46 protein-coding genes and 7 tRNA genes (1 of these 53 running past the window's edge) are annotated in these 57,671 nt (G+C 52.6%); 13 read left to right on the top strand and 40 right to left on the bottom strand.

From position 1 onward, the window contains the following. From truB to rlmE, 13 genes are all read right to left on the bottom strand, one after another. Window positions 1-645: the 5' portion of a tRNA pseudouridine(55) synthase TruB gene (gene truB / locus R3196_RS01245; RefSeq protein WP_318934788.1), read on the bottom strand. It extends 294 nt beyond the left edge of the window; 645 of the gene's 939 nt are visible here — the first part of the coding sequence; it begins with the start codon at window positions 643-645; its stop codon lies off the left edge, out of view. Then, complete coding sequence (gene rbfA / locus R3196_RS01240) at window positions 645-1,046, bottom strand: 30S ribosome-binding factor RbfA (RefSeq protein WP_318934787.1); 402 nt, start codon at window positions 1,044-1,046, stop codon at window positions 645-647. Before rbfA ends, truB begins: the two co-directional genes overlap by 1 nt. A 6-nt stretch (window positions 1,047-1,052) precedes the next feature. Beyond that, entirely contained in the window at window positions 1,053-3,725 is a 2,673-nt protein-coding gene (infB, locus tag R3196_RS01235; protein WP_318934786.1) for a translation initiation factor IF-2, read from the bottom strand. 24 nt (window positions 3,726-3,749) lie between these two features. Continuing rightward, window positions 3,750-5,249, bottom strand: a complete 1,500-nt coding sequence (gene nusA, locus R3196_RS01230; RefSeq protein WP_318934785.1) for a transcription termination factor NusA — start codon at window positions 5,247-5,249, stop codon at window positions 3,750-3,752. Between the two features lie 25 nt (window positions 5,250-5,274). Beyond that, entirely contained in the window at window positions 5,275-5,733 is a 459-nt protein-coding gene (gene rimP, locus R3196_RS01225) for a ribosome maturation factor RimP (RefSeq protein WP_318934784.1), read from the bottom strand. A gap of 161 nt (window positions 5,734-5,894) precedes the next feature. Further along, a tRNA-Met gene (locus R3196_RS01220) sits at window positions 5,895-5,971 on the bottom strand. A 65-nt stretch (window positions 5,972-6,036) separates the two neighbouring features. Continuing rightward, window positions 6,037-6,123, bottom strand: a tRNA-Leu gene (locus R3196_RS01215). Window positions 6,124-6,150: 27 nt separating this feature from the next. Beyond that, window positions 6,151-6,477 (bottom strand): preprotein translocase subunit SecG, encoded by a 327-nt coding sequence (secG, locus tag R3196_RS01210; RefSeq protein ID WP_318934783.1) that lies wholly within the window; start codon window positions 6,475-6,477, stop codon window positions 6,151-6,153. 3 nt (window positions 6,478-6,480) lie between these two features. Then, complete coding sequence (gene tpiA / locus R3196_RS01205) at window positions 6,481-7,257, bottom strand: triose-phosphate isomerase (protein ID WP_318934782.1); 777 nt, start codon at window positions 7,255-7,257, stop codon at window positions 6,481-6,483. Between the two features lie 100 nt (window positions 7,258-7,357). Continuing rightward, window positions 7,358-8,695 carry a phosphoglucosamine mutase gene (gene glmM / locus R3196_RS01200; protein ID WP_318934781.1) on the bottom strand — a complete coding sequence of 446 codons (1,338 nt, stop codon included), beginning with the start codon at window positions 8,693-8,695 and terminating at the stop codon, window positions 7,358-7,360. Next, window positions 8,692-9,507: a dihydropteroate synthase gene (gene folP / locus R3196_RS01195; RefSeq protein ID WP_318934780.1), complete on the bottom strand. Its 816-nt coding sequence runs from the start codon at window positions 9,505-9,507 to the stop codon at window positions 8,692-8,694. The genes glmM and folP overlap by 4 nt, the downstream gene beginning before the upstream one ends. Before the next feature lie 59 nt (window positions 9,508-9,566). After that, window positions 9,567-11,498, bottom strand: a complete 1,932-nt coding sequence (gene ftsH, locus R3196_RS01190; RefSeq protein ID WP_318934779.1) for an ATP-dependent zinc metalloprotease FtsH — start codon at window positions 11,496-11,498, stop codon at window positions 9,567-9,569. Between the two features lie 62 nt (window positions 11,499-11,560). Further along, the gene (gene rlmE, locus R3196_RS01185; RefSeq protein WP_318934778.1) at window positions 11,561-12,187 is read right to left on the bottom strand and encodes a 23S rRNA (uridine(2552)-2'-O)-methyltransferase RlmE; all 627 of its coding nucleotides are present in this window, start codon (window positions 12,185-12,187) and stop codon (window positions 11,561-11,563) included. Window positions 12,188-12,266: 79 nt separating this feature from the next. Here rlmE and yhbY point away from each other — a divergent pair, with 79 nt between their 5' ends. Beyond that, window positions 12,267-12,575 (top strand): ribosome assembly RNA-binding protein YhbY, encoded by a 309-nt coding sequence (yhbY, locus tag R3196_RS01180; protein WP_318934777.1) that lies wholly within the window; start codon window positions 12,267-12,269, stop codon window positions 12,573-12,575. A 27-nt stretch (window positions 12,576-12,602) separates the two neighbouring features. Here the strand turns inward: yhbY and R3196_RS01175 are convergent, their stop codons facing one another. From R3196_RS01175 to grpE, 10 genes are all read right to left on the bottom strand, one after another. Continuing rightward, complete coding sequence (locus R3196_RS01175) at window positions 12,603-13,145, bottom strand: hypothetical protein (RefSeq protein ID WP_318934776.1); 543 nt, start codon at window positions 13,143-13,145, stop codon at window positions 12,603-12,605. Window positions 13,146-13,283: 138 nt separating this feature from the next. After that, a complete protein-coding gene (greA, locus tag R3196_RS01170) occupies window positions 13,284-13,760 on the bottom strand; it encodes a transcription elongation factor GreA (RefSeq protein WP_318934775.1) in 477 nt (158 codons plus the stop codon). After that, a complete protein-coding gene (carB, locus tag R3196_RS01165) occupies window positions 13,757-16,981 on the bottom strand; it encodes a carbamoyl-phosphate synthase large subunit (protein ID WP_318934774.1) in 3,225 nt (1,074 codons plus the stop codon). The genes greA and carB overlap by 4 nt, the downstream gene beginning before the upstream one ends. Before the next feature lie 4 nt (window positions 16,982-16,985). Further along, complete coding sequence (gene carA / locus R3196_RS01160; RefSeq protein WP_318934773.1) at window positions 16,986-18,137, bottom strand: glutamine-hydrolyzing carbamoyl-phosphate synthase small subunit; 1,152 nt, start codon at window positions 18,135-18,137, stop codon at window positions 16,986-16,988. A gap of 202 nt (window positions 18,138-18,339) precedes the next feature. Next, window positions 18,340-19,134, bottom strand: coding sequence for a 4-hydroxy-tetrahydrodipicolinate reductase (dapB, locus tag R3196_RS01155; protein WP_318934772.1), 795 nt, complete (start codon window positions 19,132-19,134; stop codon window positions 18,340-18,342). After that, a complete protein-coding gene (locus R3196_RS01150; RefSeq protein ID WP_318934771.1) occupies window positions 19,131-20,372 on the bottom strand; it encodes a dicarboxylate/amino acid:cation symporter in 1,242 nt (413 codons plus the stop codon). Before R3196_RS01150 ends, dapB begins: the two co-directional genes overlap by 4 nt. A gap of 104 nt (window positions 20,373-20,476) precedes the next feature. Further along, complete coding sequence (locus R3196_RS01145; RefSeq protein ID WP_318934770.1) at window positions 20,477-21,295, bottom strand: M48 family metallopeptidase; 819 nt, start codon at window positions 21,293-21,295, stop codon at window positions 20,477-20,479. 34 nt (window positions 21,296-21,329) lie between these two features. Then, entirely contained in the window at window positions 21,330-22,472 is a 1,143-nt protein-coding gene (gene dnaJ / locus R3196_RS01140; RefSeq protein ID WP_318934769.1) for a molecular chaperone DnaJ, read from the bottom strand. Window positions 22,473-22,572: 100 nt separating this feature from the next. Next, window positions 22,573-24,492 carry a molecular chaperone DnaK gene (gene dnaK / locus R3196_RS01135; RefSeq protein WP_318934768.1) on the bottom strand — a complete coding sequence of 640 codons (1,920 nt, stop codon included), beginning with the start codon at window positions 24,490-24,492 and terminating at the stop codon, window positions 22,573-22,575. 99 nt (window positions 24,493-24,591) lie between these two features. Then, window positions 24,592-25,224, bottom strand: a complete 633-nt coding sequence (gene grpE / locus R3196_RS01130; RefSeq protein WP_318934767.1) for a nucleotide exchange factor GrpE — start codon at window positions 25,222-25,224, stop codon at window positions 24,592-24,594. 136 nt (window positions 25,225-25,360) lie between these two features. Here grpE and nadK point away from each other — a divergent pair, with 136 nt between their 5' ends. The 5 genes from nadK to R3196_RS01105 all read left to right on the top strand — a co-directional run bounded on the left by nadK (window position 25,361) and on the right by R3196_RS01105 (window position 34,064). Continuing rightward, the gene (gene nadK / locus R3196_RS01125; protein ID WP_318934766.1) at window positions 25,361-26,251 is read left to right on the top strand and encodes an NAD(+) kinase; all 891 of its coding nucleotides are present in this window, start codon (window positions 25,361-25,363) and stop codon (window positions 26,249-26,251) included. Between the two features lie 96 nt (window positions 26,252-26,347). Continuing rightward, complete coding sequence (gene recN, locus R3196_RS01120) at window positions 26,348-28,030, top strand: DNA repair protein RecN (RefSeq protein WP_318934765.1); 1,683 nt, start codon at window positions 26,348-26,350, stop codon at window positions 28,028-28,030. Window positions 28,031-28,150: 120 nt separating this feature from the next. Then, the gene (locus R3196_RS01115) at window positions 28,151-28,501 is read left to right on the top strand and encodes an outer membrane protein assembly factor BamE (RefSeq protein WP_318934764.1); all 351 of its coding nucleotides are present in this window, start codon (window positions 28,151-28,153) and stop codon (window positions 28,499-28,501) included. A 62-nt stretch (window positions 28,502-28,563) separates the two neighbouring features. Then, window positions 28,564-31,323 (top strand): insulinase family protein, encoded by a 2,760-nt coding sequence (locus tag R3196_RS01110; protein WP_318934763.1) that lies wholly within the window; start codon window positions 28,564-28,566, stop codon window positions 31,321-31,323. Between the two features lie 176 nt (window positions 31,324-31,499). Continuing rightward, window positions 31,500-34,064: an EAL domain-containing protein gene (locus R3196_RS01105; protein ID WP_318934762.1), complete on the top strand. Its 2,565-nt coding sequence runs from the start codon at window positions 31,500-31,502 to the stop codon at window positions 34,062-34,064. Here R3196_RS01105 and fadJ read toward each other — a convergent pair. Both fadJ and fadI read right to left on the bottom strand, forming a co-directional pair. Next, window positions 34,061-36,202: a fatty acid oxidation complex subunit alpha FadJ gene (fadJ, locus tag R3196_RS01100; protein ID WP_318934761.1), complete on the bottom strand. Its 2,142-nt coding sequence runs from the start codon at window positions 36,200-36,202 to the stop codon at window positions 34,061-34,063. The genes R3196_RS01105 and fadJ overlap by 4 nt on opposite strands. Next, window positions 36,202-37,512, bottom strand: coding sequence for an acetyl-CoA C-acyltransferase FadI (gene fadI / locus R3196_RS01095; protein ID WP_318934760.1), 1,311 nt, complete (start codon window positions 37,510-37,512; stop codon window positions 36,202-36,204). The genes fadJ and fadI overlap by 1 nt, the downstream gene beginning before the upstream one ends. A 162-nt stretch (window positions 37,513-37,674) precedes the next feature. Between fadI and R3196_RS01090 the strand changes: the two genes are divergently transcribed. Genes R3196_RS01090 through R3196_RS01065 form a run of 6 tightly spaced genes read left to right on the top strand, consistent with a single transcriptional unit; the run spans window position 37,675 to window position 44,618 of the window. Further along, window positions 37,675-38,631: a MoxR family ATPase gene (locus R3196_RS01090; protein WP_318934759.1), complete on the top strand. Its 957-nt coding sequence runs from the start codon at window positions 37,675-37,677 to the stop codon at window positions 38,629-38,631. Continuing rightward, window positions 38,631-39,587, top strand: a complete 957-nt coding sequence (locus R3196_RS01085) for a DUF58 domain-containing protein (RefSeq protein WP_318934758.1) — start codon at window positions 38,631-38,633, stop codon at window positions 39,585-39,587. The genes R3196_RS01090 and R3196_RS01085 overlap by 1 nt, the downstream gene beginning before the upstream one ends. After that, window positions 39,584-40,084 carry a DUF4381 domain-containing protein gene (locus R3196_RS01080; protein WP_318934757.1) on the top strand — a complete coding sequence of 167 codons (501 nt, stop codon included), beginning with the start codon at window positions 39,584-39,586 and terminating at the stop codon, window positions 40,082-40,084. Before R3196_RS01085 ends, R3196_RS01080 begins: the two co-directional genes overlap by 4 nt. After that, on the top strand, window positions 40,077-41,063 hold the full coding sequence (locus R3196_RS01075) for a VWA domain-containing protein (RefSeq protein ID WP_318934756.1): 987 nt from the start codon (window positions 40,077-40,079) through the stop codon (window positions 41,061-41,063). The genes R3196_RS01080 and R3196_RS01075 overlap by 8 nt, the downstream gene beginning before the upstream one ends. Then, entirely contained in the window at window positions 41,056-42,861 is a 1,806-nt protein-coding gene (locus R3196_RS01070) for a VWA domain-containing protein (protein ID WP_318934755.1), read from the top strand. The genes R3196_RS01075 and R3196_RS01070 overlap by 8 nt, the downstream gene beginning before the upstream one ends. Then, window positions 42,855-44,618 (top strand): BatD family protein, encoded by a 1,764-nt coding sequence (locus R3196_RS01065; RefSeq protein WP_318934754.1) that lies wholly within the window; start codon window positions 42,855-42,857, stop codon window positions 44,616-44,618. Before R3196_RS01070 ends, R3196_RS01065 begins: the two co-directional genes overlap by 7 nt. Window positions 44,619-44,631: 13 nt before the next feature. Here the strand turns inward: R3196_RS01065 and R3196_RS01060 are convergent, their stop codons facing one another. The 13 genes from R3196_RS01060 to R3196_RS01000 all read right to left on the bottom strand — a co-directional run bounded on the left by R3196_RS01060 (window position 44,632) and on the right by R3196_RS01000 (window position 55,245). Further along, on the bottom strand, window positions 44,632-44,862 hold the full coding sequence (locus R3196_RS01060; protein ID WP_318934753.1) for a hypothetical protein: 231 nt from the start codon (window positions 44,860-44,862) through the stop codon (window positions 44,632-44,634). Window positions 44,863-44,986: 124 nt separating this feature from the next. After that, a complete protein-coding gene (gene ppiD / locus R3196_RS01055; RefSeq protein ID WP_318934752.1) occupies window positions 44,987-46,873 on the bottom strand; it encodes a peptidylprolyl isomerase in 1,887 nt (628 codons plus the stop codon). 106 nt (window positions 46,874-46,979) lie between these two features. Beyond that, a tRNA-Asp gene (locus R3196_RS01050) sits at window positions 46,980-47,056 on the bottom strand. Between the two features lie 7 nt (window positions 47,057-47,063). Continuing rightward, window positions 47,064-47,336, bottom strand: a complete 273-nt coding sequence (gene hupB / locus R3196_RS01045; RefSeq protein WP_318934751.1) for a nucleoid-associated protein HU-beta — start codon at window positions 47,334-47,336, stop codon at window positions 47,064-47,066. Window positions 47,337-47,661: 325 nt separating this feature from the next. Beyond that, on the bottom strand, window positions 47,662-50,001 hold the full coding sequence (gene lon, locus R3196_RS01040) for an endopeptidase La (RefSeq protein ID WP_318934750.1): 2,340 nt from the start codon (window positions 49,999-50,001) through the stop codon (window positions 47,662-47,664). 143 nt (window positions 50,002-50,144) lie between these two features. Continuing rightward, window positions 50,145-51,422, bottom strand: coding sequence for an ATP-dependent protease ATP-binding subunit ClpX (clpX, locus tag R3196_RS01035; RefSeq protein ID WP_318934749.1), 1,278 nt, complete (start codon window positions 51,420-51,422; stop codon window positions 50,145-50,147). A 1-nt stretch (window position 51,423) separates the two neighbouring features. After that, the gene (clpP, locus tag R3196_RS01030; RefSeq protein ID WP_318934748.1) at window positions 51,424-52,041 is read right to left on the bottom strand and encodes an ATP-dependent Clp endopeptidase proteolytic subunit ClpP; all 618 of its coding nucleotides are present in this window, start codon (window positions 52,039-52,041) and stop codon (window positions 51,424-51,426) included. 105 nt (window positions 52,042-52,146) lie between these two features. Then, window positions 52,147-53,448, bottom strand: coding sequence for a trigger factor (tig, locus tag R3196_RS01025; RefSeq protein ID WP_318934747.1), 1,302 nt, complete (start codon window positions 53,446-53,448; stop codon window positions 52,147-52,149). A gap of 151 nt (window positions 53,449-53,599) precedes the next feature. Then, window positions 53,600-54,658, bottom strand: a complete 1,059-nt coding sequence (locus tag R3196_RS01020) for a sensor domain-containing diguanylate cyclase (protein ID WP_318934746.1) — start codon at window positions 54,656-54,658, stop codon at window positions 53,600-53,602. A 195-nt stretch (window positions 54,659-54,853) separates the two neighbouring features. Further along, window positions 54,854-54,930, bottom strand: a tRNA-Pro gene (locus tag R3196_RS01015). A 38-nt stretch (window positions 54,931-54,968) separates the two neighbouring features. Next, window positions 54,969-55,044, bottom strand: a tRNA-His gene (locus R3196_RS01010). Window positions 55,045-55,074: 30 nt separating this feature from the next. After that, window positions 55,075-55,151, bottom strand: a tRNA-Arg gene (locus tag R3196_RS01005). Window positions 55,152-55,168: 17 nt separating this feature from the next. Then, window positions 55,169-55,245, bottom strand: a tRNA-Pro gene (locus R3196_RS01000). A gap of 232 nt (window positions 55,246-55,477) precedes the next feature. On the opposite strand from R3196_RS01000, the gene folD reads away from it, so the two are divergent. Further along, the gene (gene folD, locus R3196_RS00995) at window positions 55,478-56,347 is read left to right on the top strand and encodes a bifunctional methylenetetrahydrofolate dehydrogenase/methenyltetrahydrofolate cyclohydrolase FolD (RefSeq protein WP_318934745.1); all 870 of its coding nucleotides are present in this window, start codon (window positions 55,478-55,480) and stop codon (window positions 56,345-56,347) included. On the opposite strand, the gene R3196_RS00990 is transcribed toward folD, so the two are convergent. Both R3196_RS00990 and pilV read right to left on the bottom strand, forming a co-directional pair. Further along, on the bottom strand, window positions 56,341-57,051 hold the full coding sequence (locus R3196_RS00990) for a hypothetical protein (RefSeq protein WP_318934744.1): 711 nt from the start codon (window positions 57,049-57,051) through the stop codon (window positions 56,341-56,343). The genes folD and R3196_RS00990 overlap by 7 nt on opposite strands. Next, on the bottom strand, window positions 57,015-57,671 hold a 657-nt coding region (pilV, locus tag R3196_RS00985), incomplete at its 5' end, for a shufflon system plasmid conjugative transfer pilus tip adhesin PilV (protein ID WP_318934743.1). The genes R3196_RS00990 and pilV, both read right to left, overlap by 37 nt.

The raw sequence follows: 57,671 nt of genomic DNA, 5'->3' as shown, positions 1-57,671 counted from the left end.
AGTCATGGACATCATTGGCCCTTCCACGCCCTGAATCCAGGTTCGTCTTAACTGTGCTACATGGGCGCCACAACCGAGTTCCTGACCCATGTCATCAATTAGCGTACGAATATAGGTACCTTTACTACAGGTCACTTCCAGGGTCAGCAGATCACCGGCAAAGTCAATCTGCCGGATACTGCGAATACTGATAGGCCGGGTTTTGCGGGGTACTTCAATACCTTGCCGGGCATAATGATAGAGCGGGCGGCCTTCGTGCTTCAGCGCCGAAAACATAGACGGCGACTGTTGCTGATCACCGATAAAACCGGCAATAACTTGCTCAACCTGAGCCTGACTGACTGCTACATCCTGTTGCGAGACAATCTCACCCTCTGCATCGCTGGTGGTGGTACGTATGCCCAGTTGCGCTGTCACTTCATAGGTTTTATCGGCCTCTAACGCAAAGTGCGATACCTTGGTTGCCTCGCCAAAACATAGGGGCAACAGGCCGCTTGCCAGAGGGTCTAAAGCACCGGTATGACCGGCCCGGTTAGCATTAAAAAAACGCCGCACTTGCTGAAGTGCGGCGTTGGATGTGAGATGCAGAGGTTTGTCTAACAAAACCACGCCATGAATGTCGCGACCCGACTTGCGTCGTCCCATCAGTCGTCTCCGTTGTTATCCTGATCGGTCTTCTCATTACCACGCTGGTCGCGGCGAATCGCTTCATCCACCAGCCGTGACATACGAATACCTTCATTTAACGAAGGATCATGCACAAACCGCAGTTCGGGCACTATCCGTGCGCGAATACGTTTGCCAAGTAACGAGCGAATAAAGCCAGAGGCATCATTCAGCACTTTGAGGCTCGTTTTTATCTGCGCCTCATCGTCCTGAAAAAAGGTCACAAAGACTTTGGCATAAGCCAGGTCACGGGTTACTTCGACCGCAGACACTGTGGGCATAGCCACGCGCGGGTCTTTTATCTCATGCTGCAGTATCATCGCAATCTCACGCTGATACTGCTGCCCGACCCGATCGGTACGACTAAAATCTTTCGCCATAGCCGCTTATAGACTCCGCTCAACCTGGACCGTCTCGAATACTTCGATCTGGTCGCCGACTTTCACGTCGTTGTAATTCTTCACGCCGATACCACACTCCATACCAGAGCGAACCTCTTGTACATCATCCTTAAAGCGGCGGAGAGATTCCAGCTCGCCCTCGTATACGACAACGTTGTCACGCAGCACCCGAATAGGTGCGGAGCGTTTGACTACGCCTTCAGTTACCATACACCCGGCAATCGCGCCAATTTTCGGTGACTTAAACACATCCCGGACTTCAGCCAGACCAATGATCTGTTGCTTGAATTCAGGTGCCAGCATACCGGTCATGGCTAACTTGATTTCGTCAAGCAAGTCATAAATAACGCTGTAGTAGCGTAAATCTACTGCGTCCTGCTCAATCAGACGTTTAGCTGAGGCGTCTGCCCGTACGTTAAAGCCGATAATAATGGCATTTGAAGCACTGGCCAGCGAGGCGTCCGTTTCGGTAATACCACCAACGCCACTACCGATAATATTGACTTTCACTTCGTCGGTAGACAGCTTCTGCAGTGAATCGGCAATAGCTTCCAGCGAGCCCTGAACGTCGGACTTCAATACAACGTTAAGCTCCTGAACTTCGCCCTCCTCCATGTTCGCGAACATATTTTCAAGCTTAGCTTTCTGTTGCTTGGCCAGCTTAACTTCACGGTATTTACCCTGACGATAATTGGCAACTTCACGAGCTTTACGCTCGTCCTTAACAACAGTGGCTTCATCACCGGCTTGCGGTACACCCGATAAGCCAAGGATCTCTACCGGAATTGACGGGCCGGCTTCTTTAATTTCCCGACCCAATTCGTCACGCATCGCCCGGATACGGCCGTACTCAAGTCCACACAGAACAATATCGCCCTGCCGCAGCGTGCCTTCCTGTACCAGTACCGAGGCCACCGGGCCGCGACCGCGATCCAGCCGTGACTCAATAACGATACCGTGCGCCATACCATCAGCGACAGCTTGTAAATCAAGTACTTCGGCCTGCAGCAAAATCGCTTCCAGCAGTTGCTCTATACCGTCACCGCTATGTGCGGAAACCGGTACAAACTGCACGTCACCACCCCATTCTTCAGGTATGACATCGCGCTGGGCTAATTCGTTTTTCACCCGATCCGGATCAGCTTCTGGCTTATCCATCTTATTGATGGCGACCACAATCGGAACCTGCGCTGCTTTAGCGTGCTGAATAGCTTCCAGCGTCTGTGGCATAACGCCATCATCTGCCGCTACGACCAGAATCACGATATCAGTGGCGCCGGCACCACGCGCCCGCATCTGCGTAAACGCTGCGTGACCCGGGGTGTCGAGAAAGGTGATCATGCCGTGGTCAGTTTCAACATGGTACGCACCGATATGCTGGGTAATACCACCTGCTTCACCGGAAGCCACCTTGGCCTTACGAATATAATCCAGCAGGGAGGTCTTACCATGGTCAACGTGACCCATAACGGTAACGACCGGTGCCCGTGGCACTTTATTTCCGGTTTCAGTGGCGTCGCGATCCGACAGAACTTCCTGCTCGAGCGCATTATCGCTGACCAATACCACCCGGTGGCCCAGTTCTTCAACTACCAGGCTGGCAGTTTCCTGATCCAATACCTGGTTAATCGTGACCATCTCACCCATTTTCATCATGGTTTTAATCACTTCGCTGGCTTTAATGGCCATACGGTTAGCCAGTTCACCAACGGTAATGGTCTCGCCAAGTTTCACTTCGCGTTCCACCGGTGAGGCCGGCTTATTAAATGCCTGCTGCAGGGTCGAACGTTTTGAGCCTTTGCGGCGTTTTTCACGGCGCGGGCTGTCATCGCGCTCATCATCAGCACGACGGCGCTTACTCGCCTTACGACGGCTGCGGCGCTCCTCATCAACATCTTGTTCATCTTCAGCAGCTTGCGCGGTACTGGAAGTGGTAAAATGGACATCTTCCTGCTCAGCTTTCTTGCGCTTAGCTTCTTCTTCCTGCCAGCGGGCTGAGTTTTCTTCGGCCAGTTTACGCGCTTCTTCAGCTTGCAGCGCAGCTTCAGCTTCAGCCTTTTTACGGGCTTCCTGTTCCTGAATTTTACGCAGCCGCTCGGCTTCCGCTTTAGCTTCATCGGCTTGCTTACGCTCTTCCGGCGTCATCGCCGCGCGCTTGTCCGCTTCTGCTTTAGCTTTAGCTTTTTCTTTCTCTTTACGCGCTTGTTCTTGTTTAGCTTTTTCTTCAGCCGCTTTCTTCTCGGCTGCCAGTTTCGCTTCCGCCGCTGCTTTTGCTTCAGCTTCCTGACGTTTTGCTTCGGCTTCAGCGCGTTCAGCTTCAGCGCGTTCCTGTTCGGCGCGCTGCTCTTCTTCCAGCGCTGAGCGCTTCACATAGGTTCGTTTCTTGCGCACTTCCACTGATACCGACTTACTGCGGCCCGGGCCGCCAGCAATGCTCAGTGTGCTTTTTTCCTTGCGCTTCAAGGTCATCTTGCTTGGCTCAGACGGGCCAGACCCGCCATGCGCCTTGTTCAGATGCGTAAGTAGCTTTTGTTTCTCAGCTTCGGTTACATGATCGCCGGGCACCTTTTTCATGCCTGCTTCTGCGAACTGCTGTACCAGACGATCAACTGTCGTACCCACATCTTTGGCTAGCTTATCCAGCGTTACTTCTTCCATAGTTTGTTGTACCCCCCGTTGACCTTATTCTTCATCACCGAACCAGCAGATATTACGCGCCTGCATAATCAGCTCACCAGCTCGTTGTTCGGTTAATTCTTCAATATCCGCTAAATCATCAATACCCTGCTCGGCAAGATCTTCCAGCGTTACTACGCCGTGGCTCGCCAGCACAAACGCCAGGTGCCGATCCAGACCTTCCAGGTTTAGCAGCGTTTCATCCGGCTCAGCACTTTCCAGGGATTCTTCATCCGCAAGAGCCTTCGTCGTCAATATTCCTTTAGCACGGCTACGCAGTTCTTCGACGATGTCTTCATCCATACCCTCAATGGCGAGTAACTCGTCCATCGGCACATAGGCAATTTCTTCTAAAGACGAAAAACCTTCATCAATCAGTACTGAAGCGAAATCTTCATCAATTGCCAGGCTGCTGGTAAAGAGGTCCAGTAAGCGCTGTGCTTCAGCTTCATTTTTTTCGTTAAACTCGTCCACCGCCATAACATTCAGCTGCCAGCCGGTCAGCTGACTGGCCAGTCGCACGTTCTGTCCGGCTTTACCGATAGCCTGAGCCAGGTTGCCTTCTTCAACAGCGATATCCATGGTGTGCGCTTCTTCGTCAACGACGATAGAGGCAACTTCCGCCGGCGCCATCGCATTAATGACAAATTGTGCCGGGTTATCATCCCACAATACGATATCAACGCGCTCGCCGCCGAGCTCGCCAGAAACCGCCTGTACCCGGGCGCCACGCATACCTACACAGGCGCCAACCGGATCGATACGGCGGTCATTACTCTTCACGGCGATCTTCGCCCGTGAGCCAGGATCCCGCGCCGCACCGCGAATTTCAATAAGTTCTTCACCGATCTCCGGGACTTCAATGCGGAACAGCTCAATCAGGAAGTTCGGATTAGTACGGCTGACAAACAGCTGCGCACCACGCGCTTCCGGCCGCACGTCATAGAGCAATCCACGAACCCGGTCACCGGCGCGAACCGACTCCCGCGGCAGCATTTCTTCGCGATAAATAATGGCTTCGGCATTATTACCTAAATCAAGAATCACGTGCTCACGGTTAGCGCGTTTTACAATACCGCTGACCAGATCACCGATTTGGTCCTGATATTCTTCCACAACTTTAGCGCGCTCGGCTTCACGTACTTTCTGTACGATAACCTGCTTCGCCGTTTGCGTAGTGATACGGTCAAATTCGATAGACGCGATCTGCTCTTCAACATAGTCGCCAGCCTGCACGCTGTCATCTTCATACTGAGCAGCCGCCAGGCTGATTTCCCGGTACGGATGCTCCAGCGGGGTTTCAGTATCGTCGACCACCAACCAGCGGCGGTATGTGTCAAAATCACCGGTGTTGCGGTTAATACTCACCCGCACTTCAATGTCACCGTCATATTTCTTTTTGGTCGCATGCTCAAGCGCTGACTCAAGCGCCTCAAAAATCTTTTCTTTTGATACGTCTTTCTCGTTTGAAACTGCTTCTGCAACCAATAAAATTTCTTTTGCCATGGTTTTGCCTCGCCTGCGCAATCCGTTAGTTAAACTGAGGAACTAAATGAGCTTTCTTGATCGAAGAATTCGCTACTTTGAGCATTTCTCCGTCCACGTCAAACTCGATCTGATCGCCATCAACTGCGGCAATCTTGCCTTTAAACTTGCGTTTACCCTGTTGAGCCATGTTGAGCTCAACAGCGGCTACTTCGCCAATGTAATCAGCAAACTGGGCGGCTTTGAAAAACGGCCGTTCCATGCCTGGCGATGAAACTTCCAGGTAGTACTCAGTGTTGATTGGATCTTCAACATCCAGAATCGAACTGGCCTGATAACTCACCTGCGCACAATCATCTACACCAACACCATCTTCGTGGTCGATGTAGACACGTAATGTAGAATGTTTTCCGGCGCGCACAAACTCGACTCCCCAGAGTGAGAATCCCAGTGCTTCTACCGCGGGCTGCAGCATCTCTGCCAGCCGTTCTTCAACTCGTGCCAAACGCTAAACTCCTGAAACAAAAAAAGGGCGTAAACGCCCAGTGTTGTTGACTGCCAAATCGCCTTACCTGAAAAATAAGTCGCTGCAGCAGAGGCCACATAGTAAAAAGCCCCGAACTGCGGCGGGGCTTTTATAACACTGGACCCTTTGTCTTACTAAAATGGTTGCGGGGGCAGGATTTGAACCTACGACCTTCGGGTTATGAGCCCGACGAGCTACCAGACTGCTCCACCCCGCGTCCGAAAACGTGTACGTATTATAAGGTTTTCCGCTTGAAAAGCAACCGTCATCAGGTCGCAAATTTGGTGCCGAAGGCGGGACTTGAACCCGCACGCCCGTTAGAGCACTACCCCCTCAAGATAGCGTGTCTACCAATTCCACCACTTCGGCAAAAAAGATGGTCAATCTGTGCTTAGCTTAGTTACCCGGAGGTACGTCGCTGTCATCAGCTGGCTGTTGCTGAACTTCCGGAACCGGAGTTTCCAGATTTTCAAACTCACCGGATTCCTCGCCAACGCCGGATGATAAGTTACCCAGAATCAGACAGAGAACAAAAAATATGACGGCCAGTACTGCAGTGGTCCGGGTCAGAAAGTTACCTGAACCGCCAGAGCCGAATACCGTGTTCGAACCGCCAGCGCCAAATGAAGCGCCCATGTCTGCACCTTTACCTTGCTGGATCATAACAAAACCAATCAGAACCAAGGCTATTATCAGGTACGCAATCAATAACATTTCATACATATATCATTTACTCCGGGTTTGTGCCGCTGAACAAATTGCCAGAAACTGTTCTGGATCTAAACTGGCGCCGCCGATCAAACCACCATCAATGTCAGCCTCAGCGAACAGCGCTTCAGCGTTATCGGCTTTCAGGCTACCGCCATACAAGATATGCATCCGGCTACCTGAAACCCTGAATTTTTTTGTCAGCCACTGCCGGATAAATCCGTGCACCTGCTGCGCAAGTTCCGGACTTGCTGTTTGTCCGGTGCCAATCGCCCAAACGGGTTCGTAGGCAATAACTATCTGTTTACTTTGCTGCTCACTCACGCCTTCCAGCGCGCTTTGCAACTGCTGCTCTACTACAGCGAAGGTTTGTTCCTGTTGCCGTTGTGAGGCGGTTTCGCCCACACAAAGCACCACAGTAACCGGCTTTTCAGTGAAGCTTAACGTAGCCTGCACTTTAGCACGAATGCGTTCTTCGTCTTCACCGTAAAACTGGCGGCGTTCAGAGTGCCCTATCAGCACAAAATCCACGCCTGCTTCAGTCAGCAAACTCAGGCTATGTTCACCAGTATGCGCGCCACTGGCATGCTCACTGACGTCTTGTGCGCCCAAATGAACATGATCATAGAACACCGCATCCTGCCAGGCCGGAAGCAATACCGCCGGCGGACAGATCACCACAGAAATCTGATCAAGCACCTCATCGTGCTCGCGCAATTCTACGGTCATTTTCTCGACCAGACTACGGTTTCCGTTCATTTTCCAGTTTGCAATTACTAAAGGTTGACGCTGCATCTGGTCTCTCCTGCTTCCTGAGTTGAGAGCGGCGAGATATTACATAACCTGGCCGCAACTTACAAGTGGCTAAATGCCAACTACGCCAAAGAAATTTGGCTCAGCTGGCAGCTTCAACTTCACTGGCTATTTCATCAGCAAAAGATTTCACTATTTTTGCGTCCTGGCCTTCGACCATTACGCGAATCAGCGGCTCCGTCCCGGATTTCCGCAGCAATACCCGGCCATTATTACCCAACGCCTGTTCCACTTCGCTGACTACTGCCTGCACGTTATCAGCCTGTAAAGGATCACTGCCAGCGGTAAAGCGTACGTTAACCAGCGCCTGCGGAAACTTAGTAAAGCCCGTCAGAAGCTCATCCAAAGTCTTCTGTTCGCGCTGCATCGCCGTCAGCACCTGCAATCCAGCAATAATGCCGTCACCGGTGCTGTGGTACTGGCGATTAATAATATGACCTGAGTTTTCGCCACCAATACGCCAGTCGCGTTTTACCAACTCTTCCATCACATAACGGTCACCAACTTTGGCTCGCACAAAAGGAATACGGCGGTCGGTAAAAAACTTTTCCAGCGCGAAATTGCTCATCAGGGTGCCGACTATGCCTCCCTGTAACAAGCCATCCTGTTGTGCCGCGCGGGCTAGAATAAACAGAATATCGTCACCATCAACGACCCGACCGGAGGCTGTTACCATCATAATCCGATCGCCATCGCCGTCTAAGGCAAAGCCCAGATCTGCGTGAGTTTCGCGCACTTTACTCCGCAACGCATCCAGATGAGTTGCGCCACATTCATGGTTAATATTAATGCCATTGGGCTCAGTACCGATTTCCCAGATATCAGCGCCAAGCTCCCGCAACACGTCAGGGGCGATATGATAGGTTGCTCCATGGGCGCAATCGACCACGATCTTCAGACCGTTTAACGACAAGTCGCCGGGGAATACGCTTTTACAAAACTCAATATAACGGCCCGGAGCATCATCGATGCGACTGGCCCGACCCATATTTTCTGATGGCACGCACTGGATAGGTTCATCCAGTAGCCGCTCGATTTCAGCCTCAACACTATCCGGCAGCTTACTGCCGGCATCGGAGAAAAACTTAATACCATTATCGTAATAAGGATTATGCGAGGCGCTGATAACGATTCCTGCTGCGGCGCGGAAATTGCGCGTCAGATAGGCCACTGCCGGGGTTGGCATGGGGCCCAGAAATTCGACGCTGACGCCGGCCGATAACAAACCAGCTTCTAACGCAGATTCAAGCATATAACCCGACAGACGCGTGTCTTTACCCATCAACACCCGGGTGTTGCCACTGGCTGACAATACAGTGCCGGCAGCCCAGCCAAGCTTTACCGCGAAGTCCGGGGTAATCGGGAAGTCACCAACCCGGCCGCGCACCCCATCAGTGCCGAAATACTTACGTTCACTCAATTGAATTCTCCTGCCAAGGTTGCTGCAACGATTTTCATTGCATCAACCGTTTCCCTGACATCATGCACACGGATAATGTGTGCGCCTTTCATCGCTGCAATAGTTGCTGCGGCAAGCCCTGCTGGCAGGCGCTCAGAAACATCCCGTCCGGTTACCTGCCCTAACATCGACTTTCTTGAAATGCCGACCAACAGTGGCAGTTGCAGTTCGTGTAACGCCTGCAGCCGCTGCAATAGCTCGTAATTATGCCTGATGGTTTTGCCAAAACCAAAGCCTGGATCCAGATAAATCCGGTCGCGGTCAATTCCCGCGCCGGTGCAGGCATTGACCCGTTCAAGCAAAAAGGCTTTCACATCACCGACCACATCCTCATAAACCGGTGACTGCTGCATGGTGCGTGGTTCGCCCTGCATATGCATCAGACAAACTTCAACCTCACTGGCTGCAACTGCCGCCAAAGCACCCTCTTCACGAAGTGCCCGCACATCGTTGATCATGGTAACGCCTGCGGCAACTGCAGCACGCATGACTTCAGCCTTGGAGGTGTCGATCGATAAAGGTATTGCGAGCTCCTGCCGCAGCCGCTCAATGACCGGGATCACCCTATCCAGCTCTTCTTCTGTACTAACCGCAGGGGCACCCGGGCGGGTCGACTCGCCACCGATATCCAGATAAGCAGCACCATCAGCAACCAGTTGTTCAGCCCGGCGCAGGGCCTGATCAAGCTGGTTAAACTGACCACCATCTGAAAATGAATCCGGCGTTACATTAAGAATACCCATAACTTTTACCGGTGCGCCTGCTGTTGTCATAGCTCGCCTCAAATCATTATTCTGCAAAAAAAAGCCCCGTTCCCGGGGCTTTTCGATACTTAACTGGCGGGTGCGTCGCCAGTCTTGCCATCAGATATCGGTCGCTCAGGCGCTTCGGTATCAGCCGCACCACCGCCCGATTTCGGGGTGTTGTCCGGCTTATTCCAGTCGCGAGGCTCGCGTACATCACGGCGATTCATTAAATCGTCTATCTGATCCGCATCAATGGTTTCATACTTCATCAGACAATCTTTCATTGCGTGCAGAATATCTACATTTTCTTCGATAATGCGTTTCGCACGATCATAGTTGCGATCGATAAAAGACCTGATTTCCCGGTCAATTGCCTGAGCAGTGTCATCAGCCATCTGCTTGTGATGCCCCATCGACCGGCCAAGGAAGACTTCATTCTCATCGTCTGCGTACAGCAATGGGCCCATCTTGTCCGACAGCCCCCACTGGGTGACCATTTTCCGGGCGATTTGGGTAGCCCGTTCAATATCATTCGAGGCGCCGGTGGTAACCCGATCGTCGCCGTAAATAACCTGCTCCGCAATACGTCCGCCAAACAGGCTGGAAATCATGCTCTCCAAATGCTGCTTACTGTGGCTGACGCGATCCCGCTCAGGCAGATACATGGTCACACCTAAAGCACGGCCACGAGGAATAATAGAGACCTTGTACACCGGATCATGCTCAGGCACCAACCGGCCGACGATAGCATGACCCGCTTCATGATAAGCGGTCATTTCTTTTTCTTCGTCAGTCATTACCATGCTGCGGCGCTCAGCACCCATCATGATTTTGTCTTTGGCTTTGTCGAATTCTTCCATCGACACCACCCGCTTCTCGGTTCGCGCTGCGAACAGCGCGGCCTCATTAACTAAGTTAGCAAGGTCAGCTCCCGAAAAGCCGGGCGTGCCGCGCGCAATAACAGCTGCGTCAACATCGTCGCCCAGCGGAACTTTGCGCATATGAACTTTTAGGATCTGCTCTCGACCACGTACATCAGGCAAGCCAACCATGACCTGACGGTCAAACCGGCCCGGCCGCAACAGAGCCGGATCCAGAACATCAGGACGGTTAGTCGCAGCGATTACGATAATACCTTCGTTGCCTTCGAAACCATCCATTTCAACCAGCATCTGATTCAGTGTTTGCTCACGCTCGTCGTGACCACCACCTAACCCGGCGCCACGCTGACGACCGACGGCATCGATCTCATCGATAAAGATAATGCAGGGGGCAGACTTCTTCGCCTGTTCAAACATGTCACGAACCCGTGAGGCACCAACACCCACAAACATTTCAACGAAATCTGAACCGGAAATCGAGAAGAAAGGAACCTGTGCTTCGCCGGCAATTGCTTTTGCCAGCAAAGTTTTACCGGTACCCGGCGGACCCACCATCAGGACACCAGTAGGAATCTTACCGCCCAGCTTCTGGAAGCGAGTCGGGTCTTTCAGATAATCAACCAGTTCAGTAACTTCTTCTTTAGCTTCATCACAGCCAGCCACGTCGGCAAATGTTGTTTTAATCTGATCTTCACTCATCAGCCGCGCTTTGCTTTTACCAAACGACATCGCGCCGCCACGACCGCCGCCACCCTGCATCTGGCGCATGAAGAAAATCCACACCCCTATCAGCAACAGCATGGGGAACCATGAAATAAAGATCGACGTCAGAATACTCGGCTCTTCTGGTGGCTTACCGCTTACTTCAACGTTGTTCGCCAGTAAGTCGTTCAGCAGCTCCGGATCGTACTGAGTCGGAATAACCGTTTTAAAGGTCTCGCCGGTACGATCCTGGGCAGTGATAACCCGATCGTCAATATCAGCTTTACGCACCCCGCCATTATTTACCTGTGAGATAAATTCGCTGTAGGGAACATGAGATTTGCTGTTATTGCCCGGGCTGAAGCTGTTGAACACCGTCATCAGCACCACAGCTATCACCAGCCATAAAATTAAGTTTTTTGCCATATCGCTCAAAGCCGACTACCTCTTTCGTTTCGCTTGTCGCACGCAGTACGCTATTTATCGTTACCAGAGTACTACAATTTGTATCCTGTCGCTACCAAATAGACCTCGCGCGAGCGGGCTCGCGACGAATCCGGTTTACGGGTTCGGACCGTAGTAAAAGCGGCCCTTACATCTTTCAGAAATCCTTCAAAACCCTGTCCGTGAAACACTTTGACGACAAAACTACCGTTTGGTTTCAGCACCTGGTGGCACATGGCTAATGCCAGTTCCACCAGATAAATTCCCCGGGGCTGATCAACATTATCGTTGCCACTCATGTTAGGCGCCATATCCGACAGCACAACATCCACATTCTTGCCGCCAATCCGGTCAAGCAATGCCTGCAACACGGCTTCTTCACGGAAATCGCCTTCCAGAAAGTCGACGCCAGCAATGGGATCCATCGGCAAAATATCGCAGGCAATAACCTGCCCCTGGCCATTCATGGCATCGACCACAAACTGTGACCAGCCACCGGGAGCTGCACCTAAGTCTACTACGGTCATGCCCGGGCGCAGGATCTTATCGCGTTGCTGAATTTCATCCAGCTTGAACACCGCACGCGAGCGCAGGCCCTGCTTTTGTGCTTTTTGCACGTAGTGGTCACTGAAGTGTTCCTGCAGCCAGCGCGAGCTGCTTGCTGATCGTTTTTTTGCCATTGTGTCCTACCAAACTAGCGTCTACTACCCAGATGGCGGTAGAATAGTCAAAATTCAAGTTCCAACGGGATATTATTACATGGCAACTGCCTCAACATTAAGCAATAAGCAAAAACAGCAGCTGAAAAGTCTGGCTCATTCGTTAAAACCGGTGGTTTTATTAGGTGCTAACGGCCTCACTGAGGGCGTGCTGGCTGAGATCGAGCTAGCCCTGAATCATCACGAACTGATTAAGGTTAAGGTACCCGAGGAGGATCGTGAACTGCGGGAGCAAATCTATTCAACAATAGTGGCGCATACCGGCGGCCATCGGGTTCAGGTTGTCGGCAAAGTTTTAACGCTTTACAAGCCAAGTGCCGAACGTAAGATAGCTCTGGTTCGGGCCTGAATTCATTGAGCGGTGACGGGCGGACCGCTAGCCGGTACCGCCGCAGCGCACAGCCTGGTAACCGGGCTGCAATGCCAGCGCTTTAGCTACCTGCCGCAAGACAATATTTACTGGCACCACCTCACTCCGCTGAAGCCGGAAGGTTTCCACCATTATCTGCTTATTCGCCTCGGTCAGCGCAACATTGTAATGGGTCAGCAGCGGCTCGATCCGCACCAGCGCCCGGATCGTTTCTTCGATAGTATCCTGTTCACGATGAAAAGCCTGGATCTCACCCAAATCAAGTCCTTCCCCCGGCGCCGGGTAATGAAGATTCTCGTATGGTGCAAAAAACCAGTCCAGCGAAATACGCCGGGCTAATAAGCCTGCGATCAGTTTGCTGTAATTAACGGAGTTTCGCCGTTTCCAGTTAGAGTAGGTCCCTTCGGCTAAGCCCAGCCAGCGCATAACACGTCCTTTACCCCGTAAGCCGGAGACTATTTCGAGACGCTTAATACATTGTTCAAGATCAGGGAGGTAAAGCTCTGAATCCAGTAACGAGGTCGTCACTACACGGCTATCGTTGGACATTTTCTTACGCTCATACGAGAAAACAAACAAGCTTAATTCTAATCATTTATATTGCGTAAAATCAATGATATAGGTCAGTAAAAACAAAAACAGCGCGACTCGGTCGCGCTGTTTTCTGGCAGTCAGGAAAACCGTGAATTACTGGTATTCGACTTTCACAACTTCATATTCGACTTCACCGCCAGGTGTATTCACCCGGACGACGTCGTCGACTTCCTTACCAATGAGCGCCCGGGATATTGGTGAGTTAACCGAGATCAGGTTTTGCTTAATATTGGCCTCATCGTCACCAACGATCTGATAGGTGACTTCTTTTTCTGAGGACGTATTAAATAAGGTTACCGTTGAACCAAAAATGATTTTGCCCTGATTTGGCACCTTAGTGACATCAATGATCTGAGCATTCGACAGCTTGGCTTCGATTTCCTGAATGCGACCCTCGCAAAAGCCCTGCTGCTCGCGGGCAGCATGGTATTCAGCGTTTTCTTTAAGGTCGCCGTGTTCGCGGGCGTCAGCGATAGCCTGAATGATCCTGGGCCGATCTTCTGACTTGAGACGTCTGAGTTCCTCTCGCAGCATATCAGCGCCGCGAGTTGTCATTGGAATTTGATTCATGCGTTTAAAACCCTTTTATGCAGTGATTGCAATGAATTCACGCGGGCGCGATCATCCGCCGCGTTCGCTTTCACTGTAGCAAATGCTGCATTTAACGTAGTGGTGTAAATGACTTTATTCAAGAGCGCTTCGCGGCGAATATAAACTGAGTCTTCTATCGCACGGCGCCCTTCAACAGTATTAATTATGTAACTGTACTCGCCGTTTTTAATTGCATCAACAATATTTGGCCGGCCTTCCTGCAACTTATTCACAACAGTACAGCTGAAGCCTTCGCCTTTCAGCAACTTAGCAGTACCGCGCGTTGCTTCCAGGGTAAAACCTAACCCAATCAGACCGTGCGCCAGATCAAACAAGCGATCTTTATCGCCGTCGCGCACTGACAGCAAGGCTTTACCGGCTTTTGCCAGCGCTTCGCCGGCACCGAGGTTCGCCTTGGCATAGGCTTCTTCGAAGGTTTCGCCAACGCCCATGACCTCACCGGTTGAACGCATTTCAGGGCCACGGATGGGATCCACACCCTGGAACTTGGCAAACGGAATGACCACTTCTTTAACTGAATAATAGGGGGGAATCACTTCCTTGGTATACCCCTGCTCAGCCAGACTCTGACCAACCATGACCCGGGCAGCTATTTTTGCCAGCGGCAGCCCCGTCGCTTTCGACACAAAAGGTACTGTACGCGCAGCACGGGGGTTTACCTCAATCAGGTAAACATCTTTTTCTTTGATAGCAAATTGCGCATTCATCAGGCCATTTACGCCCAGTTCAAATGCCAGCTTCTTCATCTGGTCACGCAATTCGTCCTGGATCTCGCCGCTCAGCGAGTAAGGAGGTAGTGAACAGGCTGAATCGCCAGAATGCACGCCCGCTTGCTCTATATGCTGCATAATACCGCCAATCAGTACATCGGTACCGTCACAGATAGCATCAACATCAACCTCGATGGCATTATCCAGGAAGCGGTCCAGTAGCACCGGAGCTTTATTGGATACTTTTACCGCATCGGTCAGATAGCGCAGTAAATCTTTCTCATCGTAAACGATTTCCATGGCCCGGCCACCCAGGACATAAGACGGGCGAACCACCAGCGGATAACCAATACGCTCAGCTTCGCGCAGGGCATCGTCAACTTTGGTGACAGTCGAGTTTTCTGGTTGCATCAGCCCCAGTCGGCGCACCGCATCCTGGAACCGCTCGCGGTCTTCGGAACGGTCAATAGCATCCGGCGAGGTACCGATAATCGGCACACCGTTGGCTTCCAGTTCCCGTGCCAGCTTCAATGGAGTCTGGCCACCATATTGGACGATCACGCCGAGCGGCTTTTCAATGCGAACGATTTCCAGCACATCTTCCAGGGTGATAGGCTCAAAATAAAGCCGATCCGAGGTATCGTAATCTGTTGAAACCGTTTCCGGGTTACAGTTAACCATGATGGTTTCGTAGCCGTCTTCGCGCAGCGCCAGCGCCGCGTGCACACAGCAATAATCAAACTCGATGCCCTGTCCAATACGGTTCGGGCCGCCCCCGATAACCATAACCTTCTTATTATCCGTGGGATTCGCTTCGCACTCTTCGTCATACGTCGAGTACATGTATGCAGTATCGGAACGGAACTCGCCGGCACAGGTATCAACGCGCTTATAAACCGGATGGATGTTCTGTCCGTGACGCAGTTTGCGGATCTCAGATTCTTCAACGTCGAGTAAGTCAGCGATGCGTTGGTCAGCGAAACCTTTCCGCTTGAGCTGACGCATCACGCGCTCTGTCAGGCCCTCAAGCCCCAGCTTCTGGATTTCTGCTTCCAGCAGCACAATCTCTTCGATCTGGATCAGATACCATTCATCAATACGGGTCAGTTCAAAAACCTCGCGCACCGTCATATGCATGCGGAAGGCATCAGCTATGTAGAAAATCCGCTCGGCCCCGGGCTCTTTCAGTTCGCGGATAATTTTATCGCGAGCCGCAGGGTCAGCTTGGTCAACCATAGGATCGAAGCCAGAGGCACCAATTTCCAGCCCACGTAAGGCTTTCTGCATGGATTCCTGCTGGTTGCGACCGATCGCCATCACTTCCCCTACTGATTTCATCTGGGTAGTCAGGCGGTCATTACAACCTGCGAATTTTTCAAAGTTAAAGCGTGGAATCTTGGTAACCACATAATCCAGCGATGGTTCAAACGAAGCTGGGGTCGCGCCGCCGGTAATCTCGTTTTCAAGTTCATCCAGGGTGTAACCCACGGCCAGTTTGGCAGCAACTTTAGCGATCGGGAAACCCGTCGCCTTAGAAGCCAGGGCCGAGGAACGGGACACCCGCGGATTCATTTCAATAATCACCATCCGGCCAGTATCCGGGTCGATACCGAACTGCACGTTTGAGCCACCGGTTTCAACACCGATTTCACGTAAGACCGCCATCGCCGCATCACGCATCAGCTGATACTCTTTGTCGGTGAGGGTCTGTGCCGGGGCCACGGTAATCGAATCACCAGTGTGGATACCCATGGCATCAAAGTTTTCAATGGCGCACACGATAATGCAGTTATCGTTTTTATCGCGGACCACTTCCATTTCAAATTCTTTCCAGCCAATCAGCGACTCATCAATGAGCAGCTCTTTGGTCGGAGATAAATCCATACCCCGGCGACAAATTTCTTCAAACTCGTCACGGTTGTAAGCGATACCGCCACCACTGCCGCCCATAGTGAAAGACGGGCGGATGATACAGGGAAAGCCCAGCCGCTCCTGAATTTCAAAAGCTTCAGTAAGGCTGTGAGCTACTTCAGCGTTCGGCGTTTCCAGGCCAATCGCCTTCATCGCTTTGTCGAAGCGATCGCGATCTTCTGCCTTATCGATGGCATCAGCATTAGCGCCGATCATTTCCACACCAAATTTTTCCAGCACGCCGTGTTTGTCCAGCTCCAGCGCACAGTTCAGCGCAGTCTGGCCGCCCATGGTGGGCAGCACCGCGTCCGGGCGCTCAATTTCGATGATTTTAGCAACAACTTCCCAGTGGATCGGCTCAATATAAGTTACATCGGCCATTTCTGGATCAGTCATGATGGTGGCTGGGTTGGAGTTTACCAGAATAACCCGGTAGCCCTCTTCGCGCAGCGCTTTACAAGCCTGGGCACCGGAATAATCGAATTCACAGGCCTGGCCAATAACAATCGGACCAGCGCCAATAATAAGGATACTTTTTATATCTGTGCGTTTTGGCATAGTGTTACTGGCTCATTAATTCAATAAAATGGTCGAACAACGGCGCTGCATCATTCGGGCCCGGGCTTGCTTCCGGATGCCCCTGAAAACTAAAGGCTGCAGCATCAGTACGGTGAATTCCCTGTAAGGTGCCGTCAAACAGCGACTTATGGGTAATGCGCAGATTGTCCGGCAAACTGCTTTCTTCAACCGCGAACCCGTGGTTCTGCGAGGTAATCATGACACGCCCTGTTTCGATATCCAGCACCGGGTGGTTGGCGCCATGATGGCCAAATTTCATTTTCTCAGTTTTACCGCCGCTGGCTAGCGCGAGCAGCTGATGTCCCAGGCAGATTCCGAACACCGGAACCTTGGCCGCGATGATTTCCCGGGTCGCTTTAATAGCGTAGTCACAAGGCTCAGGATCGCCAGGACCATTGGATAAGAACACGCCGTCAGGTTTCATTTCCAGCACTTCACTGGCAGGCATCTGCGCCGGGACTATAGTGATCCGGCAGCCGCGATCCGCCAGCATACGCATGATGTTGCGCTTAAAACCATAGTCGTAAGCCACCACATGGAACTTGGCATCTTTCACATCACTGAAACCTTCACCCAGTTTCCAGCTGGTCGCTGTCCACTCGCAGGGGTGACGGATACTGACTTCTTTGGCTAAATCCAGGCCTTTCAGGCTCGGGCACTCACGGGCCAGTTGCAGCGCCTTGTCTATATCCAGTTCACCGTCAACATTGCCGGCCATAATACAACCGTTCTGCGCACCATGTTCCCGCAAATGACGGGTTAATTTACGGGTATCAATATCGGCGATGCCCACTACATTGCGCTGGCGCAGATAGTCAGTCAGAGATTGTTCACTGCGAAAATTACTGGCTTTGAGAGACATATCCCGAATAATCAGGCCTTTCGCCCAAACGCGATTGGATTCTTCATCTTCGTGGGTGGTGCCGTAATTGCCAATGTGGGGATAGGTAAGAGTGACGATCTGTTCAGCGTAGGAGGGGTCGGTAAGAATTTCCTGATAGCCGGTCATTGCGGTATTAAAAACAACTTCACCAACTGCTGCACCGCCGGCACCGATCGCTGTGCCGTGAAAAACAGTACCATCAGCAAGAACGAGTATCGCCCTACTTGCTGCATGGCTCGCTAGAATACTCAAGGTTAACCTCCGTACATAAAAAAACGGGTGAATCATTTAAATGACTTCCCCGTTGATTACCTTGCACCAGCGTAAGGCTGAAAGCCTCTGGAGTGCGCGTTTTCGCTTGCCTGAAAAATATCCCGGCAAATTGGTCCTAGTGTAGCGAAACCCGACGCTTCAGTCCAGCCGAATTTGCCCGCAATGCAGGGTTGCTAAATAGCTAGAGTATATCTTTCAGAGCCTGCTTCAGATCCAGCATATCCGCCATGCGATAGCGTCCTGCTGGTTGGTCCGACAGCCAACGCGCAGCCTGCAGCGCGCCAGTCGCAAATACCCTGCGATCACTGACCTTATGGCTTAATTCGAGGCGTTCTCCGGTTTGTGCCATTAACACGCAATGCTCCCCCACGATATCGGCCGCCCGGATACTGGCAAAGCCGATACTACCGGGCCGGCGCTGCCCGTCGCCGCGAATACCGGCGGTGACATTAGCCAACTCTTGTTTGCGTCCGGCGGCAGCACTTTCGCCAAGCACCAGCGCGGTACCCGACGGCGCATCCCGCTTATGCTGATGATGGGCTTCAATGATCTCGATATCAGCATCGGGCAAGGCAAAGCTTGCCAGTTGTACCAATTGTTGTAACAAGGTTACCCCGACACTGGTATTAGCCGCGTACAGTACGGGTATCTCTGCCGCTGCCTGCTCCATCAATTCCTGCTGCGCCGAAGTCAGGCCGGTAGTGCATACAACAATTGGCACCTGCAGGCGTTGGGCAGTTGCCAGATTTGTAACCAGGGCTTCAGGTAAGGAAAAATCAACAAGCACATCAATCTGACCCGCGATTAAATCGTCTGTATGCATAAAGGTTAAGCCGCCACTGGTTGGCTGCCCCAGTCGCACTGAATCAGCACTAACCAGCGCCGCTGCCGGCGTCATTTGCGCGTGCGCTTCGGCCGCCATCAACAGGCTTTGTCCCATGCGCCCGGAAGCGCCAATAACTCCAATTTTGATCATAAGCTTACTCGTTGTTTATTGATGCCTAACGCATCATCCGATGCGGCCGGTTCGCGACCAAGCACCACAGCTACGGCCATATCGCCGGTAACATTGGTAGCGGTGCGGATCATATCAATAATCCGATCGATCGCCGCGATAAAGGCAATGCCCTCTAAGGGTAAGCCTACCACATTCAGCGTTACTGTCAGCATGACCATAGCCGTTCCCGGCACTCCGGCCGTGCCTACTGACGCCAGGGTAGCCGTCAGAGTAATGAGCAGATAATCCATCCATTCCAGCGGAATACCATACAGCTGAGCAATAAATATCGCCGCTATAGCCGGATAAATACCGCCACAACCGTCCATGTTGATAGTAGCACCCAGGGGCAATACGAAACCGGCATATTTTTTCGATACGCCAAGTTTTTCAGTCACGGTCTGATGCGCTACGGGCAAGGTACCGAAGCTACTACAAGTGGTAAAAGCGACCAGTTGCGCGGCAAATACTGACTTAAAAAAGAACCACGGCGATATGCCGCCAGCAAAACGCACCAAACTACCGTAGACCACGAATATATGAATCAGGCAGGCCAGATAAATAGCGCCAATAAAAGCTACCAACGGCAACAAGCTGGCCAGGCCGTAATAACCCACTACCCAGGCCATCAGTCCAAATACGCCGAACGGCGTCAGCTCAAGTACCATTTTGGTGATGCGGTACATAACCTGAGCCCCGGCTTTCAGCGTATCGCCAAGGGGCTTGGCGGTATCTCCGACTTTATTGATAGCAATCCCGACCAGCGCCGCAAACACTACGATTTGCAGGATATTGCCCTCAGTCAGGGCCGCAAACGGATTGGTGGGAATGAAGTTCAGGAAAACTTCCACCACGCCGGGCACGTGCTTTGGCACATAATCAGCACTGGCAACCAGATTCCCGGTTGGCGTGATATCAAGCAGGCTGCCCACCCCAAGGCCGATACCGCTGGCAATGACTGCCGTAAACAGGAATAAGCCGACGGTTTTAGCACCCAAAGCTCCCACTCCGGAGCTGCCGTCTAACTGCAGAATAGCGCTGACAATGGCACAGAATATCAGCGGTGCCACCAGCATCTTCAGGGCATTGATAAACAAAGTGCCTAAGGGGCGCAGAGCCTGCGCAATATCAGGGTTGAGCACCCCGATTAACACCCCCAGCGCAAAGCCACCCAGTACCCGTTGCCAGAACGGGATCGCAAACCAGGCCTGAAACATTGATTACCACCTTATCGCCGAAAAGAAAGCGGACAAAAGAAAGCGCCCACTTTAACTAAAGTGGGCGCTTGGGATTAGATTCTTTCTTTATGACTTATAACTAATCAGGACGATGGCCGCTGACAATCAGGCCGGCCTTTACGGGCAATAGTCTGCTTATACACCGGCATGGCCTGCGCTTCGTACTGTTGCAGCGCCTGAATACGGGACTGTGGCGATGGGTGAGTCGATAAAAACTCGGGCGGTTGCGCGCCTTTGCTGGCCGCCATGTTGCGCCACAGCTTCGCTGCGGCTGCAGGGTCATAGCCAGCTTTTGCCATGTAATCGACGCCGAGTTGATCAGCCTCACTTTCATGGCTGCGCGAATAAGGCAGCAAAATACCGAGTTGTACCCCGGCACCCAGCACGGCCATTGCCAGGCCCGCCGTTTCCTGGTCCAGCTCACTGGCGGCCAGAATACCCCCTAACTGCATGCCGATGCCGGCGGCAGTCTGGCTGGACATCCGTTCATTACCATGTTCAGCAATGACATGGGCAATTTCATGACCAATTACCGCTGCCAGTTGATCAGGGGTTTTGGCGACCTCCAGCAAGCCTTCGTAAACACCGATTTTCTCACCCGGTAACGCAAAAGCGTTGACTTCCTCGTTAGCAAATAGCGTCACTTCCCAGCGCTTGGCGCCGTACGGAGCCGGCAAACCGGCAACCAAATCATCAGTAATACACTGGACATAAGCGATTTTACGGCTGTCGGTACTGATTTTCTCTTGCTTTTTAATCTCTTCATAAGTCCTTGCACCCAACTGGTCCATTTCGCTACCGGAAAATAAACGCAGCGCATTGCGACCCGTTGGTGACTGACTACAAGCCACGATTACCGCGGCCCCAATTAAGCTAACCGCTACCTTCTGCCAAATTCGCATATACTATCCCCTGCCATAAGGGCATGCCGTGTCGCTAGCTGCGCAAATCGTCGAAGAACTTGCGTACCCCGTCGAAGAAACCTTTCTCTTTCGGGCGATACCGCGCTGCTTCATCACCTGTGCCCATGGATTCATCCAATTCACGTAACAGCTCACGCTGACGTTCAGATAAATTGACCGGTGTCTCAATAACCACTTTACAGATCAAATCACCGACTGCGCCAGTGCGAACCGAACGCACACCTTTGTTCCGTAACCGGAACAACTTACCTGTTTGAGTCTCGGCCGGCACTTTTAGTTTCACTTTACCTTCCAGCGTCGGCACTTCAATTTCGCCACCTACGGCAGCGTGTGTAAAACTCAGTGGTACTTCGCAGTATAGGTTATTGCCGTCACGAGCGAAAATCCGGTGCTCACGCACATGCACCTGCACATAAAGATCTCCCGACGGAGCGCCCATTTCACCGGCTTCGCCTTCACCGCTGAGGCGAATCCGATCACCGGTGTCGACCCCTGCCGGTATTTTCACGGACAGAGTCTTGGTGCGCTCCACCCGCCCTTCACCGTGACAGGTACGGCAAGGATCTTTAATGACTTTGCCGCGGCCGCGACAATGCGGACAAGGCTGCTGCACGGCGAAAAAGCCCTGGCGCATCTGGATCTGGCCGGCGCCATGGCAATGCTTACAGGTTTCCGGCGTACTGCCCTTGCGGGAGCCGGAGCCATCACAGTCTTCACAGGTGCTCAGCTTAGGTATCTTCAGCTCAACTTCCTTGCCCCTGACCGCTTCTTCCAGAGATAACTCAAGGTTGTAGCGCAGGTCAGCCCCGCGCTGCGCCTGTTGTGGCCCACGTCGCCCACCGGCACCGCCAAAAATGTCACCGAACACATCACCAAAAATGTCAGCGAAATCAGCACCGCCAGCCCCGCCGCCAAAGCCGCCCTGGGCCTGGTCAAAGGCCGCGTGACCATATTGGTCATAAGCCGATCGCTTCTGCGGATCCATCAGCACTTCATAGGCTTGCTTAACCTCACGAAACTTTTGCTCGAGGTCTTTATCGCCTTTGGTACGGTCCGGATGGTATTTCATCGCCAGCCGCTTATAGGCCTTTTTGATGTCGCGTTCGCTGGCATCTTTACTGACGCCCAGCACTTCATATAAATCTGGTTTAGACATAATTATGAGTCTTCCGCTCTATCCCTTTAAACAAACACACGGAGGCCACCAGCTGGCAACCCCCGTGCGTTTTTACTATCGACACCCGGTGGGCGTGCGCTTATTTTTTGTCTTCGTCTTTTACTTCTTCAAACTCAGCATCCACAACATCGTCGCCGTCCTGCTTACCGCCATCGCTTTCGCCGCTGTCGGACTGCTGCTGCGCCTGCTGCTGGGCTGCTTCCATGAGTTTGCCGGAAGCTTCAATCAACGCCTGCTGCTTAGCTTCGATCTCGTCCTTGTCATTGGCCTTGATCGCGTCTTCCAACTCGCTGATAGCTGATTCGATGCTTTCTTTCTCGCTGGCTTCGAGGTTGTCGCCTACTTCAGCCAACTGTTTGCGGGTTGCATGCACCAGACCGTCGGCCTGGTTGCGCACCTGCACCATTTCTTCGAACTTCCGATCTTCCTCAGCATGGGCTTCGGCGTCACGAACCATTTTCTCAACTTCAGCTTCATCCAGACCAGAAGAAGCCTTGATGGTGATCTTCTGTTCTTTGCCGGTGTCTTTATCTTTCGCAGACACATGCAGAATACCGTCAGCATCGATATCAAAGGTAACTTCGATTTGCGGCACACCACGCGGAGCCGGACGGATACCTTCCAGGTTAAACTGACCCAGTGACTTGTTCTCGCTGGCTTTTTTCCGCTCACCCTGCAGCGCATGGATGGTAACCGCCGACTGATTGTCGTCTGCGGTAGAGAAAGTCTGCGACTGCTTGGTCGGAATAGTGGTGTTCTTCTCGATGAGCTTAGTCATCACGCCACCCATCGTCTCGATACCCAGTGACAGTGGGGTAACGTCCAGCAGCAGTACATCTTTCACATCACCTTGCAGGACGCCAGCCTGCACCGCTGCACCAACAGCAACAGCTTCGTCCGGGTTCACATCACGACGTGGCTCTTTGCCGAAGAAGTCCGTTACCGCGGCCTGTACTTTAGGCATACGGGTCTGGCCACCGACCATGATGACGTCCTGAATATCACCGACTGATAAGTCAGCATCTTTCAGCGCTTGCTTAACCGGCGCCAGCGTTTTCTCAATCAGGTCTTCAACCAGTGACTCGAGCTTGGCACGGGTCACTTTAATTGCCAGGTGCTTAGGACCAGTATTATCTGCTGTGATATACGGCAGGTTCACTTCGGTCTGCTGGGCAGAAGAGAGTTCAATTTTAGCTTTTTCGGCAGCTTCTTTCAGACGCTGCATCGCCAGCGGATCTTTGCGCAGGTCAATGCCCTGGTCTTTGTTAAACTGTTCAACCAGATAGTTGATCAGACGGTTATCGAAGTCTTCACCGCCGAGGTGAGTGTCACCGTTGGTCGCCAGTACTTCAAAAGTGTGCTCGCCTTCAACTTCATCAATTTCGATAATTGAGATATCAAAAGTACCGCCACCTAAGTCATAGACAGCAATAACGTTATCGCCTTTTTTCTTGTCCATGCCATAAGCCAGTGCCGCAGCAGTTGGCTCGTTGATGATACGTTTAACTTCCAGACCAGCAATGCGGCCCGCATCTTTGGTTGCCTGACGCTGCGCATCGCTGAAATAAGCAGGCACGGTAATGACCGCTTCAGTAACTTTCTCACCGAGGAAGTCTTCCGCGGTTTTCTTCATCTTTTTCAGAATCTCAGCAGAAATCTGCGGTGGCGCTTTACGGTCACCATTGATTTCAACCCAGGCATCACCGTTTTCAGCTTCGACGATTTTATACGGCATGATGCCGATGTCGCGCTGCACTTCTTCGTCTTTAAAGCGACGACCAATCAGTCGCTTAATCGCGAATAAGGTCTTGTTCGGGTTGGTAACTGCCTGGCGTTTTGCTGGCTGACCGACCAGCGTCTCGCCATCATCGGTGTAAGCCACAACCGATGGCGTGGTGCGATCGCCTTCAGCATTTTCAATAACGCGAGCTTTGCCGCCGTCTAATACCGCCACACATGAGTTGGTGGTACCTAAGTCAATTCCTATAATTTTACCCATAATTCATCTCCAACTTGGTAAAACAAAACTAATTCGTTAATCCTGATGTGGGTACAAATCCTGAAATTTCAACACCCCGCATCAGGTTATTTTTTCGGATCAGGTGTTTTTCACTACCATCACCATAGCCGGGCGCAGTAAGCGACCACTAAGCGTATAGCCTTTCTGCATCACGGCCAGTATCGTATTGTTATCCTGCTCAGGCGCTTCCTGCATGGCCATTGCCTGATGCAGATCGGGGTTGAACGGTTCACCTTGCTCGCCCACGGCTTCTACGCCAAATTTGCGTAAAGTGCTCAGCAAGCCCTTATAGGTCAGCTCAATACCTTCCAGGAAGTTCTGGTTAACCTCTTCACCTTGCTGCTTTGACACCTCTAATGCACGTTCGAGGTTATCGACTGTCGTCAGCAGTTCACCGGCGAATTTTTCCAGCGCGAATTTATGCGCCTTTTCGACATCAGTTGCAGCACGACGGCGGATGTTTTCCATCTCTGCTACGGCCCGTACCGCCCGCTCACCGGCCTCACCGGCCCGTTGCTCTGCCTGGCTCAACGCGAGCTCCAGCTCCGCTATGGTGTCCGTATCCTGGCGTTCCGCGTCAGCGTTGTCTGCGTTCTGACTATCCGCCGACTCATTGCCCGCAAACTCCTGCTCAACGTTTTCTTCCGGCTGGTTCTTTGCGCGCTCTTTGGGCTGCTCGTTATCTTTTGCAGTTGAATCATCTTTGGTCATGTAGGCATACTCTTTATTAAGTTCACAAATCAGTCAGGATCTGTTCTGATATAAATTTGGATTAACGCTCTGTGCTTTGTTATGGGGACGACTGCGATCGATTCAAGGCAGTAAAGTTACAAAATCAGGAAAAATTATGACCGAAAGCCTCCGACCACCGTTTCGCCGGGTAGCCTTAGTAGGAAAAATAAACCACGAAGCCACCCGCAAAACATTACAAAAGCTTGAACAGATGCTGCTCGAGCAGGATATCGAGCTGACGATTGAGTCCCGCACCGCCGAACAGCTGAACTCCACCAAAGCCAAACTGCAGCCCCTCGATTGCCTGGGTGAACATGCCGATCTCGCTGTGGTTGTTGGTGGTGATGGCAACATGCTCGGTGCCGCCCGGGCTTTATGCGAAGCGCAAATCGCTGTAATCGGCGTTAACCGGGGCAATCTGGGATTCCTCACTGATCTTGATCCGGACCATGTGTGCGAACAATTAAAGGACGTACTGGCTGGCAACTATCAGATCGAAAACCGCTTCCTGGTGCAGGCAGAAATTTACCGCGACGGCGAGCATGTCGACGTCGGCCGGGCCATAAACGAAGTGGTATTGCACTCGGACAAAGTCGCCCACATGATTGAGTTCGAGGTTTTTGTTGATAACGAGTTTGCTTTCAGTCAGCGCTCCGACGGCCTGATTGTCAGCACCCCGACCGGCTCAACTGCTTATTCCCTGTCGGGTGGTGGCCCAATCCTTACCCCCGGCCTCAACGCCATCAGTCTGATATCAATGTTTCCTCATGCGCTGAGCGCACGTCCCCTGGTAATCGATGCCGATAGCACCGTACGCCTGCGCACTCCCACTTCCAACGACAATTTACAGATCAGCTGTGACGGACATGTCCGCATGACAGTAGAGCCCGGTGATGAAGTCGTCATTGGCAAACATCCGCACTTATTGCGCATGGTGCATCCTCAGGATCACAGTTACTACCGCGTGTTACGCAATAAACTGGGCTGGGGTAGCCGTCTGTTTTAATTTTTCCGGACTGCCTTGCATTACTGTATAAATACTGTTTAACTACTGTATGTAACCACAGTAGTTAAACATCGCATTTTTTTACAGGGGTGCTTTATGTTAGTCCATATGCAGATCCGTAATCTGGCCGTCGTTCGCAGTCTTGACGTTGACTTCAGTGACGGCATGACCGCCATTACCGGGGAGACCGGCGCCGGTAAATCAATCGCTCTGGATGCTCTTGGCCTTTGTCTCGGTGATCGTGCAGACGTGGATCTGATACGGGCACAGGCTAGCAAAGCCGAAGTTACTGCTTCGTTTAGTTTAGCTGCGACCAGCCCGGCATTACGATGGCTGCAGCAACAGGAATACCTGCAGGATGAAGATGGCGACGACGGTCTTTGTGTCCTGCGCCGCCTGATTACCCGTGAAGGCCGTTCCAAGGCCTGGATAAACGGCTACCCGGTTACCGTCACCCAGCTGCGCGAGCTGGCCCCCCTGCTGGTCAATATTCACGGCCAACATGAACATCAGTTACTGACCCGGGCTGACCATCAACTCGCATTGCTCGATGCTTACGCTCGTCATCAGAATTTACTGCAACAGACAGAAACAGCCTACCGTACCTGGTACCAGCTTCGGAAAGAACAAAAGCAATTACAACAACAGCAGGAAGAGACCGCTGCCCGGGCGCAATTACTGAATTATCAGGTCGCTGAACTGAATGAATTCGCGCTTGCCGAGGGGGAGTATCAGGAGCTGGAGCTACAGCACCGGCGCCTGAGCAACAGTGCGGCGCTTGCTGAGGACTCCAGTTTTGCTTTGAATGCGGTTTATGACGGTGAACATAATAATGCTTACAGCCTGTTGCAAAGTGCACTGAGCCGCCTTGAACCGCAGCTTGATGTTGATCCTCAGCTCGAGCCCGCGATCCGGCTAATGCGGGAAGCCAGTGTGCAACTCGAAGAGGCAGCACGTGAATTACGTCACTATCAGGATCAAATCGAACTCGACGATGAACAATTGCAGTTAACCGAACAACGGGTAACTCAGGCCGTCAAGCTGGCTCGCCAACATCAACTCGAACCCGGGCAGCTGCCCGCCCGTCACCGCGAACTGCAGGCCGAGTTGGATTCTCTGGCGGCACATGAAGAGGCCTCCCAGAGCAGCGGTGCCCGCGTTGCTGAAGCAGCCGAAAGTTATCGACAAGCAGCTGCCTGCCTGTCGAAGAGCCGGGTTAAGGCGGCCAGTGAGCTGAGCGATCGCATTGCCGAATCGATGCGCCAGTTAAATATGCCACATGGCCGCTTTGTGATTGAAGTAAACCATCATAATCAAGCGCCGGCGACCCGCCTTGGCACCGACGAGGTGAGTTTTAATGTCACCACCAACCCGGGTCAGCCGTTGCAGCCGCTTGCCAAAATTGCCTCGGGCGGTGAATTATCCCGTATCAGCCTGGCGATTCAGGTTATTACCGCCAGTCAGTTGACCACGCCCACACTGATGTTTGACGAGGTCGACGTTGGCGTAAGTGGCGGTACCGCCGCAACGGTCGGTAAATTATTACGGCAGCTGGGCGCCACCAACCAGGTTATTTGTGTGACCCATTTACCTCAGGTCGCAGCCAAGGCAAACCATCAGTTACGGGTCGATAAGGTGACCGATGGTGAAAGCACCGAAACCCATATGATTTCACTCGACCAGGGCGAACGTGTCATTGAATTAGCCCGGTTGCTTGGCGGCGACCAGATCACCGCCGCAACCAAAGCCAACGCTGAGGAATTACTGGCAGTCAGCTAAATGCGAACTTAATGACAAATTACCAGTCGATATGTGGGTCGATGCTGGTCTTTAGTGGCCGCTTTGTTTATCATCGTCAGAGTTTCGATCCAGAATAAATCGTATTTAACAGCGGGTGTTATGAAAAAACTAATTATTGCCGGTAGTCTGGTGCTCATCCTCAGCGGATGTTCTGTATTTAATAAGCTGGTTTATCAGATTGATGTACCTCAGGGGAACTACCTGGAGCAGCGCGATATCAACCTGCTTCGCGTAGGCATGACGAAAGAACAGGTTGACTTTGTTCTCGGCGCTCCAGTTGCCGAAAATCCGTTTCGTGATGATATCTGGTATTACATTTTCGATATGAATGCCGGTAGCGGCGAAAGCTACCGCCGTTCGGTTGTGCTACGCTTTGAAGACGATCGTCTGATATCTTATGAGGGAGACTTTGATCGTCCCGAGAACTTTGATACTCCGCTGGATCAGTAACAGCAGGCTGCTGTCCCAGCGCGCCTCGACCTCATTTTGAATGAATATCGCTGAGGAGCGTTATGGAACCAGGCAGCAGCCAGGATTTTTCCCCTCTGATTATTAAGAGCCCGACCGATCAGCGCGACTATCGCATGCTGACTCTGAAGAATGGGCTCCGTTGCACGCTCATTCAAGATAATGAAGCTGGCCAGAGTACTGCTGCCCTGGCTGTAGCTGCTGGCCATTTTCAGGATCCCGACGATGCACAGGGGCTGGCGCACTTTCTTGAGCACATGCTGTTTCTGGGTACCAAAAATTACCCTGAAGCGGCCGGTTATCAAACCTTTATGAGCCAGCACGGTGGCCACCATAACGCCTGGACTGGCACCGAATTCAGCAGTTATTACTTCAGTATCGATCCCGCTCATTTTGACGCCGGCCTTGATCGATTTATCCGATTCTTCCATGAGCCACTATTTAACCCCGAATGGATAGATAAAGAACTATTGTCGGTCGAATCGGAGTTTCAACTGAAGCGTCGCGATGAGCTGCGCCGCCTCTATCAGGTGCATAAAGCCACCGCTAATCCGGCCCATCCGTTTTCGAAGTTTTCCGTTGGTAATCTGTCGACGCTGAAAATTGAGCGACAGCAATCACTGCAAAGTCTGCTGCAAGATTTTTTTCACCGCTGGTATCACGCTGCGCGCATGACCCTGGTACTGGCAGGGCCGCACTCGCTTGACGAACTCTCAGCTATGGCAGAGCGCCATGCCGGGGCTATTGAAAATCGGGGCGGCAGTCGTCAGCCGGTTACCGTGCCGCTTTATTTGCCTGAACAACTGGGGATAGAGATTCAGGTTCGCCCCATTAAAGAAGCCCGCCGTCTGATCATGGCTTTCGCGCTGCCGGGTATTGATGCTGACTACGCGTGTAAAACCACCAGCTATATCGCCCATCTGCTGGGCTACGAAGGCCCGGGCAGCTTATACAGTGTGCTGCATCAGCAACATCTGGTTAATAGCCTTGCCGCCGGCGGTGGCATCAGTGGCAGTAACTTCAAAGATTTTAATATCAACATGCAGCTCACTGACACCGGCTTAGAGCGGATTGATGAGGTGGTTCGGGAAGTGTTTGCCTATATCGACCTCATCAGAGAACAGGGGCTGGAAGACTGGCGTTACCAGGAGCGCCAGGTTAGCGTGCGCAACGCCTTTAATTTTCAGGAGCCTTCGCGTACCAGTGATTTGGCGCCACAGCTTGCCATCAATATGCATCATTATCCGGTCGCAGATTTGATTTACGGTGACTACCGGATGGAAAATCTGAACCACCAGCGCGCGGGCGAGTTACTGAGTCTGATGACGCCGGCAAATATGCGGCTGACAATAATTCATCGGGATGTGACCACAAACTCTCATGAACCTATTTACGGAACGGATTATCAACTGCAGCTGATCAGCAGAAAACGCCAGCAACAGATGGATGGCCGCGCCGCAGATAGTAAAGCGCAGTTGCCAGCGGCAAACCCCTATCTCCGCGAAGTACAGCAGGCGCAGCCGTTAGAGTCCGACACCAAAGACTCTCGCCCGCACTTAACGTCACCAACACCCGGCATTCAGCACTGGCATTTCCAGGACCCTGATTTTCGGGCGCCAAAAGCACATGTTTACTGTCAGCTTAGTCTGCCAAACGCCACTGCCTCAGCCAGAGATTATGCGCAGGCAAGGCTGTGGTGTGAGCTGATGATCGATAAACTGAATGAAAGTTGTTACGACGCCGAGATCGCCGGGCTGCATTTCAATATATACCCGCAACAGCGCGGCATAACCATTCACACCAGTGGCTATTCTGCTGGTATACCGCGCCTTACTCAGACTGTATTCGCTGCCTGCAGTGAGGCCGTGTTTGATCCTGAGCGCTGGGACGACCTGCGCCAGAAGCTGGCTTCAAACTGGCGCTCAGCACTCGCCAACAAACCGCTCAACCTGCTGTTTGCCCGGCTCAATGTGTTGCTGCAACCTTATACGTATGACACCCAGACCCTTGCTGACGCAATGGAGTCCGTTACACTGAGCGATTTCGAAGCCTGGCGCCAACGCTTGTTTGAGCCGGTGCAAGCTAATATCCTCACCCACGGCGACCTGGTTAGTGCGCAAGCACAGCAATTAACCCGGTATCTGCAGCAGTGGCTGCCGGCACTTTCTGCGCAACCTGCCGCCACCGAACTAAATCCACTGCTGTTACATAAGGCTCGGGAACTGCCTGACTGGGCAGCGCCTGCGGTGATGACAACGCAACATAGTGACCATGCCGCACTCTGGCTATTTCAGTCGCCCGACAGCTCAGTGACCAGCCAGGCCGCGGTGATGCTGCTTAATCATATTATCGGCCCCCGTATATTTACCGAACTCAGAACCGAACGCCAGCTAGGTTATATGGTTGGATCCACCTATTTACCGCTGCAGCAGTACCCCCACCTGCTGCTCTACGTACAATCAGGAAGTCACGACAGGCAAGCTCTGGAACGTGAGATAAAGACCTTTGTCGGACGCTTTTGTAAGCAACTTAAGAAAATACTACCAAGCGAATTACCCCAGGCCAGGCGCGCTTTATCACAGCAATTGAACGAGCCGGATGCTAATCTGCGGCTCCGCAGCCAACGGCTCTGGAGCTCGATCATTCAGCACGACACTGAATTCCTGAGATTAAATCAGCTCGCCACTGCCATAGAGTCGTGGTCAGAGGAAAAACTCCTGGACTACCTGTTGGAGTTTTTAGGTAATAAAAACGACCAGTTAGTGCTTACTGCCAGCCCAAAGGTCTTTGACAGCGCGGGCTGAATTGTTTAAATTTGTACATAACAATAACAATAACAAAAGTAAGAGCTGTACCTTAAAGCAGCCATAAAGCGGGGATGTGCGTGCACTCAAAACAAAAGTGCTCTGGGGGGCTGGACACCAAACTTCGTTTCCGGAACGGCTTAATCAAATTGTACGGCCTTATTCTGGCCGCCTTAGTGTCCCTGACAATAATTTCGCCCAGTGCAGCACAGAGCGTCGATTGGCAGGTTGAGCTCATTACTCTGCGGCTGGCAAACCAACCGGTAAATGCGACGCAATTAGATATTCGTAACCGGCCGCAACTCTACAACGCTGACACCCTTTATTTGCCTAATCAGCAAGCGCCTTTCACCATTGAGTTTGGCGCCCCCTATGCGCCGCAGCCGCAACGGCTTTATTACAGGTACAAACTGGACGGGTTCGACAACGACTGGATTTATACTGACGCAGATTATCGACGGGCAACCTATACCAATCTCGGCTTTGGGGACTTCAAATTCATGGTTGAAGCTTCCGCCGACGGTGAGAACTGGCTGGGCCAGCGTAGCCTTAACCTGAGTGTCGCAACCCCCGCCTGGCTCTCCCCATGGGCGATTACCGGTTATATCTTACTGGTTTTAGCAATTATTTCGGCGATTGGCCTGATGCTCCGCGCAAAGCGCAGAGCTATACAGCAACTGACTAACAGTGAAGAGCGCCTGAAACTGAGCCTGTGGGGCAGTGGCGATCAGCTATGGGACTGGGACGTTCACAGTGGCACCCTGCATCGTCATAACAGTTGGCGACAGCTGGCGGAATTTCCCCAGGATCGGATCCGCTCCGGGGAAAAAGGCCAGGCTTCCAATATTCATCCGCTGGATTTGAAGAAAGTGCAAAAAGCTTTGCGGAACTATCTTGCCGGCGAAACCGAGCATTACGAAATAACGTATCGCATCGCCAGCGAGGACGGCTGGATATGGGTACTGGATCGCGGCAAAATTGTGGCCCGTGATCTGCAGCAGCAACCGCTGCGTATGACTGGCACCCTTAAAGATATCACTCCGCTGGTAACCGCTGAAGAGCGGCTTAAAATGCTGGCTGCATCCATAACCAATATCTCCGATGGCGTCTGTATCTATGATAGCCAGTATAATGTTATTGAAACCAACCAGTCGTTTTCACGCATTACAGGTTATTCCCGTGATGACATGCTTGGCCGGCCGCTGCAATTCAGCCTGTATAGTCCTGAGTTTATTAATCAGGTAAAACAGACGATCCAGCAGCACGGCAGCTGGCATGGCGAAATGGAAGACTTACGCAAAGATGGCACTGGCTATCAGATTGAGCTGACCCTGGATGCGATTCGCGATGATGCTGGCCAGGTGCTGCACTATGTCGCCACCTTCTCGGATATTACCGAACGGAAAAATGCCGAGCGGGAACTGCGCCGGCTTTCTAATACCGATACCCTTACCGGCCTGCCCAATCGTTCCTACTTTCAGGTCAGCCATTCCAACCTGGTGCGCAAGCGCGTTCAGCACGCCATGCTGCTGTTTGACCTGGATAACTTTAAAAAAATCAACGATTCCCTCGGCCATGAAATCGGCGATCAGTTACTACTGCATGTTGCCGAGCGCGCCGCCGAAGTAGGGCGACCACAGGACACCTTCTTCCGTCTTGGCGGTGATGAGTTTATTTTGCTACTTGAAGACACCAACGATGTGCGGGTTATCACCTCCGCGGCCAAACGCATTCTGGAAAATCTGAACGAGCCGTACCACATTGCCGGACACGATATTGTGGTCAGCAGCTCCATCGGGATCGTTGCCTATCCCAGCGATGGCCAGTCATCACAGGAACTACTGCAAAACGCTGACACCGCCATGTACCATGCGAAGAATCGCGGCGGTAACGGCTATCAGTTTTTCAATGAATCCATGAGCCGCAACGCGGTACGCCGGTTACAGCTTGAAAATCAGCTACGGCACGCATTGCGTAATAATCACCTGCAAGTTCACTATCAGCCGAAAGTATCCTTGCGCACCCATAAGTTTGTCGGCCTTGAGGCCCTGGTGCGGCTTGATATTCCCGGTGTCGGCATTATTAGTCCCGCAGAGTTTATTCCATTGGCAGAAGAAACCGGGCTGATTATTGATGTTGGTGAACGGGTATTACGACAAACCTGCCGCGATATGCATGAATGGGTTAACGCTGGCCTGGTGCAGGGCCGCGTGGCGGTTAACCTGTCGGCTAAGCAGTTCTTGCAGCCCGATCTGACCCAGCGCATCATGAACATTCTCACTGAAGCCAAACTTGCGCCTGAACGGTTGGAGCTGGAAATTACCGAAGGTGTGGTCATGGACGATCCAGAACGCGCCATAGAAATCATGACCGAGTTACATAATTGCGGCATCCATCTGGCGCTGGACGATTTTGGTACCGGCTACTCATCACTCGCTTATCTGAAGCGCTTCCCAATTCAGACACTGAAAATTGACAAGGCGTTTATCGACGATATTAATGGAGCTGATCGCGATCGCAATATGGTCGCATCGATTGTAGCAATGGCCCACAATCTGGGTCTTGATGTGGTCGCTGAAGGTGTGGTCGATCGCGAGCAGGCATCCACCCTGAGCAGTATGCATTGTGAGTTTGCTCAGGGCTTCCTGTTTGCTCAGCCTCTTGGCCGGGACCAGTTTCTGGCACACATTGCGACACCAATTCGATCGCACCATGCGCCAGCGGTTAGCCTACTTAATTAGTAAAAACTTCGGTTGTTGGCGGCCATGTCAACCAGCAGCGGCGCGGGTGTATAGCGCTCACCATGCTCACTGGCGTAGCGGTTCAGACGCTCGACAACTTCGCTGATACCTAAGGTGTCCATATAGCTGAACGGCCCGCCACGGAAAGGTGGGAAACCGATACCGTAGATAGCAGCTATATCACCGTCACGAGCACTACGAATAATGCCCTCACCCAGACAATAAGCTGCCTCATTGAGCATCAGCAGCGCCGTCCGCTGGGCGATTTCATCGTTACCCAGGCGCGCCTCAGGTTTGATATCAAGCAGGCTGTACACACTGTCATCTACAGATTTGCCCGGATTCTTGCCGCTGTAATCATAGAAGCCTTTTTTATTCTTCTTCCCCTTACGATCATCATCCAGCAATTTACTGAACGCATCCGGCGCTTTGAAACGCTCGCCGAGCTCAGCGGCCATGATTGGGGCAACTTTTGCTGCAATATCAATCCCAACTTCATCCATTAACTTCATCGGACCAACCGGAAAGCCAAATTTAACCAGGGCTTTATCGACGGTGTCGATGGGCTCGCCACCGAGTACCAGCCGGGCGGCTTCGTTCATATAAGGAGCAAGGATCCGGTTCACGTAAAAACCAGCGCCGTCTTTGACGACAATCGGGGTTTTGCCTTGCTTCTTAGCCAGTCCGACGGTGGTCGCTATGGTCTGATCCGAAGTGCCCTCATGGGTGATTATTTCTGCCAGCGGCATTTTATCCACGGGTGAGAAATAATGCAGGCCAATCACGTTTTCAGGGCGCTTGGCTTCAGCAGCAATTTTCGTAATAGGTAAACTTGAGGTGTTAGTGGCAAAAATAACCTGCTCGCCAGCGGTGGCCTCGATATCCGCTACCATCTGTTGCTTCAGTTTGAGGTCTTCAAATACTGCTTCAATCACGACGTCGGCCTGGTCAAAACCAGAATAGTCCAATGCGCCGCTTAAGCGCAGCATGGTCTTTTCCAGCTCACTGCGCCGCATATGACCACGCTTCACTTTTTTATTCAGGATGTCATAGCTGTATTTCATGGCATGCACGATGCCCTGCTCCTGAATGTCTTTGATGCGTGCCGGGATGCCTGCTTTGGCAGCCGTTACGTAAGCAATACCGCCGCCCATAAGACCGCCGCCAAGTACGCCAACACGAGCCACTTTTGCCGGCTTCACATCAGCACTTTCGGCACCGGTTTCTTTCTTAATGGCGGTGGTGGCGAAAAATATCCGCCGCAGGTTTTCAGATTCCGTTGTCATCGCCAGCTCGCCGAACTGCTTAGCTTCATATTCAAGCCCGGAAGAAAAACCGTTATCGGCCCCATGTTCTATCGTATCGATGATCTTATCGATGGCCGGGTAATTGCCGTGCGCCTTCTCCTGCGCTTTTTCACGAGCCTTCTTAAAGATAATTGCCCGGGTGGGGCCGGTACCTTCAAGCACTTTATTAAAGAAGGATTTTTTTGCCCGGCGGACCCGGGCTTTACCCGAAAGCGCCTGCTTAATCGCTACTTCCAGCAAAATGCTAGCGGGCACGACGTCATCAACTATGCCCTGCTTTTTCGCCTGCTTCGGTCTGAGTTCTTTACCGGTCAGGATCAAGGGTAAGGCATTCTGAATGCCAATCAGACGGGGTAAGCGTTGCGTGCCACCAGAACCCGGCAATAGGCCAAGTTTTACTTCCGGCAAACCCAGTTTGGTGTTATCAGAATCCGTGCACACCCGATAGTGGCACGCCAGCGCCAGTTCCAGTCCGCCGCCCAGACAGGCGCCGTCAATCGCCGCCACCACGGGTATCGGCATCTGCTCGATACGATCGAACATAGCCTGTCCCTGCCGGGCCAGGCTTTCTGCATCACCCGCTGTCTCACAGTCATTAATCATGCTGATATCAGCACCGGCGACAAAAGAACCCGGCTTATCACTGATAATAACAATACCTTTCAGATCCTGTTGCTGTTCAATGCGATTCAGAACGCTGCTCACCTCGTCAGCGAAAGAAGCCTTCAGGGTATTCATTGATTCGCCGGGCACATCAATGCGCACCACCGCAACCTGATCCTCGCGAATTTCCAGCGTAAAGGCTTTCTTACCGTTTTTTTCGTCGCTCATCAGTTGGTCTCCAGAATCATTGCTGCACCTAAACCGCCGGCTGCGCAGGCAGTAGTCAAAGCGGTACCACCACCGCGGCGCTGCAGTTCGCGCAGCGTCTGAGTGATCATCCGTGCGCCGGTGGCGGCAAACGGATGGCCGTAGGCAATAGAGCCTCCCAGCACGTTAAATTTGTCCATATCGATTTCGCCAATCGCCTCATTGCGGCCCAGTTTCTCTTCGGCAAATTTTTTGCTGGCAAACATTTTAATATTGGCCAGTGTCTGTGCGGCAAAAGCTTCGTGCATATCGATTAAGTCTAAATCGGCAAGCTTCATGCCGGCCCGATCCAGGGCAATTGGTGTGGCGAAAGACGGGCCCATCAGCATATCTTTTTCAACGCCGATGGCGCTAAAGGCATAGCTGCGGATATAGCCCAGCACCTCATAGCCGAGCGCTTTCGCTTTACTCTCAGTCATCATCAGAATAGCCGAGGCACCATCAGTAAGCGGCGTACTGTTGGCGGCGGTGACGGAACCATGTTTGCGGTCAAACGCCGGTCGTAATTTGGCGTAGCCTTCAATTTTGCTATCACTCCGAATGGTGTTATCCCGCCGCAGGAAATCCTTAAAGGGTTCAGCATAAGCTGTCATTACTTCATCGTTCAACTTGCCAGCCTCCCAGGATTCATGAGCGAGAGTATGGGAGCGATGTGCCAGGGCATCCTGATCCGCCCGGCTGATATTGTGAGTTTTTGCCATTTGTTCGGCGGTATCGCCCATGGTCATCCCAGTGCTGTACTCGGCAATCGCCGGGGGCACTGGTTTTAAGTCAGCCAGCCGCAACTTACGGATAATCGACCAGCGCTCGCCCAGACTCCGCGCTTTATTCAGGTCAACCAGCGCATGCGCCAATTTGCGGGTTACGGTAATGGGTAATACTGAAGATGAATCGGCACCACCAGCGATACCTACGGAAATATTTCCCGCCAGCATACTCTCAAGAATATTCACCGGCGTTTGGAAACTGGTCGCACAAGCACGGGTAACGCTATAGGCATCGGTGTTAACCGGCAAGCTAGTCCCCAGCACAATTTCGCGGGCAATGTTAGGCGCTGAGGGCATCTGCACCACCTGGCCAAATACCAATAGCTCAACCTCAGCCGGATCCAGACTATATTGGTTCAGTAATTCCTGTACCACCATCTTGCCCATATCCAGCGCCGGAACGCCGTGGAAATAGCTGGCCTGTTTAGCAAAAGGGGTGCGTAATCCTGCCACGATCGCGATGCGATCTCCCTTTGCGGTTGTCAGCTGCTGTCTTGCTGCCATGAATAAACCCTCTGTCGATGAAGTGCTGTCAGCCCTCTATACTGGTCTGACCTCACAAATGATTACAAATTTTAACGGGTCTGCACCAAGAATTAAACCGTTGTTTTCGGTAAAGTGCACCCTTACAGTATAGCGGGCATATGAACAACATTGAGGAATTTCATGGCAGCCGAACAATTTCAAGCATTACGCACCTACCTGAACAGCCAGGTGCTCGGGCAACCTGAATTCACGGAAGGCTTGCTGATTGCCATACTTGCCGATGGTCATTTGTTGGTAGAGGGCCCACCAGGCCTGGCCAAGACTCGCGCGGTCAACGCCCTTGCCATGGGTCTGGAAGGTCGTTTCCACCGTATTCAGTTTACGCCTGACCTGCTACCGGCGGATGTCACCGGTACGGATATCTACCGGCCCGAAACCGGCGAATTCGTATTTCAGAAAGGTCCGTTATTTCATAATGTGATTCTGGCCGATGAAATTAACCGGGCCCCTGCTAAGGTCCAGTCGGCTTTATTAGAGGCTATGGCGGAGCGCCAGATAACTGTTGGCCAGACCACCTACCCGCTACCCTCGCTGTTCATGGTACTGGCTACCCAGAACCCGCTGGAGCAGGAAGGCACCTATCCGCTGCCGGAAGCGCAGCTGGACCGCTTTCTGATGCAACTGAACCTGGATTATCCGGCAGCCGCAACCGAGTTGGATATACTACGCCTGAACCGCGGTGAGCAGCTGCATGGTCAGCTACACATGCCGAAACCATTGAGTCAGCAGGATATTTTCAGCGCCCGCACTGAGGTGCTGGAAATATACATGGATGAAACCGTCGAAAATTATCTGGTGCAGCTGGTCATCGCCACCCGCGAACCAGCTCATTATGACGAAGCACTGGCTCGCTGGCTTAGCTACGGTGCCAGCCCCCGCGCTACCATCGCTCTGGATCGCTGCGCCCGTGCCCGCGCCTGGCTCGATGGGCGCGACTTTGTCACGCCAGATGATATCCAGCAGGTATATGCCCATGTGCTGCGTCATCGCATTATTCTGAGCTACCAGGCCGAAGCTGACGGGGTAACCGCTGATCAGGTCCTGCAAACGCTCCTGCAGGAAGTTCCGACCCCCTGATGACCAACACCAGCACCTGGTTAGAAAACTGGCACAGCAACGGCGTTACCGTCGGTAGCGCCGAACTGCTTTATTATCGCAGTAAAGTAGCAGCATTCAGCCGCCATAACCGGTTACACCCACCGAAAAGCCAGGCTGGCGTCTTACTCAGCAAACATAAAGGCCGCGGCATGGAGTTTGACGAAGTCCGGCACTACCAGGCTGGCGATGATGTACGCGCCATCGACTGGCGGGTGACCGCCCGTACCGGCACGCCCCATACCAAACTATTTCGCGAAGAACGTGAGCGCCCGATAATGTTTGTGGTGGACCTCGATCATTCTCAGCACTTCGGCTCTGGCTTGCTGCTGAAATCAGTGCAGGCCTGTCATCTTACGGCTGCCCTGAGCTGGCAAGCGATCACCCGCGGTGATCGGGTTGGTGCAATCATCGGTCGCCCCGGCCGGCATCTCGAAATCCGTCCCCAGGCACGCCAACAAGGGGCGATGCGCATCATTCACAGCCTGACCGAATTGCAGCGGGAAAGTGTCGCTGACTGGCAGCAAGCCGCCCCCGCCCAGCCAGATTTGCTGAACGATCTGCTCAGCCGCGCCCGGCAGGTTGCCCGGCCCGGTACTATTATTTACCTGATCAGCGACTGGCAGGCAGCGGATGAAGAGACCTTCAACCTCTGCCAGGCTCTGCAACGCCACTGTCAGATCTACCCCTTACAACTGTTTGATCCGCTTGAGCGGGAGCTGCCCACCAATCTTGCGGCCTATAACCTGAGCCTGACTGATGGCCGTCAGCGGCTGGCCCTGCCGGCCTGGTCGGGCACTGAACGTACCGCGTACCAGCATGCCGCCGCCCAGCGCCAGTTGCAGCTGACAGCACGTTTCAAGCGCAGCAATCTGCAGCTACGCGAGGTCAATGCAGCGCGCGCACTTGAAGAGCAATGGCCGGAGGTGATGGCATGATGGATCAACCTTCAGCTCTGCATGAGTTGAACGATATTATTACACCGCCACCCGCCGACTGGTGGCCGTTAGCGCCGGGCTGGTATCTGGTTGCAGCTTTGGCAATAACCGTGCTGGTCGTAACTATTCTGCTGGTTATTCGCAGACAGCGCCGCCGGCGGGTCCGTAATGCCGCCTTACAGCATTTGCGGCAGCAGCCACCAACCAGCATTCCGGCCGTCACCCTGTTACTTAAACAGGCGCTGCTGGGCTATTTCCCTGCCAACCGGGTCGCAGCCATATCGGGTGCGGACTGGTGGGAATTTCTGGTGCGGCAGTTACCGCCCCGCCGCCGGGTCACGGCCACAACTTTACTGCAGCAGGTTAAGCAACAGAACTTTAAGAATCCAACCAGCGACACGCCCGAGTATCATGCTGCGGTAGCCAGTTATCGCCAGTTCGCACGATACTGGCTACGCCGGGCTCTGCCACCGCGCCGGAGCAGTAATCATGATTGAGTTTGCCTGGCCCTGGCTGGCGCTGCTCTGGCCGCTACCGTTACTGCTGTGGTGGTTACTGCCAGCACGCCGGCAACGCTTTTCCAGCCTGCGGGTACCCAGTCTGCCTGCGGCACCGGTAGCTCATGCCCGCTCCGGCACGGGTTACCTGTCGCTGGCCCTGGCAATCCTGATCTGGACCCTGGCGATCATCGCGCTATGCCGCCCGCAATGGCTTGGCGAACCGGTGCCCGTACGCAGCGAAGCCCGCGAAATGATGTTGGCAGTGGACTTATCGGGAAGTATGGAAATCGCGGATATGACCCTTAATGGTCAGGCTGTCGACCGGCTGACTATGGTGAAAAGTGTGGTCACTGATTTTATCGCACGTCGCACCGGCGACCGCCTTGGCCTTATCTTGTTTGCCGATACCGCTTATGTGCAGGCACCTATGACCTACGACCGCCGTACCGTGCAACAGCTGTTGCAGGAGGCTCCCTTACGCCTGATTGGCGAGCGCACCGCGATTGGCGATGCCATTGCCCTTAGCGTTAAGCGCTTCCGCGACCGCGAAGACTCGAACAAAATATTAATCTTACTGACCGACGGACAAAACACCGCGGGTAATGTCTCGCCCGAGCAGGCTTTGCAGTTAGCTGAGTATTATGATGTTAAGATCTATTCCATCGGTGTCGGTGCCGATGAAGTCGTAGTCGAGGGCTTTTTTGGTAAACGACGGGTCAACCCAAGCCGTGACCTGGATGAGGATATGCTGCGCTCACTGGCTGAGCGCACCGGTGGCGAGTACTTTCGCGCACGCAGTACCGAAGAACTTGAACAAATCTATACCTTACTGGATGCCTATGAGCCGGTAACCGGTGATGAGCAGCTACGCCGTCCGCAGTCGGCTTTATTTTACTGGCCTGCCGGTATTGCCTGGCTGCTTGCCGTATGCTGGCTAATCGCCCGTTTACGGCCGTGGAGGACGGGCCATGGCTGATTTCCACTTTATTCGTCCCTGGTGGCTACTGGCGTTAGTACTGGTAGCAGCTTTAACCTGGCTCCTCTGGCGCCGGCACGGCCGTCATGGTGGCTGGCATGATGTGCTGCCTGCTCATCTGGCGGCGTTGCTGGTTGATCAGGATCACCCCCAGTCTTTTTCCCTAACCCGATGGCTGGCGCCACTTGCGCTGACGTTATCAGTCCTGGCACTGGCGGGGCCCACCTGGGAGCGGCTGCCGCAACCGGTTTATCAGCTCGATAACGGGCAGGTCGTGATCCTGGATATGTCCATGTCGATGCGCAGCACCGATATCGAGCCCGACCGGCTTACCCAGATGCGCTATAAAGCCATGGATCTGGTGACCCGTTACCTGGACGGAGAAACGGGCCTGATTGCCTATGCAGGTGATGCCTTTGTAATCAGCCCGCTTAGCGGTGACGGCGCTAACCTGAGCAATCTTATTCGTGCCCTGAGCCCGGAGATTATGCCGGAACAGGGCAGCTACCCGCTGCGCGCACTAACTCTGGCCAATCGCCTGCTGGTTGATTCAGGTTACCCCCAAGGCGACATTTACTGGCTCACTGATGGCATTGACAGCCGCGACCAGCAGGAGCTGAGCACTTTTTTACGGCAGCATGACCACCGGGTTTCAATTCTCGCCATCGGTACCCAGGCCGGCGCGCCAATTAAGCTAACTGATGGAACCTTGCTGCGCGATGCCAGCGGCCAGGTGGTCATACCCCAGTTATACCCGCGTCGGCTCGAGAGTCTGGCGCAGATCACGAATGGCCGCTTCGCGATGATTCGCAATGACCTGCAAGATCTCAGCTATCTGACCGATTTGCCACCGCGCGAGCGGCGTGGGAAAGATGCCGACCAACAAGGTGGCGACCAGTGGCTGGACCGCGGCCCCTGGCTACTGGCTCTGGTTATATTACTACTACTGCCGATGGCCCGCCGGGGCATGCTACCGTTGGTGCTGATTGGCTTGTTTGGTACCCAGGTGCCGCCCGCCTACAGTCAGGAGCAGATGCAGCAGGGTCTGGCGTGGGACCAGCAGCTTTGGCAGACGCCTTACCAGCAAGCTGACCAGGCGCTGGAAAACAAGAACTACGATCGCGCTGCGGCTATTGCTGAAGATCCCTGGCAACGGGGTACCGCCAACTACCGGGCGGGAAATTATGAAGCCGCCCTCACCGACTTCTCGCAGATGGCCAGTGCTGAGGGCTTCTATAATCAGGGTAATGCGCTCATGCAGTTACAGCGTTATGATGAAGCAGCCCAGGCTTATAATGAAGCGCTTGAGCGCCGTCCAGGCTGGTCCCGGGCCGCTGAAAACCTGCAGTTAGCCGAGCAATTGGCCGAACAACAGCAGCAGCAACAGCAACAGCAGCAGGGGGAGTCTCAGTCGGGGGAGTCTGAACAACAGGATGACGGTGAGCAGCAGTCCGATAGTCAGAATCAATCTGATTCGCCACCAGCGGAACAACCACCGGATGCCGCCCAGCAACAAGACGAACAGAACGAAGACGCGCAAGAAGGCAACGATTCAGAAGAGCAAAGTGATGAGCAACAACAGGAAGCTGCGGCTGAAGCCGAAGCTGAAAAGCAAGCTGATGACCAGCAAGCCACCACTGCAACGCGTAATCTGACTGATGAAGAGCGTCAGCAACTCGAGCAATGGCTGAATCGCATCGAGGATGATCCCGCGGTGCTGTTACGCAATAAAATGCAACTTGAAGCACAAAAACGCCGCCAGCAGCGGCCCCCACGAGGAGTTGAGAAACAGTGGTAACTCTAATACCAACGCGCTTCATACTATTACTATTCACTGCTATGCTGCTGGCCGGCAGCGGTCTGGCCCAAGCTGTCAGCGATGATACCGAAGTCAATGCCAGCGTCGATAAAAACCCCGTGATTGCCGGCGAAACTTTTGTACTGACGCTGACGGTAAACGATGCAGTGTCCGCTAATAGCTGGCAGCCCGGCGCTGAACTGGGTGCGTTCCGCGTACTAAATACCAGTACCAGTAGTAATACCCAGATTATCAATGGCGAAGTCAGCCGCACCACCGCATTTCGCACCCTGTTGCAGGCACCAGCCCCGGGTAGCTATGAGATACCCGCCATTACGCTCAATAATGCCAGCAGCCAGCCGATTGAACTGCAAGTGGTTGCTGCAGGTGACGATGCCAGTCAGGCCGCGCAACGCGACGTCTTTATGAAAGCCAGCATTGATACCCGCGAGGTCTATTTGCAGCAGCAGCTTAAGCTGAATGCCCGGCTTTACCTCGCCGCTAACCTGCAAAGCGGTAATATTATTCCGCCGCAACTCGATAGCGCTGAAATAAGCCAGTTGGGCTCGGACAAAGAAACCTATGAAATAATCAATGGCCGGCGGTTTCAGGTATTTCAACGAACTTATCTGATCACGCCCCAGCGCTCCGGTGAGCTAACCATCAAAGGCCCGGTATTTAACGGCCAGATTGCGGTGTCCAGTCCGGGGTCGATATTCTCGTCATTTAGTTCCACCGAACAGGTCACCACCGCCACTGAAGACATTCCACTGACGGTGCTGCCGGTACCGGACAACTGGCCGGCGGATGCCCAGTGGCTCCCCGTACAACTCGCTACGCTGAGCCTTGAGCTGGCCGCAGATGATGAAGAAGTTTCCACCGCGATCCCGGTTGGCCAGCCACTAACGCTGACCTACCGGTTAACTGTGGTTGGTGTGAGTCCCGATCAACTGCCGCGACTGCAGCCACCGACTATTGAAAACGCCAGTGTCTACGCCGAAACTCCGCAGTCAGCCAGCACTGAACGCAATAACAGCCTGATAGCGCAACAGGTTCTGACCGTTGCTGTTATCCCCAGAGCAGCCGGTACCTTAACGATTCCAGAACTGCGTATACCCTGGTTTAATACTGCAACAGGCCGGATTCAGTATGCCAGCACTGAACCCGTACAGCTGCGCGTAACCGCACCCCAGGGGCTGCAGCCGGCGCCACCAGAAACACCCATTGCGACCAGCGGGGAAAGTGGCCAGCCAGCAGCGGCTGAAATTCCCGCAGCAGCGCAGCCTGAGGCGATGAAAACCTGGTGGCCAATGCTTGCGGCCTTATTCGCAATTCTCTGGTTGATTACCATGCTCATTGCTTACCGGCTTTATCAGCGGCAAGGCGCACAACGCAAGGCCAGCACCACAGCCGACCACGACCAGGCTCCGGCAGGCGCCGCGGCTCAACTCAAAAAAATTAAACAGGCGTGTGAAAAAAATGATGCAATGGCGGTGGAGCATGCCTTACGGGACTGGGCGCAACAACAACTGCGGTTAACGGACCCTAGCTTCGCCGGTATTGCCGACCACTTCGGGCATACGCCATTCCGCAGTCAGTTAAACCACCTGAGCAACTGCCGCTATGGCGGCAAGCACAGTGACTGGTTAGAAGGGAAAGCATTGTGGCGGGCCTTACAGGCGGCTATACGCAGCAAACAGAAAGGCAATAATGGTCCGTCAGACGATTCCTCCCTGCCGCAACTATACCCGCGCTAAGTGCAGACCGGTATCAGCGGCCGCCAGGGCCGCTGAAGTCGTGTTCGTGGTTAATCCGTGACAGAGCTTCTTTAATTTCAGAAATCAGACGTCTCACCTGCTCACGCACATCGGCGGGCATATCGTGTAAATCAATGCGTTCCAGCTCATTAAGCGCATCATTCAAATCTTTTTCGTTCAGTGGCCGGCTCGTTAGTGCAGAGTTCCCGCTTTGAATAGCAAAATCTACCTGAGCTATAACCATTTCCACCCTCCCTGAATAACAGTAATGAATACTCTTTAAGGGTAGTCAAAATAGCAGCTTACGCAATAAAAAAGCCGGACCGCGTAATGCGTGTCCGGCTTTCATGTTCTGCTGATATCAGAGTCTATTGCTGAGCAACATCCTGATCAATAGTGATTTCAATTTCCGCATCAGCCCGCAGCGCTGTAATAAAGGCTGCGTATAGCTCCTGAGCAGTGCTGTTACTGAGCTGTTCAGTCAGCTGCTCAGCCAGATCACTGGTCACCTCTCCGGCCTCAACCCCGGTCAGCTCAACCACCGCCAGATCACCATTACTAAGAGTGGTACTGGTTACCGCGACACCCGCACCGGGCGCTGCCTGGTTGAATAATGCCTGAATAATTGCCCGCGGATGTTCTGTCGCCTGACGGGTCACATCATTCAGAACCACCATCTCTGCAGCAACCGACTCACCGGCGCGCAACTGGCTTACCAGGTCGTCAGCGGCTTGTTGCGCAAGCTGCTGGGCTTTCTCAGTGCGCACTGCGTCAGTCACTGTAGTGCGAACTTCGTCAAGTGGACGGGTAGTCTGTGGCTGGTAGTCAGTTACCCGCACAATCACAGACTCAGTATCGCTGGTTTCGATCAGATCACTGTTAAGCGCTTCAGCGATAAAGTCACGATTGAAAACCTGTTCCAGTACTGCCGGGTGATTCAACGCTGATGGTGCGGTTTCCCGACTGAACCAGTCACTGCTGCGAACCCGCAGGTCAGTCTCTTCAGCCACTGGCTGCAGCGTATCAGGAATTTCAAAAGCCATTTCGGCTACCCGCTGTTGCAGCTCATAATAAGCCTGCTTAACACGCCGGTCGCGAATGTCCGCCACAATCTCATCGCGAACTTCTTCCAGTGGTGTCACGCTGCCTGGGCGCTTATCCGTAAGTTTTATAATATGAAAACCAAACGAGGTTTCCACCACACCGGTGATATCTCCGGCTTCTTCAAGAGCAAAGGCGGCTTCTTCGAAGTCCGGGTCCATAGTGCCTTGCTCAAGCCAGTCGAGATCGCCGCCCTGCTCAGCTGAGAACAGGTCGTCGGAGTATTGGGCTGCCAATTCGGCAAAATCAGCACCCGCCTTTAACTCAGCTAAAACTTGCTCAGCGGTTGCACGGGCCTGCTCGTTACCATCTTCGGCTTCAATCAGAATATGTGAAAAACGATACTGGCTGCTGGTCTCATAGCGCGACAGGTTGCCTTCATACCACTCCTGGATCGTCTGCTCTTCAATTACCAGGTCTTCAGCGATAGTCCCGGCATCGATAACAACAAACTCAGCCTTTACCTGCTCGGGCACCACAAACTGATTCAGGTTCTGCTGATACCACTGCTCAATGTCTGCCTCGGTCAGTTCAACATTATCCTGATAGTCAGCCAGAGCCAAACGCGCGTATCGACCTGAGCGCGACTGATTGACCAGCTTCTGCACGGCATGAACTTCGGAGTCGAGCACAAATTCTGAATTAACCAGAGTCTGCAATAACTGGCTGCGGGTCATATCGCGGCGCATCAGTTCAGCAAACATCTGCGGGGTATAGCCCAAATTACGCAAGCTATATTGGTAGGTTTCGTTATCGAACTGACCTGCCACCCGAAAACTGGGAATATCGCGAATCGCGTTCTTTACCTGTTCATCAGAAACCCGCAGGCCCTGATTGAAGGCATATTGCTCGGTCAGTTTCTGATTAACCAGATCATTTAGCACCTGGCTACGAAGGCGTCGGTTGAAAGCCGGATCGGCTGCCAGCTGATCGTAAAAATCACCAAATTGTTGTTGCTGACGCGTACGTTCATTATCCAACGCACGGTCGAATTCCGCCCGGGTGATGTTCTCGCCATTGACTATGGCCACTGTTGGCTCCGGCGTATTACTGATGTAGCCCCCGATACCTGCCAGCGCAAAGGTAAGCGCAATCAGTACCAGAATGACTTTCACCGTAATGCTCTGGGACCCTTCTCGTATCCTCTCCAACATAATCCACCAAACCTCAAATTAATCTGTAATAACGGGCGCTATTATATATGGTTATACGCGAAAAAAATAACCCGAAGACTAGCTTCGGGTTATTTTTATTATTCGCTGGCGGAGCGGACGGGACTTGAACCCGCGACCCCCGGCGTGACAGGCCGGTATTCTAACCAACTGAACTACCGCTCCGCAGTGATTAGTTTACCGAATCTTTCAGTGCTTTACCGGCTTTGAATGAAGGTACTTTAGCAGCTGCGATTTGGATAGTCTGACCAGTTTGTGGGTTACGGCCAGTGCGAGCTGAACGCTCACGTACACTAAACGTACCAAAACCAACCAGAGCTACCTGCTCACCTTTCTTCAAAGCTTCAGTTACTGCTTCGATGAAAGAGTCCAGAGCGCGGCCAGCAGCAGCTTTAGAAATCTCTGCTCCCTCTGCAATTTTGTCAACTAACTGAGACTTGTTCACAGTATCATCCCCTTAGATTGTTATTATGAGATTTTTTCCTGGTTCCACTTGCTTTCGAAATGCAAAAATGGTCCAACGAAGGTTATAACAAGCCTGAACTATCAGTTCAAGCGGTTCAACAGGTTAGCAGACTTCTTGGCATACTCCCTGTCGCTCAAGTGTCTTGCCAGAGCTCTTTGTTTTGTTGCGTTCTGGCCAACCACTTTGACTCTAGGCTACCACAAGATTTTCGATTGAGAACCCTTTTTCACAACTTTTTTAACGAAAGAATGCGGTCTACAGCCTAATAAGCGTCCTGTAGCCCGCATTTTACCGTTCTCCGGGCCTATTCCCGTGGCTCAGGAGTCCGTTCAAGGGCCACTTTGAGCACTTCATCAATCCATTGCACCGGCTGAATTTTTAAATCACCTTTCACATTGGCGCTGATTTCCTGCAAATCCCGTTCGTTTTCTTTCGGAATCAGCACATGCTTGATACCGCCCCGATGGGCTGCCAGCAGTTTTTCTTTCAGCCCGCCAATTGGCAGTACTTCGCCACGTAAGGTGATCTCGCCAGTCATCGCGACTTCTGCCCGGACCGGGATGCCGGTCAGTGAGGATGCCAGCGCCGTTACCATAGCGATACCGGCACTAGGCCCGTCTTTCGGGGTTGCCCCCTCCGGAACGTGAACATGGATATCGCGCTTCTCGTGGAAATCATCAGCAATACCGAGCTTATCGGCGCGGCTACGCACCACCGTAAGCGCGGTCTGAATCGATTCCTGCATCACTCCGCCCAGCGAACCGGTGGAGGTGATTTTGCCTTTGCCGGTAACATTAGTCGCTTCAATTGTCAGCAGATCGCCACCGACTTCGGTCCACGCCAGTCCGGTAACCTGACCAATCTGATTAGTGGCTTCTGCTTTACCAAAGTCATACTTCTGCACACCCAGAAATTCATTCAGGTTGTCGCCATTAATCTCAACGTGCTTAATACTCTTGTCCAGCACGATCCGCTTAACGGCTTTGCGACAAAGCCGCGACAGCTCACGCTCCAGATTCCGGACGCCGGCTTCACGGGTGTAGTAGCGGATAATACCCGTGATCGCATCATCCTTAATGTTCAGCTCTTTCTCTTTCAGCCCGTTTCGCTGGATCTGCTTGGGCAATAAATGGCTTTTCGCGATATTGAGCTTCTCATCCTCGGTATAACCAGCCAGCCGGATAACTTCCATCCGATCCAGCAGCGGTGCCGGTATATTCATGCTGTTTGACGTCGCCACAAACATGACGTCAGATAAGTCGTAGTCGACTTCCAGATAATGATCGTTAAAGTTCACATTCTGTTCAGGGTCCAGCACTTCCAGCAACGCTGAAGCCGGATCACCTCGCATATCCTGAGCCATCTTGTCGATTTCATCGAGCAGGAACAAAGGATTACGAACCCCGACTTTTGCCATTTTCTGGATTAGCTTGCCTGGCATGGAGCCAATGTAAGTGCGCCGGTGCCCCCGGATTTCAGCTTCATCACGCACGCCACCTAAGGCCATACGGATGTACTTACGGCCCGTTGCTTTGGCGATGGACTGACCCAGCGAGGTTTTACCGACACCAGGGGGGCCCACCAGGCACAAAATAGCGCCGCGGACCTTTGAGGTGCGCTGCTGCACCGCCAGATACTCCAGTATCCGCTCTTTCACTTTTTCCAGGCCGTAATGGTCGGCATCGAGGATTTTCTCCGCATGGGCCAGATCTTTTTTAATCCGCGAACGCTTCTTCCACGGCACCGATACCATCCAGTCGATATAGCCCCGCACGACGGTCGCTTCAGCGGACATCGGTGACATCATCTTCAGTTTCTGCAGTTCGGCGCGGGTTTTTACCTCGGCTTCCTGCGGCATGCCGGCATCATCAATTTTCTGCTGCAAGGCCTCAAATTCATCAGGACCATCTTCCATTTCGCCCAGCTCTTTCTGAATCGCTTTCATCTGTTCATTCAGATAGTACTCGCGCTGGCTTTTCTCCATCTGCTTCTTAACCCGGGTACGAATGCGCTTTTCAACCTGTAACAGGTCGATTTCGCCCTCCATCAGCGCCATTAAAAATTCCAGGCGCTCACGTACATCAGTGATCTCCAGCACTTTCTGCTTATCCTTCAGCTTCAACGGCATGTGCGCGGCCATGGTATCGGCCAACCGATCCGCTTCGTCAATGCCGGACAATGAGGTTAATACCTCCGGCGGGATCTTCTTATTCAGTTTCACATAACCTTCAAACTGATTAACCGCTGACCGGATCATCACCTCTTCTTCTTTATCTTCCATGCTCTCGGAAGCCAGGAAGTGAACCTGAGCCCGGAAAAAGTCTTCAGTGTCCTCATAAGAGTCGATAGCGGCCCGCTGCACGCCTTCTACCAGCACTTTTACCGTTCCATCGGGCAGCTTAAGCAATTGGAGAATAGTGGCCACAGTGCCAACGTCATGAATGTCTTTCTGTTCCGGCTCGTCTACAGCGGCATCTTTCTGCGCTGCCAGAAAAATCTGCTTATCATTGTCCATCGCTGCTTCCAGGCAGCGGATCGACTTTTCCCGGCCGACAAAGAGCGGGATAACCATATGGGGATACACGACCACATCGCGTAACGGTAAAACTGGGGTACTCAGGCGTTCAACCCGTTCTTCACTCATAATACATCTCCAGGTCGCTGGCTTGGTGTCTGCTACATATCATAGACTCTAATATGTGGCAGTTCAGATAAAGTTCAATAGCTTTGCACAAAAAAAGGGCCAAAGTGGCCCTTTTTGCAAGATTTAAGCATTAACCAGGGTGATTATTCACCAGAAGCCTGCTTTCCTTTCTTCTCGTTTTGATAGATCAGAATGGGTTGCGACTCGCCCTGAATCACCGATTCATCGATAACCACTTTGCTAACATTATCTACTGACGGCAAGTCATACATGGTATCGAGTAATACCGACTCAACAATCGAACGCAGGCCCCGGGCACCGGTTTTCCGGGTCATGGCCTTACGAGCTATAGCGCGCAGAGCATCTTCCCGGAACTCCAATTCCACCCCTTCCATGTCGAACAAAGCGTGATATTGCTTAGTCAGTGCATTTTTCGGCGTCTGCAGAATCTGCACCAGCGCGTCTTCATCCAGCTCGCTTAAGGTAGCCAGTACTGGCAACCGGCCAATGAACTCCGGAATCAGACCATATTTAACCAGATCTTCAGGTTCAACCTGGGCCAGAATTTTACCTTCTGCAGTGAGCTCCTTGCTCTTAACCTGAGCACCAAAGCCTATCCCACTGCCAACCTGCACCCGCTGCTCGATAACCTTATTCAGGCCAGCAAAGGCACCGCCACAAATAAACAGAATTTTGGAGGTATCAACCTGCACGAATTCTTGTTGGGGGTGCTTACGCCCGCCCTGCGGAGGCACGGCCGCTACGGTTCCTTCGATCAGCTTCAGTAGCGCCTGTTGCACGCCCTCACCGGAAACATCACGGGTGATCGACGGGTTATCTGACTTACGTGAGATCTTATCGATTTCATCGATGTAGACGATACCACGCTCGGCTTTTTCGACATCATAATCACACTTTTGCAGCAGTTTCTGGATGATATTCTCAACATCTTCACCCACGTACCCTGCTTCAGTCAGCGTGGTCGCGTCAGCCATGGTGAACGGGACATCCAGATAACGGGCCATCGTTTCTGCCAGGTATGTCTTACCTGAACCGGTCGGACCGATCAGCAGGATGTTACTTTTGCCCAGCTCGATTTGATCTTTACCCTTGCCGGAGTTCTGTAACCGCTTGTAATGGTTATACACGGCCACGGCCAGGACTTTTTTGGCCAGCTCCTGACCAATCACGTATTCATCCAGATGCTCGCGAATTTCCCGCGGTGTCGGTAACTTTTCCGGGCCGTCCTGTGGCGAAATATTCTGAATTTCTTCGCGCAGAATATCGTTACACAAGTCGACACACTCGTCACAGATAAACACCGAAGGACCCGCAATTAATTTGCGTACTTCGTGCTGACTTTTCCCACAAAAGGTACAAAACAACGGCTTTTCACCGTTACCCTGGGTTTTATCAGTCATACTAGTCTCCGTTTCGCTGCGTCAGGATGCCATCTACTACACCGTAGTCGACAGATTCCTGAGCGCCCATAAAATAATCACGATCGGTATCTTTTGCTACCTGCTCGATCGACTTGCCGGTATTCTCAGCCAGCATGCGGTTCAAGCGGTCTTTGATGTCCAGAATCTGGCGAGCGTGAATTTCGAAATCAGACGCCTGACCCTGGAAGCCACCAAGCGGCTGATGAATCATGACCCGCGAGTTTGGCAGACAGAACCGCTTACCTTTGCTACCACCTGCTAACAGGAAGGCGCCCATGCTGGCCGCCTGGCCCATACACACAGTGCTGACATCAGGCTTAATAAAACGCATTGTATCATAAATCGCCATACCCGCCGTCACCACGCCACCGGGCGAGTTGATGTACAGATAGATATCTTTATCGGGATTATCCGACTCCAGAAACAATAACTGGGCAACGATCAGATTCGCCATATGGTCGTCAATCTGACCCACGCAAAAAATCACCCGCTCTTTTAACAGCCGCGAATAGATATCGTACGAGCGTTCTCCCTTAGCTGTTTGTTCAACAACCATAGGCACCAGTTGTGCCATCGGCGTGTTTGCCAACTCAGACATATTTACAACTCCTGAAATAAAAAATGGCTCGTATAAAGGTTATACGAGCCATTAAACCAAGTTGTTATGGATGCCGTCAATGTTCCTGTGACGGTTCCGGCAACCTTATTGCTGTTTTGGGTTCATCAGCTCATCGAAGCTGGCTTTCTTTGCCTTCACTTTCGCCTGGCTGAGAATGTAATCGATAGCCTGCTCTTCCAGGGCTACATTACGAACCTGCTGCATCAGTTGTTCATTACCTTTGTAATATTCAACAACTTCTTGCGGATCTTCATAAGCAGAAGCGTTGGTGGCGATAATTTCGTCCACTTTGGCTTCGTCGACCTTCATTTCATTGCTGCGAATCACTTCGCCCAGCAACAGGCCAACTTTAGCGCGTTCTTTCGCCTGTTCTTCAAACAGGTTAGCCGGTAGTTCAGGCATCTGTGCCTGGTTACCACCAAAACGCTGCATGGCCTGACGGCGCAGGTGATCAACTTCCTGATCAACCATAGCTGACGGCACTTCTACTTCGTTGTTTTCAACCAGACCTTTAAGAACCTGCTCTTTTACCTTGCTCTTAACGGTATTTTTCAGTTCGCGTTCCATGTTTTTACGCACTTCAGCGCGTAACGCATCAACGCCACCTTCAGTAACCCCAAACTGCGCGACAAATTCGTCATTCAGTTCTGGCAGTTCAGGCTCTTCAACTTTCTTCGCTACAATCGCGAACTGCGCTTCTTTACCCTTCAGATTCTCAGCATGATAATCTTCCGGGAAAGTCACATCGATAGTCTTCTCTTCACCAGCTTTCATGCCAATAATTTGATCTTCAAAACCGGGAATCATGCGACTCTGACCAAGTTCAAGAGCGAAATCTTCGGCTTTACCGCCTTCAAACGCTTCGCCGTCAACAGAACCAGTGAAATCGATAGTAATGCGGTCGCCTTTCTTCGACTTACGCTTCACTTCTTTCCAGCCAGCGTGCTGCTTACGCAGAGTTTCCAGCATCGTGTCAACATCAGCGTCAGTTACTTCAACTTCAGGCTTTTCAATGGTGAGCTTGTCCAGCGCTTTGACTGCAACTTCCGGATAAACTTCAAAGGTAGCCGTGAATTCTAAATCTTTGCCCGCTTCATTTACGGTTGGCTCAATAGCAGGTGGTCCGGCTGGGTTCAGCTTTTCCTGCATAATCGCTTCAAAGTACTTGCTCTGCATCAGGTTTGAGGCGGCCCGTGAGCGCGCTTCTTTACCGTACAATTTCTGCAACACGTTTGGCGGTACCTTACCTTTCCGGAATCCTTTGATCTGGCGGTCACGGTACTCTTCTTTGAGCAGACGCTTGACTTCGTTGTCGATCGTTTCAGCCGGCACAGTGATGGTGGCGCGGCGTTCTAATCCTTGGGTTTTCTCTACAGAAACCTGCATTGCGTAATTACCTCGGCTTCGCTATTGGCCTTGAGCCCACTACCAGTCGGGGCCCTTCAAAATGACGCAGCATTATAGCGAAGCGGGTCGACATAGTCGAGTAGTGGAGTGTTTTTTTGCGGGATTAACAATCAGCGGGCACACTTAAAAATCAGTTGGCCTGGATAACGTGGCGGTCGCGGCCCTGATCTTTCGCCTGATAGACGGCTTTATCGACAAGTTGCATGAGCATATCAACATGGTAGCCGCGATCCGGAATCACGGTCGCGATACCGACGCTAACGGTAATAGCCTGAGTAATTGCTTCCTTTTTGCTCAGATCCCGGATTCTGCCAAGCACCCGGTCAGCCTGTGCAGCTGCTTCGGTGGGGTCCAGCTCCGGGCTAATAATAAAAAACTCATCACCACCATAACGCGCAACAACCTCAGAGCCACGCTGAAAAGTCGTGGCCAGGACTTTTGCAACAGCCTTCAAGGCGGCATCCCCGGCAACATGACCTCGGCGATCATTAAACGCTTTAAAATGATCGACATCGACCATAAACAAGGTCAGCCTGGATTGATTGCGGATCGCCCGGCCAAGCTCCTGTGTCAGCGCCTCGTCAAGACCGCGCCGGTTAACGAGCCCGGTAAGCCCGTCTTCACGCGCTAATTGCACCAGCCGTGCATTCGCCTGGCGCAGTTCAGCTTCGGCGGCGCGCAGCCGCTTTTCAGTATTATGACGGGCAATGGTATTCGTGATCATATCGGCGACTAACCGCATTTGGTGAACATCGTTTTCGGTCCACTTACACTGACGGTTTACCAGGTCACAACCAACAAAACCGATCAGCTTTTTCTCAAGATACATGCCAACCGCCATCATCGACTTAATGCGTTCATGCTCCAGCTCAGCACGGAAGCCAGCTGCGGCAGAAGGTAAGTCGCTAAGCTCACTCACCGTAACCAGCCCGTTACTGAGCATTTGCTCAAAAAACCAGGGCATGGCTGATGCCGGGATGTCCTGCAATTCATCTTTGTGCGCGCTGATATTTGAATTGGTCCATTCGTGAGTGTTGCTCATGGTTGAATGGTCATCATTGAACAAAAACACGTAACAACGATCTTTACGGTCGCCATGTCCTAGCGCAGCAAGCGCCTGTTCAATATAAAACTGGGTATCTTCGATGGAACAATTGATAAGCTGCGCGCTGATCGCTGAAATCAGCATTCCAAACGATGCTGAAGCATCGTTCGCTGAGGTGATTTTTATTTTATTTTTAGCAGATGGCTGCATTTTTTATAATGATTAGTTGTTAAGTTCGTTCAAATAGTGAGCGCATTATATCCACGGCTTCAGCTGAATGTAAACTAACAACAACTCAACGCTTACGTAAAAAAGATTAAAAAAAGATTAAAAAAGAGATGGTCGGCGAGACTGGATTCGAACCAGCGACCCCTTGTACCCAAAACAAGTGCGCTACCAAGCTGCGCTACTCGCCGACACAATATTTTTATTCGGGAAGATATTTCGAAGAAAATGGGGTGGCTGATGGGACTTGAACCCACGACAACCGGAATCACAATCCGGGGCTCTACCGACTGAGCTACAGCCACCACTACATCTGTTGTAAACCAGGGCTTGTATGGCGCACCCGGCAGGATTCGAACCTGCGACCCACGGCTTAGAAGGCCGTTGCTCTATCCAACTGAGCTACGGGCGCAATTCAAATTACAAAAATGGTCGGCGAGACTGGATTCGAACCAGCGACCCCTTGTACCCAAAACAAGTGCGCTACCAAGCTGCGCTACTCGCCGTCATTTTTTGTATAAACCCGTGCAGGACGCGGCCTGACAACGGGGGCGAATATTACCTGCTGCACCGAACAGCGTCAAACTTTTTTTTACCCTGGCAGACCAACTGCTGCTTTTTACGGCAATCCGCGGGCTATTTAGTCAGCGCCTCACGGAATTTCATTACAGTCGGCTACAATCAATTGCTAAAACATGGCAAAATAGCGCGCAAATCCAGTCACAGGTAACTCTCTTCATGACAGCGCATTATATTGATGGCAAACAAGTTGCTCAGCAAGTTCGGGAACAAGTCAGGGCACGCGTCGCTGAACGCCATCAACGTGGCTTGCGGGCGCCCGGCCTGGCCGTGGTGCTGGTGGGCAGTGATCCTGCTTCGCAAGTTTATGTTGGCAGTAAGCGGCGAGCCTGTGATGAAGTCGGTTTTACCTCAAAAGCATTCGATTTACCGGCCACTGCCACGCAACAAGAGCTTGAGAGCCTGATTGATAAGCTGAACCAGGATGTCAGCGTAGACGGTATTCTGGTGCAGTTGCCGCTGCCGGCTGGCCTGAATGCTGAAGCCATCCTCGAACGTATTGACCCACGCAAGGATGTCGACGGCTTTCATCCCTTTAATATGGGCCGCCTCGCTCAGCGCAATCCGGCCCTCCGCCCCTGCACTCCGCGCGGCGTTATCACTTTGCTGGAGTCGATTGACCTTGATCTCTACGGAAAAAACGCCGTCGTCGTTGGCGCCTCTAATATTGTTGGCCGCCCCATGAGTCTTGAATTACTGCTGGCCGGTGCCACCACCACGGTCTGTCACCGCTTCACCAACGACCTGCAAAGCCATGTTGAACGTGCTGATGTGCTCGTTGTTGCGGTAGGCAAACCGAATTTTATTCCCGGCGCCTGGATCAAGCCCGGCGCCACGGTCATTGACGTGGGCATTAATCGCTTAGCTGACGGCAGCCTTTGCGGCGATGTCGAGTTCGCTGCCGCCGCCGACCGCGCCGCCTTTATTACGCCGGTACCAGGCGGCGTTGGACCCATGACAGTAGCGACCCTGATGCAGAATACTCTGCATGCCTGTGATACCTGGCATGCCCCGGAGCAAGCTCAGTAGCGCCGGAAGCCGCTCAACATTGGCCCTTCAATTTCATGGCGCAGGCCCCATAGCGGTTTACCAAAAGCCGCTTCCCTGGCTGCACAAAATAACTGCACCGGATTATTTACCAGCGGCCTGAGCTCAGCAAGAATGGTTGCCGCCAGCGGCACTTCCAGCGGCTGACACCACCATAGCTCCAGTTTCAACTGGCGCGCTGCCAACCACTCTTCCGGGTTTTCACTGGCAGCGAGACGCACCTGAGGATGATCAATGGCAATTTCTGTAACCTCCTGATCCAAAGCCAGGTCAAAACGCGTTTCACTAAAACGCTCGAACTGCTCCGTTGTGGGCGCCTTGACTGCGATCCGCGCAGCAAGCGCCACGTGCAGCATTTGGTCAGCCGACAATCGCGCCGCCAACAGCCTGAACTCATTCGGATCAACTTCAGCAGTATCATCTAACAGCACCGGTCTGGTAGCCGTCATAGCCACTGCCAGAGTTTGTTTCATAGCACTCTCGCTACCATGCTGCAACGCGCCGGTTCGCAGGGTATAGCTAGCTGCCAGCCACAGGTTGTATTGCACAAATAGTAACCATAACAACTGCAACATTAACAATACCGTCACCAGCACCAGCGGTAATATCAGCGTGGTTTCAATTAAAGCCTGCCCCTGAACCTGCCGCACTACTGGCAGCCTCCAGCGCTCTGACATTGTTGCCATAAGTTTTCTAAATTCGTGAGCTGGCTTTGTAACTGTGCCATTGAAGTTTCAGCCGTAGTTACATAAGTAGCGTTAATGGCGGTGCTGGTGAGCGACTGCGCCGAGACCAACTGCAGGGTCGCAATATCGGCGTGCAAACTGACAGTTACTGTTGCATCAGCCTGCACATGGCGGGCGTTTTGCAAATCGTTGCCGTTCATGTCCAACGCTGTTTCCATCTGGTTTAGCTGGGGTGCACCGGCCACCGCGATGCGGTGCAGATAGTTATCATTGCCAGCGACCGTATAGGGCCGCCATATCGCCATCCGTACCTGATTTCCGACATTGAAGCTTTGCGGTAACTTACTGCTTAACCAGGCAGCCCGGGTTTCATCCGGTGCCTGCAGGGTCAGATAACTCAGCTCGGTACCAGCTTCAAGCTGCCAGCTTTGTTGCCAGGGCTCACTCACCGGCTGCAAGTAGCCGGTACTAATCAGCTCTGCAACATCTAGCGGCGGCCGTTGCTCATTAATCCAGAATAGCCCCAGGCTAGCGGCAACCTGCTGTGCGTCATCAATCCATTGCATGCGCAGATTCCGCTGCGCTTCCGCCTGCCACCACTGGCCGGCAATAAGCATGGC

The sequence above is a fragment of the Pseudidiomarina sp. genome, assembly GCF_033722695.1.
Lineage (GTDB): Bacteria > Pseudomonadota > Gammaproteobacteria > Enterobacterales > Alteromonadaceae > Pseudidiomarina.
The sequence above is the reverse complement of the archived record's forward strand: the minus strand, read 5'-3'. Positions and strand labels throughout refer to the sequence as shown.

Bases quoted from the DNA above. Each gene is read 5' to 3' on its own strand.
- rbfA (WP_318934787.1), bottom strand. From the start codon at position 1,046: ATGGCGAAAGATTTTAGTCGTACCGATCGGGTCGGGCAGCAGTATCAG.
- infB (WP_318934786.1), bottom strand. From the start codon at position 3,725: ATGGAAGAAGTAACGCTGGATAAGCTAGCCAAAGATGTGGGTACGACA.
- nusA (WP_318934785.1), bottom strand. From the start codon at position 5,249: ATGGCAAAAGAAATTTTATTGGTTGCAGAAGCAGTTTCAAACGAGAAA.
- secG (WP_318934783.1), bottom strand. From the start codon at position 6,477: ATGTATGAAATGTTATTGATTGCGTACCTGATAATAGCCTTGGTTCTG.
- tpiA (WP_318934782.1), bottom strand. From the start codon at position 7,257: ATGCAGCGTCAACCTTTAGTAATTGCAAACTGGAAAATGAACGGAAAC.
- folP (WP_318934780.1), bottom strand. From the start codon at position 9,507: ATGACAACAGCAGGCGCACCGGTAAAAGTTATGGGTATTCTTAATGTA.
- rlmE (WP_318934778.1), bottom strand. From the start codon at position 12,187: ATGGCAAAAAAACGATCAGCAAGCAGCTCGCGCTGGCTGCAGGAACAC.
- yhbY (WP_318934777.1), top strand. From the start codon at position 12,267: ATGGCAACTGCCTCAACATTAAGCAATAAGCAAAAACAGCAGCTGAAA.
- R3196_RS01175 (WP_318934776.1), bottom strand. From the start codon at position 13,145: ATGTCCAACGATAGCCGTGTAGTGACGACCTCGTTACTGGATTCAGAG.
- greA (WP_318934775.1), bottom strand. From the start codon at position 13,760: ATGAATCAAATTCCAATGACAACTCGCGGCGCTGATATGCTGCGAGAG.
- carB (WP_318934774.1), bottom strand. From the start codon at position 16,981: ATGCCAAAACGCACAGATATAAAAAGTATCCTTATTATTGGCGCTGGT.
- dapB (WP_318934772.1), bottom strand. From the start codon at position 19,134: ATGATCAAAATTGGAGTTATTGGCGCTTCCGGGCGCATGGGACAAAGC.
- R3196_RS01150 (WP_318934771.1), bottom strand. From the start codon at position 20,372: ATGTTTCAGGCCTGGTTTGCGATCCCGTTCTGGCAACGGGTACTGGGT.
- R3196_RS01145 (WP_318934770.1), bottom strand. From the start codon at position 21,295: ATGCGAATTTGGCAGAAGGTAGCGGTTAGCTTAATTGGGGCCGCGGTA.
- dnaJ (WP_318934769.1), bottom strand. From the start codon at position 22,472: ATGTCTAAACCAGATTTATATGAAGTGCTGGGCGTCAGTAAAGATGCC.
- dnaK (WP_318934768.1), bottom strand. From the start codon at position 24,492: ATGGGTAAAATTATAGGAATTGACTTAGGTACCACCAACTCATGTGTG.
- grpE (WP_318934767.1), bottom strand. From the start codon at position 25,224: ATGACCAAAGATGATTCAACTGCAAAAGATAACGAGCAGCCCAAAGAG.
- nadK (WP_318934766.1), top strand. From the start codon at position 25,361: ATGACCGAAAGCCTCCGACCACCGTTTCGCCGGGTAGCCTTAGTAGGA.
- recN (WP_318934765.1), top strand. From the start codon at position 26,348: ATGTTAGTCCATATGCAGATCCGTAATCTGGCCGTCGTTCGCAGTCTT.
- R3196_RS01115 (WP_318934764.1), top strand. From the start codon at position 28,151: ATGAAAAAACTAATTATTGCCGGTAGTCTGGTGCTCATCCTCAGCGGA.
- R3196_RS01110 (WP_318934763.1), top strand. From the start codon at position 28,564: ATGGAACCAGGCAGCAGCCAGGATTTTTCCCCTCTGATTATTAAGAGC.
- fadJ (WP_318934761.1), bottom strand. From the start codon at position 36,202: ATGAGCGACGAAAAAAACGGTAAGAAAGCCTTTACGCTGGAAATTCGC.
- fadI (WP_318934760.1), bottom strand. From the start codon at position 37,512: ATGGCAGCAAGACAGCAGCTGACAACCGCAAAGGGAGATCGCATCGCG.
- R3196_RS01090 (WP_318934759.1), top strand. From the start codon at position 37,675: ATGGCAGCCGAACAATTTCAAGCATTACGCACCTACCTGAACAGCCAG.
- R3196_RS01085 (WP_318934758.1), top strand. From the start codon at position 38,631: ATGACCAACACCAGCACCTGGTTAGAAAACTGGCACAGCAACGGCGTT.
- R3196_RS01080 (WP_318934757.1), top strand. From the start codon at position 39,584: ATGATGGATCAACCTTCAGCTCTGCATGAGTTGAACGATATTATTACA.
- R3196_RS01075 (WP_318934756.1), top strand. From the start codon at position 40,077: ATGATTGAGTTTGCCTGGCCCTGGCTGGCGCTGCTCTGGCCGCTACCG.
- R3196_RS01070 (WP_318934755.1), top strand. From the start codon at position 41,056: ATGGCTGATTTCCACTTTATTCGTCCCTGGTGGCTACTGGCGTTAGTA.
- R3196_RS01060 (WP_318934753.1), bottom strand. From the start codon at position 44,862: ATGGTTATAGCTCAGGTAGATTTTGCTATTCAAAGCGGGAACTCTGCA.
- ppiD (WP_318934752.1), bottom strand. From the start codon at position 46,873: ATGTTGGAGAGGATACGAGAAGGGTCCCAGAGCATTACGGTGAAAGTC.
- lon (WP_318934750.1), bottom strand. From the start codon at position 50,001: ATGAGTGAAGAACGGGTTGAACGCCTGAGTACCCCAGTTTTACCGTTA.
- clpX (WP_318934749.1), bottom strand. From the start codon at position 51,422: ATGACTGATAAAACCCAGGGTAACGGTGAAAAGCCGTTGTTTTGTACC.
- clpP (WP_318934748.1), bottom strand. From the start codon at position 52,041: ATGTCTGAGTTGGCAAACACGCCGATGGCACAACTGGTGCCTATGGTT.
- tig (WP_318934747.1), bottom strand. From the start codon at position 53,448: ATGCAGGTTTCTGTAGAGAAAACCCAAGGATTAGAACGCCGCGCCACC.
- R3196_RS01020 (WP_318934746.1), bottom strand. From the start codon at position 54,658: ATGCTGATTTCAGCGATCAGCGCGCAGCTTATCAATTGTTCCATCGAA.
- folD (WP_318934745.1), top strand. From the start codon at position 55,478: ATGACAGCGCATTATATTGATGGCAAACAAGTTGCTCAGCAAGTTCGG.
- R3196_RS00990 (WP_318934744.1), bottom strand. From the start codon at position 57,051: ATGGCAACAATGTCAGAGCGCTGGAGGCTGCCAGTAGTGCGGCAGGTT.